Genomic DNA, 56,034 nt, shown 5'->3' with positions numbered 1-56,034 from the left:
TCGCCGCCGCGCCGGGCGTCGTGCCGATCGCGCTCGACGTGACCGATCAGGACCGCATCGCCGAGCTCGCGGCGACCCTCGGCGACGTGTCGATCGTCGTCAACAACGCCGGCATCGCCCCCACCGTCGACTTCGTCACCGGCGACCTCGACGAGATCCGCCGCACCGTCGAGACCAACGCCTTCGCGCCGCTGATGCTCGCGCGCGCCTTCGCCGGGAGCCTCGGCCGCGCGGGTGGCGGCGCCGTGCTCAACGTGCTCTCCGTGTCGGCCTTCGTCTCGTTCCCGGGCTCGGAGTCGTACTCGATGTCCAAGGCCGCGGCCTGGAGCGTCACCGACGGCCTGCGCCTGGCCCTCGCCCCGCAGGGCACGCAGGTGCTCGGCCTGCACATGGGCCTCGTCGACACCGACATGGCCTCGTGGTCGGACGCTCCGAAGTCGAGCCCCGAGGCGATCGTGACGGCCGCCCTCGACGGCCTCGAGCGCGGCGCCGCCGAGGTCCTCGCGGACGATGTCGCCCGAGCGGTGAAGCCGGGGCTCGCCCTCGACCCGATCGAGCGCTACGCGGACGTGCTCGCCACCACCCGCTGACGCCTCATGCCGGTCGAGTAGCCGCGGGACGCGGCGCTGCGCGGGCCACTCGATCAGCATGGGAAGGCCGACACGAAGAGGACGCTCCCTCCCAGGAGTCGGAAGGGCGTGTCCGCCGCCCGCCATCATGCTGGTCGAGTAGCCCCGCAGGGGCGTATCGAGACCCGCCGTCACCAGCACGTCAGGTCTGCACACTCGCCCTGCCGACGCCGGGTGGAGGCCGATCCGCGATCTCCGACGCGGTGCGGCCACCGCTCCGCCTTCGCGGGAATAGAGTGGCCTCTAAGACGCAGAAGCGGAACTCCTTCCCGCTCCGTCGAACACCGGAAGGCTCCTCCATGACGCTCCCCCGCGCCGCCGCCGCACTGCTCTCCTCCGCGGCCCTCCTCGCGGCCCTGGCCGGCTGCTCCGCCTCGGCACCCGCCGAGTCCGCGACGCCCGAGGCCTCGAGCGGGTCGACCGCGACCAGCGAGCTCTCCGGCTCGATCACCGTCTACGCCGCCGCGTCGCTGAAGGGCACCTTCACCGAGATCGCGACGGCCTTCGAGGCCGAGCATCCGGGTACCGCCGTCGAGCTGACCTTCGCCGGCTCCTCCGACCTGGTGACCCAGATCACCAACGGCGCGCCCGCCGACGTGTTCGCCTCGGCCGACGAGAAGAACATGGCGAAGCTCACCGACGCCGACCTCATCGAGGGCGAGCCCGTCGACTTCGCGACCAACACCCTCGAGATCGCCGTCCCGCCGGCCAACCCCGCGGGCATCGCCTCTTTCGCCGACCTCGCCCGCGAGGGCGTGAAGACGGTCGTCTGCGCGGCGCAGGTCCCGTGCGGCGCCGCGACGGTCACCGTGGAGACCGCGACCGGCGTCGACCTCCAGCCTGTCAGCGAGGAGTCGTCGGTCACCGACGTCCTCGGCAAGGTCACCTCGGGGGAGGCCGACGCCGGCCTGGTCTACGTCACCGACGTCGCCGCCGCCGGCGACGCGGTGACCGGCATCGAGTTCACCGAATCGGCGCAGGCCGTGAACATCTACCCGATCGCCCCGGTCGCCGGCTCCGCGGACCCGGACCTCGCGGCCGCCTTCACCGCGTACGTCGCCGGTGACGAGGGCCGCCGTGTCCTCGCGGCTGCAGGATTCGGGGCCCCCGAGACAGGAGCACCCTGACCATGCCGCAGATCCGCATCAGGAACGCCGCCGACTACCTCGGCGTCAGCGACGACACCGTCCGCCGCTGGATCGAGAACGGCACCCTCGCGAGCAGCAAGGACGCCGCCGGCCGCAGCGTCGTCGAGGGGCTCGACCTCGCCCGGCTCGCCCGGCAGAACGCGATCCTCCCCGTCGACCCGAGCGAGGTGGGCCGCTCGGCGCGCAACCGCTTCGTCGGCATCGTCACCGAGGTCGTCTCCGACACCGTGATGGCGCAGGTCGAGCTGCAGTGCGGCCCGCACCGCGTCGTCTCGCTGATGTCCGCCGAGGCCGTCCGCGAGCTCGGCCTCGAGCCGGGCTCGCCCGCGATCGCGATCGTCAAGGCGACGATGGTCGTGGTGGAGACCCCGAGCGGCAAGGCGTGACGCGCTCGCCCGTGACCCGCTCGCCCGCGACCCGCCGGCCGGTGACGCTCTCCGCCGGAGTCCCCCGCTGGGTCGTCGCCGTCGCGGTCGTCGGCGGTGCCTTCGTCCTGCTGCCGCTGGTCGGCGTCCTCACCCGTGTCGACTGGGCCGGGTTCGTGCCGCTGATCACCTCGGACTCCTCGATCGCGGCGCTCCTGCTGAGCCTGCGCACCGCCACCGCCGCCACCGCACTCTGCCTCGTGATCGGCGTGCCGATGGCGCTGACGCTCGCGCGCACCTCCTTCCCCGGCCAGGGCCTGGTGCGCGCCCTCGTGCTGCTCCCGCTCGTGCTGCCCCCGGTGGTCGGCGGCATCGCCCTGCTCTACACCTTCGGCCGGCTCGGCCTGCTCGGCGGCGCCCTCGAGGCGCTCGGGATCCGGATCGCGTTCTCCACCACCGCGGTGATCCTCGCGCAGACCTTCGTCGCCCTCCCGTTCCTCGTGCTCAGCCTCGAGGGGGCGCTCCGCTCGGCCGGCGACCGCTACGAGAGCGTCGCCGCGACCCTCGGCGCCCGGCCCTCGACCGTGCTGCGCCGGGTCACCCTCCCGCTGATCCTGCCCGGGCTGCTCTCCGGCGCGATCCTCTCCTTCGCCCGCGCGCTCGGCGAGTTCGGCGCGACGCTGACCTTCGCCGGCAGTCTGCAGGGCGTGACCCGCACCCTCCCGCTCGAGATCTACCTGCAGCGCGAGACCGACCCGGACGCCGCCGTCGCCCTCTCGCTGGTGCTGGTCGTCGTCGCCGTCCTCGTGATCGGGCTCGCGCATCGGCGGCCGCGCGCCGCCCGGGCGGTGGTGCGTCCGTGACCCTCGAGATCGACGCGCGGCTGCACGCCCGCGGCGTCGAGGTCGCGCTGCGGGTCGAGACCGGGACGACCACGGCCGTCCTCGGCCCGAACGGCGCCGGCAAGTCCACGCTCGTCGGGCTGCTCGCCGGCCTCCTCCGCGCCGACGACGGACGCGCGGTCCTGGCCGGAGCGACCCTTTTCGACGCCGCCCGCCGCCTGCACCTGCCGCCGCACCGCCGCAGTGTCGCGCTGCTCGCCCAGGACCCGCTGCTCTTCCCGCACCTCAGCGTGCTCGACAACGTCGCCTTCGGGCCACGGAGCACCGGCGCCGGCCGCTCCGCCGCGGCCGAGACCGCGCGCACCTGGCTCGAGGCCGTCGACGCCGTCGACCTCGCCGACCGCCGCCCGGCACAGCTCTCGGGCGGGCAGGCGCAGCGGGTGGCCCTGGCCCGGGCGCTCGCCCCGAGTCCGGAGCTGCTGCTGCTCGACGAGCCGATGGCGGCCCTGGATGTCGCGGTCGCCCCGCTGCTGCGGCGGATGCTCCGCCGCGTCCTGCCCGGGCGGACCACGATCCTGATCACCCACGACGTGCTCGACGCCTACACGCTGGCCGACCGCGTCGTGGTGCTGCACGGCGGTCGGGTGATCGAGGACGGCCCCACCCACGAGGTGCTGGAGCGCCCGCAGAGCCCCTTCACCGCGGAGCTCGCCGCGCTCAATCTGCTGACGGGCACGGCGACCGGCACCGGGCTGCGGACCGACGACGGCGTGGAGCTGCGGGCGGCGGGCTCCGTCGCCGCGGGCGCGCGGGCAGCGGCCGCGTTCCGGCCCGCCTCCGTGACGGTCGCGCCGGCCCTGCCGGGATCGCCCGCCGCTGGCCGCGTCCGCGCCCGCATCCGCGACCTCGAGCGGCGCGGCGACCTCGTGCGGGTGCGCGCCGCCGGTATCGCGGCCGACCTCTCCCCCGCGCAGCTCGCCGCCCTCGGCGCGGGGATCGACGACGAGGTCGACTTCGTGATCGATCCGGAGGCGGTCGCGCTCTACCCGGCGCGCGGCGTCGCGGGCGGAGGGTAGCCCTCCGCGGCCCGCCCGAGAAGGGCCCCCTCGTGCGGCCTCTCCCGCGGGTAGCTTTCAGCCATGGCGCAGCGCAGCGAGACCGGGTCCGTGCCGTCGACCGCGATCGACGTCACCGTGAACGGCGAGTCGAGAGCGGTCGAGGTCGACAACCGCACCACGCTCCTCGATCTGCTCCGGGAGCGGCTCGACCTCACCGGCTCGAAGAAGGGCTGCGATCACGGCCAGTGCGGCGCCTGCACCGTGCTGCTCGACGGACGCCGGACCAACAGCTGCCTCGTGCTGGCGGTATCGGTCGACGGCCGCGAGGTGACCACGATCGAGGGCCTGGCCGACGGCGACGACCTGCATCCGGTGCAGCGGGCGTTCCTCGAGCGCGACGCCTACCAGTGCGGCTACTGCACCCCGGGGCAGATCTGCTCAGTGGTCGGGATGCTCGCCGAGGCGCGCGCGGGCATGCCCAGCCACGTCACCGCCGACCTGGGCGCCGACGACGTGCCCGACGACGTCGTGCTCGACGACGAGGAGGTGCGCGAGCGGATGAGCGGCAACCTCTGCCGCTGTGGCGCCTACGCGAACATCGTGCCCGCCGTCCACGACACGGCGGCGCACCCGAGCGAGACGGAGACCGCGCGATGAGGACCTTCGAGTACCAGCGGGCCGCGGACGTCGCCGACGCCGTGCGCCTGCTCGCCGCGTCGCCCGAGGCGAGGCCGCTCGCCGGCGGCACCAACCTCGTCGACCTGATGAAGCTCGGCGTCGAGCGCCCGGCGGGTCTCGTCGACGTCAGCCGCGTCGACTTCGGCGGCGTCGAGGAGACGGCCGAGGGCGGACTCCTGATCGGCGCGGGAGTCGCCAACAGCGACCTCGCCGCGCACCCGCTCGTCCGGCGCCGCTACCCGGCGCTCAGCCGCGCGCTGCTCGCCGGCGCCTCCGGTCAGCTGCGCAACCAGGCCTCGACCGGCGGCAACCTGCTGCAGCGCACCCGCTGCACCTCCTTCACCGACGTCTCGAAGCCGTGCAACAAGCGGGAGCCCGGCACCGGCTGCTCCGCACTGAAGGGCGTCTCCCGCGAGCTGGCGATCCTCGGCATCGCCACCGACGCCGACCCCGGGCACGTCTGCATCGCGACCCATCCCGGCGACATGGCCGTCGCGCTCACCGCGCTCGACGCCGCCGTCCGCTTCGAGACCGTCGACGGGCCGGCGAGCCTGCCGATCACCGACTTCTTCCGACTCCCCGGCGAGCACCCCGAGCGGGACACGAACCTGCCGGCCCGTGCGCTGATCACCGCCGTGGAGCTGCCGCCGCTGCCGTTCGCCGTGACCTCGACCTACCGCAAGGCCCGCGATCGCCGCTCCTACGCCTTCGCGCTCGGCTCGGTCGCCGCGGCCCTCGAGGTGACCGACGGGACCGTGACCGACCTCCGTCTGGCGCTCGGTGCCGCCGCCCACCTCCCGTGGCGCGCGCGGGTCGCGGAGGACCTGCTCCGCGGCGGCCCCGCGACCGTCGAGGCGTTCACGCGCGCGGCGGAGGCGGAGCTCGCCGCCGCGACGCCGACCGAGCAGAACGCCTTCAAGGTCCCGCTGCTCACCAGGCTGATCGTCGGCATCCTCGCCGAGCTCGCCGGACTCGACGAGGAGGTGGCGGCATGACCGCGCTCGGCACGGCATTGGGCACACCGCTGGGCGCACCACTGGGCACACCGCTGGCCCGGCTGGAGGGCCGCGAGAAGGTCACCGGCGCGGCCCGCTACGCCTTCGAGCACTCGCCGGAGGGACTGCTGCACGCCTGGCCGGTGCAGTCGACCGTCGCGACGGGCATGGTGCGGCGGATCGACGTCGACGCCGTGCTCGCGCTGCCCGGCGTGCACTCGGTGATCACCCCCGACTCCGCGCTGCCGCTCGAGGACGCGGACGACGGCGAGCTGCAGGTGCTGCAGTCGCACGCGGTCGCCTACCGCGGCCAGGTCATCGCACTCGTCCTCGCCGAGACGCTCGAGACCGCCCGCGAGGCCGCGGCCGCGCTGCGCGTCGAGTACGTCGACTCCGGGACCGACGTCGTGCTCACCGAGGACCAGCCGAAGCTCTACGCGCCGGAGCAGGTCAACGCCGGCTTCGCGACCGACAGCTCCGACGGCGACGTCGACGCGGCGATCGCGGCAGCGGCTTTCTCGATCGACGCGCGCTACTCCACGCCGGCGCTGTTCAACTCGCCGATGGAGCCGCACGCCTCGGTCGTCACCTGGTCCGACGGCCGCCTCGACGTCCTCGACTCCTCGCAGGGCACGAGCTCGGTGCAGTCGACCCTGGCGACGCTCTTCTCACTCGATCCCTCCGTGATCCGGGTGCGCAGCGAGCACGTCGGCGGCGGCTTCGGCTCGAAGGGCTCGCCGCGACCGAACGTGGTGCTCGCGACGATGGCGGCCCTCCTCACCGGCCGACCGATCAAGATCGCCTACACCCGGCAGATGATGTTCGCGCTGGCCGGCTACCGCACGCCGACGATCTCGCACGTCCGGCTCGCGGCCGATGCGGAGGGGCGGCTCACCGCGATCGCCCACGAGGCGTTCTCGCACACCTCCACGATCCAGGAGTTCGCCGAGCAGACCGGCGAGGCCACCCGCCACCTCTACGCGGCGCCGAACCGACTGGTCACCCACCGGGTCGCGGCGCTCGACGTGCCGACGCCGCGCTGGATGCGCGCCCCCGGCGAGTGCCCCGGCATGTACGCGCTCGAGTCGGCGATGGACGAGCTCGCGGTCGCCGCGGGGATCGACCCCATCGAGCTGCGGGTGCGCAACGAGCCGGACGTCGACCCCGATTCGGGCTCGCCGTTCTCCAGCCGGCACTACCTCGAGTGCTTCCGACGCGGAGCGGAGCTGTTCGGCTGGGAGAGCCGCGATCCGCGGGCCGGCAGGGACCGCCGCGGTCGCTGGCTCGTCGGCACCGGAGTCGCCGGCGCCACCTACCCCGTGCTCACCTCGCCGAGCGGAGCGCGGGCCACCGCGCTGCCCGGCGGCCGCTTCGTGATCGCGGTCAACGCGACCGACATCGGCCAGGGCGCCCGCACGGTGCTCACCCAGGTCGCCGCCGACGCGCTGGATGTGCCGGTCGACCGGATCGGGATCGTCATCGCCGACAGCGCGCTGCCGCAGGGCCCGGTCGCCGGCGGTTCCTCGGGGACCGGCTCCTGGGGCTGGGCCGTCACCAAGGCCTGCCACCGCCTGCTCGCCCTGCTGGCCGACGGGCAGCCGCTGCCCCCGGAGGGCCTCGACGTCGTCGTCGACACCACGGAGGACGTCGCCGGGATGGGCGACTTCGCCCGCTACGCCTACGGCGCCCACTTCGTCGAGGCGCGAGTGGACCTCGACTCGGGCGAGATCCAGGTGCCGCGGATGCTCGGCGTCTTCGCCGCGGGCCGCATCCTCAATCCGAGGACCGCCCGCTCGCAGTTCCTCGGCGGCATGACCATGGGCCTCTCGATGGCGCTGCACGAGCACGGAGCATTGGACCCGGTGCTCGGCGACTACGCCAACCACGACTTCGCGACGTACCACGTGGCGGCGAACGCCGACGTGCTCGACCTGCGCGCGGAGTGGCTGGACGAGGAGGACCCGCACCTCGCGCCGATGGGCGGCAAGGGCATCGGCGAGATCGGCAACGTGGGCACCGCCGCGGCCGTCGCCAACGCCGTCTTCCACGCCACCGGCGTCCGCGTCCGCGACCTCCCCGTGCAGCCCGACACGCTGCTCGCCGCCCTCCCGCCCCGCTTCTGACCGCCCTGCTGCCGACGGCGGGTCTCGATACGCCCCTGCGAGGCTGCTCGAACAGCATGATGTCGCCCCCGCGGAGCTGCTCGACCAGCATGGTGAGGCGACGCCGCGTCCGTTCGCTCAGCACCGAGCCGCGGATCGGCTGAGGCCCGGCAGCCGGCCGAAGGCGGCGACGACGACGGTCGCGGCGAACGGGAGGACGGCCCCGGCCGCGACGAGGCCGAGCCCGGGGAGGCTCGTCGCGAGCGCCAGCAGCAGGAGCAGCACCGCGCCCAGCATCACGGTGCAGAGCGGCCGCGCGAGCAGCAGCTGGGCCGTGGTGCGCAGCTGCCAGCGCGTCCGCTCCGCGAAGTGCGCGCGGACCACCCAGAACTCCACGGCGAACAGCGCGAAGAGGGCCGAGACCACGAGGAGGACGCCGGTCACCGCCACACCGAGTCCGTCGACCTCGACGCCGCCGAGGATCCGGCGGTCGACCCAGAGGACCGCGCCGACGCCGAGAAGGACGTACCCCGGCAGGTTCGCCCGCGGGAACTCGTCCCGCCAGGACCGCGCGAACAGCGAGACGGTCTGCCGGAGCGACCAGGGACCGTCGGCGTCGAGCAGCCGGGCGCGGTGCACCGCGTGCGCGGCGGCCACCGCGGGGAAGAACCCCGCGACCACCGCGCCGCGCAGCGTGAAGACGACCGTCGCCGCCGAGACGACCACGATCAGCAGCACGACCCGGCAGGCCGCCTCGTAGCGCTCGGCGAGCGACGCCATCAGCCCTTCACCGCCCCGACCAGGACGCCCTTGTCGAAGTAGCGCTGCAGGAACGGGTAGAGCACGAGCAGCGGCAGCGTCGAGACAATGATCACGCCGTACTTGATCTGATCGGCGGTCTCCTGCAGCTGCTGCGCGGACTGACCGCCGCTGCCGCCCTGGCCCGCGACCGACTGGTTCGCGAGCAGGATGCTCTGCAGCACGTTCTGCAGCGGCAGGAGCGAGGCGTCGCGGACGAAGACCAGACCCGTGAAGTAGTCGTTCCAGTGCCCGACGAAGTAGTACAGCCCGATCACGGCGATGATCGCGGCGGAGAGCGGGAGCACGATCCGCAGGAAGAAGCCGAGGTAGGTCACCCCGTCGATGCGGGCCGCGTCGTGCAGCTCCTCGGGGATCGAGGTCTCGAAGAACGACCGGGCGATGATCAGGTTGAACACGCTGAGGGCGCCCGGGAGCACGAACACCCACATCGAGTTCAGCAGCCCGAGATCGCGGTAGAGCAGGTAGTTCGGGATCAGCCCGCCGGAGAAGAACAGCGTGACCGCGAACACCAGCAGCAGCACCCGCCGCGGACGGAACTCGGGCCGGGAGAGCGCGAACGCCGCCGGGATCGTGACGAGGAGGTTCAGCGCCGTCCCGAGAACGGCGTAGACGACGGAGTTCCGGTAGCCGTTCCAGATCCGCTCGTCCTGCAGCAGCCGCTCGTAGCCCGAGAGCCGGAACCCCTCCGGGATCAGCGTGAGCCGCCCCGAGGAGACCGCACCCGGATCGGAGAACGACGCCACCACGATGAACCAGAGCGGGTAGAGCACGGCGAGCACGACGATCGCGATCAGGAGGCCGGCGACGGCGTCGATCACCCGGTCGAGCGGCCGCTTCGGCACCGTCCGGCGCCGTCGGCGCGGCGGGAGGGGTGCGCCGCCGCCGGCTCGGGCGTCGGCGACGGCGATGCCGCGGGTGTCCGGTGCGGGGGTCATGGACGTCCTCTCCCTCGGGGTCCAGGGGTCCCAGCGGCGGCTCGACCCTCCGCGCTCAGAAGACCCTCCGCGCTCAGAAGACACTGGAACCCGTGGCGCGCTTGGCGAGCTGGTTGGCCACGATCAGCAGGGTGAAGTTGATCACCGTGTTGAAGAGGCCGATGGCGGTGGAGTAGGAGAACTGATTGCTGAGGATGCCGATCTTGTAGGTGTAGGTCGCGATGACCTCCGCGGAGGACAGGTTGAGCGAGTTCTGCATCAGGTAGACCTTCTCGAAGCCGACGCTCAGCACCGACCCCATGTTGAGGATGAGCAGGATGGCCGCGGTCGGCAGGATCGTGGGGATGTCGACGTAGCGGATGAGACGGAGCCGCCCGGCGCCGTCGATCTTCGCGGCCTCGTAGAGCGACGTGTCGACGGTCGAGAGCGCGGCGAGGTAGATGATCGCGTTCCAGCCGCAGTGCTGCCAGACCTCGCTCACCCAGTAGATCGTCGAGAAGGCGTCCGGCTCGGCGAGGAGGTTCTGACCCGGCAGGAACCGGCCGAAAAGCCCGTTCTCGGGCCGCAGGAAGATGTTGATCATCGCGACGATCACCACGACCGAGATGAAGTGCGGCATGTAGGTGATCGTCTGCACGAAGCTCTTGAGCCGGCCGGCGCTGATCTGGTTGATCAGGAGCGCCAGCACGATCGGCGCGACGAATCCCATCGCGAGCGTCCAGAGGCTGATCTGCACGGTGTTCAGCACGATCGTCGAGAACAGCGGCGACTCGAAGAACTGCACGAAGTAGTCGAGGCCGACCCACTCCCCGCCGCTGAGCCCGCGCGCCGGGACGTAGGTCCGGAAGGCGAGCTGGAGTCCGTAGAGCGGCACGTAGGCGAAGACGGCGGTGAAGACCAGCGCCGGCAGCACCATCAGCCAGAGCTGCCACTGGTTCCGCACGCTCCGGAGGGCGCGCAGCGGCCGGGGCGGGACCGGGAGCGGGAGCGTCGTCCCCGCGGCCGGGGCGACGGGTGCCCCGGCCGCGGACGCGTCGAGAGCCGTCCGTGTCATGACGTCGCGGTGGCGAGGTCGTAGGCCTTCTGCCAGAGCTCGACGTTCTGCACGAGGCCGATCGACTCGAGCTGGGCGACGTACTCGTCCCACTCGTCGTCGACCCCGCCCTCCGCGATCCACTGCGACGTCTTCTGCAGCGCGAAGTTGAGCACGGCGGTGTCGTTGTTGGCGGCGGTGATCGCGTCCTCGGCGGACAGCCGGACGTAGTCGGGCATCAGATCGCGCACGTGGTCGTAGTGCGAGTACTGCTCGGTGTAGACGTCGTCCACCTCGCGGAGATCGTCCCGGTTCCAGTCGCCGTTCAAGGTGACGGAGTCGGGGATCCAGCCGGCCAGGCGGTCGGCGAGCGCGGGGTCGCGACCGTCCGCGACGGCGGCCCGGTACGCCTCGGTGACCGAGTACGTGCCGTCGCCGTCGTCGGTGACGAACTCGGGGATCGATCCGGTGAACTGCTGGATCGAGTACTTCTCGCTGTAGAGGGCGTCGACCACCTTCCACACGCACTCGTCGCCCGCCGCGGCCGCCGAGACGGCGAGCTTCCCGCCCTCGTACTCGTTGTCCGAGCCGTCCCAGACCACGTCCTCCGCGGACATGCTCGCGGAGGCGGCGGGAGCGGGCATCGCCACGTACTGGTCGCGGAGATCCCCGAAGTCGGCGAGCGACCAGCCGAAGATCAGGCCGATCTGCGCGGTCTCCCCGTCCCCCGCCTGAGCGGCGTAGTACGCCGAATCGTCCTTGGTGAGCGCGTCGGCCGGGATGAGGCCGGCCGCGAGCAGCTCGTGCAGGTACGCGACCACCCGGCGGTACTCGTCCGAGACGAGGAAGTTGGCGACCCGTCCGTCGGAGACATGGATCCCCTGCGCCGACGGGCCCTTGTTGAACGAGGTCGCGATGCCGGTGGAGTTCAGCAGCAGGAACGGGCTGTACCAGCCGAAGCCGGCGGTCTCAAGGCGGCGGACGTTGAACGGGACCTCGTCCGCCTGCCCATTGCCGTTCGGGTCCTGTGTCTTGAACGCCTGCAGCACCGTCGTCAGCTCGTCCCAGGTCCGCGGGACCTCGAGGCCGAGGGCGTCGAGCCAGGCCCGGTTGATCATCATGTGCTGACCGGAGCCGCGGTAGCCGCTGCCGCGGGACGAGGAGAGCGAGTGGATCTCGCCCTTCTCGTTCTCGACCAGCCGGCGCGCGTCGGGCTTCTCCTCGAAGAACCGGCGCACGTTCGGCAGATCGTCCAGGTGCGGCGCGATGTCCTCGAAGAGGCCCGGGTACTGCACCGCGTCGTTCGCGCCGACGGCCCGGAGCGCGATGTCCGGCACGTCCCCCGCGGCGAGCGAGGGGTTCTTCTGCTGGTTCCACGCGGTGTCGTCGATCGTGTTCCAGTTCACCGTGCAGCCGGTCTCCGCCGCGAGCGCCGCGGCCCAGGGGGTCTCGCCGACCGGCACCTGCGCCGTGCTCTGCGCGACGAGGACGTCGACGGCGCCGTCGTCCGCGGCCGGACCGCTGTCCGTGCAGGCCGCCAGGCCCGCCGTCAGCGCGAGCGCGGTCGCGCCGGCGAGCGATCGCCGGACCAGGGTGTTCGTGACGAGGGGCATGGTGTTCTTCTCCATCGAAGGGTGAGCGGCAGGGTTCGCGGCGGCCCGTGACCGTTCACGTGAACGGTCACGGACCACGAGTGCCCACACGCTAAGCTGGCGGCCGTCGACCTGTCAAGGCAGCTGTCGCCGAAGACGCGACCCGCTGACGCCATATGCGTGTTGCCAGACGAGACCGAGAAAGGGAGGGCCGCCGTGGACCGCTCCGGCGAACCGCCGATGCCCCCTCATCCGCCGAGAGACCAGCCGGGTCGGCGCGCCACCATCCGCGACGTCGCCCGGGAGGCCGGCGTCTCGCGGCAGACCGTGACGCGCGCGATGAACGGCATGTCCGAGATCAGCGCCGCCACCCGCGAGCGCGTGCTCGCCGTGAGCGAGGCCCTCGGCTACGTCCCCAGCCGGTTCGCCGCCAACATGGCCCGGCAGAAGAGCATCGCGGTCGGCCTGGTGATCACCTCGCTGCGGAACCCGTACTACACCGATCTCGCCGCCGACCTGCTGGAGGAGTTCGCCGCGCGCGGCTGGCAGGTCGTCGTCGTCGCCGAGACGAACGAGTCCGAGGAGCAGATCGTCGCGGACCTGGCCACCCAGGTCGACGTCATCGTCGGCTATCTCGCCCGGGAGAGCCTGGAGTCGATCCGCCGGGCGGCGCGCGGAGTGCCGGTCCTGCTGATCGAGCGCGACGACGAGCTGCCGGGCGTGCACGCCATCGCCGTGGACTTCGCACCCGGGATGCGCGCGCTGGTCGCCGGGCTGCGCGAGCGCGGGGCGCGCACCATCGGGATGCTCGACCACGCCGAGCCGGACGAGTACGCCCCGAGCGCGCGCCGGCTGCGGTTCGAGGAGTGCCTCGCGCCCGGCGAGGCCGCGCTCGTCGCGACCGGCGGCGAGACCATCGCGGGTGGAGCCGACGCCTTCGGCGAGCTGCTGGCCGCGCACCCCGAGGTCGACGCCGTCATCGCGTTCAACGACATGATGGCGCTCGGCGCCCTGCAGCGGGCGAGCCGCCTCGGGCTCGAGGTCCCGCGCGACGTCCGCATCGCGGGGATCGACGGCCTGAGCCTGGGCGCGGCGATGCTCCCGAGCCTGACCTCGCTCACCATCGACCGCGCGCTGATCGCCCGGGCGGCGGCGCTCCGGCTGGCGGAGCTGCTGTCCCCCGGCGGCGCGGGCGGTGCGGGTGCCGCGGGTCCGATGACGGTCGTCACGCCGTGGCCGGAGTGGCGGGACAGCGCATGAGGATCACCGCTCCGTCCCCCCGCCGGCACCGGCCGCGGGAGCGCGCCCTAGCCGACGGCCGTCGGCCGGTCAACGCGGTCATCCCGATCCGCTCCGCTCCGTACGCTGAGGACCCGGGCCGAGAGGCCCCAGGAGACGGGGGAACCATGCTGCAGGTGACGGTGTCCGAGCGGACGTACCTCCTCGCCGCGGACGCGACGATGGAGCGGACGAAGCAGGACGTGCTCGAGGCGATGCGCACCGCCCCGGCCTTCCTGTCCCTCACGACGGTGCTCGGCGGGCGGGTCGAGGTGCTGCTGACGGCGGCCAGCTCGGTCGTGCTCGAGCTGCACGACGAGGCTCCGCTCCCGACGGCCCCGCACGGCGATGCGGCGCCGGACTACGACGACCTCTACGGCGTCGACTACCTCTGACCCTCCGCGGTGCGCGGCCCGGTGCGACCGGCCCCGGTGCCGTGTCGGAGGCCGGTCGTAGACTGGATCCCCCATGCGCAGACACAGCCTGACCCCGCGTCCCGACTGGCGAGACCGCTGCGACGAGGTCGGCTTCAGCTTCTACGACCTCCCCTCCGAGGGCGGCCGGCCCTACTGGAACGAGTCGGCGGCCTACGGCTTCGCGCTCGCCGAGATCGAGCTGCTCGAAACGGCGACCCGGGAGCTCTTCGACCGCTGCATGGACGCCTGCGAGCACGTCGTCCGCACCGGCCGCCTCGCGGAGTTCGGCATCCCGGAGCGCTTCCACGAGCTGGTCCGCACCTCCTGGGACGAGGACGACCCCACGGTCTACGGGCGGTTCGACCTCGCCTACGACGGCGAGGGCGCGGTGAAGCTCCTCGAGTTCAACGCCGACACCCCGACCTCGCTGGTCGAGACGGCCGCCGCGCAGTGGCAGTGGCTGGAGGAGACGCGCGGCCCCGAGGCCGACCAGTTCAACGGCCTGCACGAGCAGCTCGTCGAGCAGTGGCGGCACCTCCGCGTCGACCGCTGGCAGCTGGACGAGGGCGCACGGCTGCACCTCGCCTCGCTGCACGACTCCGGCGACGGCGAGCTGATCGTCGAGGACGCGGACACCGTCGCGTACATGGCCGAGACCGCGGCGCAGGCGGGTTTCGACCCGAAGCTGATCTTCGTGGAGGACATCCGCTACGAGCTCGACGGCGCCGGCTTCCTCGACGCCGACGGCGAGCCGATCCGGCGGATCTTCAAGCTCTACCCCTGGGAGTGGATGCTCGGCGAGCAGTTCGGCGGGCTCCTGCTCGACCGGCGCGAGCGCACCCGCTGGGTCGAGCCGGCCTGGAAGCTGCTGCTCAGCAACAAGCAGCTGCTCGTGGTGCTCTGGGAGCTGTTCCCGGGCCACCCGAACCTGCTCCCCGCCTCCGTCGAGCCGCTCGTCGGCACGGCGCAGGTGCGCAAGCCCCGGCTCGGCCGGGAGGGCGCGAACGTGACGATCCTCGACGCGGTCGTCGCGGAGAACGGCGGCGCCTACGGCGAGGAGGGCTTCGTGCACCAGGCCCGGGCCGATCTCGCCCGGATCGACGGCCGGACGGTCGTGATCGGCAGCTGGATCGTCGGCGAGACGCCGGCCGGCATCGACGTCCGCGAGACCGGCGGACCGATCACCGGGGACCTCGCGGAGTTCGTGCCGCACTTCATCGAGGAGGGCCGGACCGCCCGCGACGAGCCCGTCTTCGGCCGCCCCGACCAGGGCGGCCCCGGGCACGGCCGACCCCAGGACACGCGAGCCCAGGACACGCGACCCCAGGACGCGCGGGAGAACCGCCCGCAGGACGAGGAGACCCGATGACCACCCCCGACGACCGGCCCGACCACCGCCCCCAGGACGCTCCGCAGGACTCCCCCGCCGGCGACCCGGGCACCACCCGCACCCGCCGCCGGTCCGGCGACGTCGGCATCAGCGGCATCGCCTCGAAGCGGCGCGGCCTCGTCATCGGCGGCGTCGTCGCGGTCGGCGTGCTCGGCCTCGCGGTCGCGCTGAACTCCGCGAACCCCTCGACCGACGGCGTGGTCACCACCGGCGCCGACGGCCAGGACTACGTCATCCCCGAGAACGCCGAGCGCCCGGTCTACGCCAGCCGCGAGGACTGCCTGGCGGACGTCCGGGAGCAGATCGCGCAGCTGCAGGCCCAGGGCGAGGAGGTCGGCGACGATCCCGAGCAGCTCTGCGAGGCGACCGACGAGTACCGCGGGCACTACGCCGGCGGCTTCTGGGTCGGCCCGCTGATCTTCGCGTCGTCGCGCTGGAACTCGACCCGCGCCACCAGCTGGGCGCCGGTCACCACCGGCGGCTTCGCGGCGCGCGGGGCGACCCAGCCCGACGTGGTGCAGAAGGCGCCGGCCGGAGCGGCTCCCGGCTCGAAGGCCACCCTCGCGGGCGGCTTCGGCGGCACGGGCAAGTCCGGCTTCGGCTCGCACGTCGGCGGCTGAGCGGCGCCCCCGAGGGGCTTCTCAGCGGCGGGCGTCGCGGAGCTGGTCCAGCGCGGCCCGCACGTCGCGGCGCACGTCCTTGTCCGGGTCGCGGACCATCGAGGTCAGCGTCTGCTCGACGCTCGCCGCGAACTCGCCCTTCGCGTCGCGCCCCGAGCCGATCCCCGCGACCGCGGCGGCGACGAGCGCCCGCGCACCGGCCGCGCGGACCCGTGCGTGCTCGTCGGTGGTGAGCCGCGCCAGCTTCTTCTGCCCGCCGAGGACCCGCTCGGCGCAGACCCGGGCGCACATCTCGCGCACGCGCCAGGCCGGGTTGGCCAGCCCGGCGAGGACCGCGTCGGCCGCCGTGTCGTCCCAGACGTAGAGCAGGGCGCGCGCGCCCCACAGCTCCGGCCAGTACAGCGACGGAGCACCCTGCAGGACGCCCGCCGCGTGCTCGCCGCCGACGGTGAGCAGGAAGGCCTCGCCCTCGTAGCCGCCGGTCAGCAGCGCGGCCGAGCGCAGGGCGACCGCGCGCTCGCCCTCGCGGGCGACTTGGGCGCGCAGGCGCTCCTCGAGCGGATCGGTGAGGGTGACGGAGGGTTCGCTGTCGGATGCCATAGGGCCACCAGCGTAGTCGCGGCGCCGTCGTCCCCGGCGAGGGGGATGCGGCGGCCCGGCCTCCGTCGCTAGCGTGCAGGGATGTCACGAATCACGCGCCACGGCGCTCCCGCGCGTCTCGGCGCCGCCACTGCCACTGCCACTGCCACCGCCGCCGCCCTCCTCGTCCTCCTCGCCGGCTGCTCCTCCTCCGCCGGCACCGACTCCGGCAGCGACGCCGACTCCATCGACACGGCCGCCGCGACCGGCGACACGATCACCGGCGACGGCTACTCCTACTCCGTGCCCGAGGGCTGGGGCACCCCCGACGCCGACCCCGCGAGCATGGGCGCGGACACCCTCGCGGCCGACCTCACCGACACCGACGGCTTCGCCGACAACGTGAACGTCGTGCTCAGCCCCGCCGGCGAGGTCTCCGCCGAGCAGGTCGAGGGCGCCGGCGTCACCGAGCTCGAGAACGCCGGGGCCACCGACGTCGAGGCCAACGACCGCGTCGTCGTCGCGGGAGCCGAGTCCGCGCACCTCAGCGCGAACCTCAGCGCGTCCGGCACCAGCTACGCCGTCGAGCAGTACTACGTCACCGACGAGGGCCAGACCTACGTCGTCACCTTCTCGTTCAGCCCCACCGTGGACGACGACCAGCGCGAGGCCGTCGCCGAGTCGGTCCTCGCCTCGTGGACCTGGGCCTGATCCTGACGTGAGCTTGACGTGAGCCTGCTCCGGCCGCCGCCTCAGCCGCGCGGCCGGAGCAGGAAGTCGACGTGCCCGAGCACGGACGCCGCGACGAGCGGCCGGCGTCCGACGACGGGCAGGATGATCGCCCCGAGGATCGAGAGCCCGAGCTCGTCGACCGGGGCGTCGGCCGGGAGCTGCCCCGCCTCGATCGCCTTCGCGAAGCGGTCCGAGAGCGTCTGGTCCACGCCGAACGCGCGGCCCAGGCGCTCCCCCACGGCGGCGTCCTCCGCGCCGGCCGCGATCAGCGAGCGGACCAGCGACGCGCCGGGCTCACTGCCCGCGAGCTCCAGGATCGGCGCGAGCCACACCCCGAGGTCGCGGCGGAGATCGCCGGTGTCCGGGAGCTGCACCTCGATCGCGACGAGCCGGCCCTCGATCATGCAGTCGGCGATCAGCGCACCGCGGGAGGGCCACCACCGGTAGACGGTCTGCTTGGAGACCCCGGCGTCCTTCGCGATGCCCTCCATCGTGAGATGGTCCCAACCCCGCTGCAGGAACAGCCGGGCGGTCGCCTCGAGGACCGACTCGCGTGCCGCGGCGCTGCGGACCGGTCCGCTCCGGTGCTCCGTCATGCGACGAGCGTACAGCGGCTCTAGACGAGACGTACCGTATGATCTAGCGACCGCCGCCACCGCCCACGCCTGACCTCCTCTCGATCGGACATCCCCTTGGCCTCCCTGCTGTTCCGTCTGGGCACCTTCGCCGCTCGCCGCGCCTGGGCGGTGATCGTCGCCTGGGTCGTGATCCTCGGCGTCGCGGTCGGCACCTTCCTCGCGGTCGGCGGCACGCTCACCAACAGCTTCGACATCCCGGGCACCGCGTCCGGCGCCGTCACCGACCAGCTGGCCGAGAAGCTGCCGGACACCGCCGGCGGCACCGGCACCGTCGTCTACCGCACGGCGGACGGCTCCGCGCTGACCGCGGAGCAGGAGTCCGCGATCTCGGCGCTGGCCGCCTCCGCCGAGGACCTCGAGGGCGTCGCCGCCGTCGTCGATCCGTTCGCCGCGCGCCAGTCGCAGCTCGACGGAGCACAGCAGCTCGCCGACGGCCGGGCCCAGCTCCAGGCCGGGAAGGAGCAGATCGATGCCGGGCAGGCGCAGCTCGACGCGGGTCAGGCCCAGCTCACGGCGGGCCAGCAGCAGCTGACCGCGGCCCGCGAGCAGGCGGTCGCCGCCGGCGCTCCGGAGCAGCAGCTCGCCGCCCTCGACGCCCAGCAGGCGCAGCTCGACACCCAGCAGGCCGAGCTCACCGCGCAGCAGGCGGCACTCGACGCCTCCCGCACCGAGCTCGAGGTCGGCGCGGCACCGCTCGACCAGGGCGAGGAGCTGCTCGCCCTCGCGGACGGCATCGGCGTCGTCTCGGCGGACGGCTCGACCGCCATCGTCAACGTGTCCTTCACCGAGCCGCGCCTGGAGCTCCCGGAGGAGGTCAAGCAGGGCGTCATCGACCACTTCGAGTCCGCACCGGTCGCCGGCGCCGACGTCACGTTCGCGACCGATCTCGCCCAGGGCGTCCCGCAGATCTTCGGTGTCGGCGAGGCGGTCGGCCTGGTCTTCGCCGGTGTCGTCCTGATCGTGATGCTGGGCTCGCTCGTCGCCGCCGCGCTCCCGATCGTCACCGCCCTGGTCGGCGTGGGCGTCGGCGTCACCGCCTCGCTCTCCTTCTCGGGCGTCATCGACATGGCCTCGGTCACCCCGGTCCTCGGCGTGATGCTCGGCCTCGCGGTCGGCATCGACTACTCCCTCTTCATCGTCAACCGGCACCGCAAGCAGCTGCTCTCGGGCGTCGAGGTGCGCGAATCGATCGGCCTCGCCAACGGCACCTCCGGCACCGCGGTCGTCTTCGCCGGCTCGACGGTCGTCGTCGCGCTGCTCGCCCTGAACGTCACCGGCATCCCGTTCCTCGGCCTGATGGGGACGGTCGGCGCGGTCTGCGTCGCGGTCGCCGTGCTGATCGCGGTCACGCTCGCCCCGGCGATCCTCGGCCTGCTCGGCAGCCGGCTCCTGCGCCGGAAGGCCCGCTCGGCCGTCGTGCACCACGCGGCGATCAAGACGGTCGCGCCGATGTCGACCCTGCGCGCGGTCCTCACCGTCGTCGGCACCGTCGCCGTGCTGCTGGTCATCGCGATCCCCGCGCTCTCGATGCGCCTCGGCCTGCCGGACGGCGCGAGCGAGCCCGAGGGCTCGACCAGCGCCCGCACCTTCGAGATCGTCGGCGACGAGTTCGGCGCCGGCGCGAACGGCCCGCTGCTGGTGACCGCGACGGTCCCCGGCGGGGTCGCCGACGACGCGCTGCTCGCCACCCAGGTCGACGTCGCCCGCACCATCGCCGAGCAGGACGACGTCGTCGCCGTGGCGCCCGTCGCCACCTCCGACGACGGCACGCTGCTCGCCTTCCAGGTGCTGCCGACCGAGGGCCCGAACAGCGCCTCGACCGAGGCCCTCGTGCAGGACCTCCGCGCCCTGCCGCCGGTGGACGACGACATCGTCCTCGGTGTCGCCGGCCAGGCGGCCACCAACATCGACATCTCCGAGGGGCTGAACGACGTCCTGCCGACCTACCTCGCGGTCGTCGTCGGACTCTCGCTGCTGATCATGATCCTGGTGTTCCGCTCGCTGCTCGTGCCGCTGATCGCGACCGGCGGCTTCATCCTGTCGCTGTTCGCGACCTACGGGCTGATCGTCGCGGTCTTCCAGTTCGGCTGGGGCGCCGACCTGATCGGGTTGCACTCGACCGGGCCGATCCTGAGCTTCCTGCCGGTGATCCTGGTCGGCATCCTGTTCGGGCTGGCGATGGACTACCAGCTGTTCCTCGCCTCGGGGATGCGCGAGGCCTACGTGCACGGGGCGAACGCGCGGCTCGCCGTCGCGCAGGGCTTCCAGGCCGGCAAGGCGGTCGTGATCGCGGCGGCGCTGATCATGGTGGCGGTCTTCGGCGGCTTCATCTTCTCCGAGTCGACCATCATCCGCTCGATGGGCTTCGGCCTGGCCTTCGGCGTCCTGCTCGACGCGTTCGTCGTCCGGATGCTGCTGATGCCGGCGCTGATGCACCTGCTCGGCCGCTCGGCCTGGTGGCTCCCCCGCTGGCTCGACCGGCTCCTCCCGGACGTCGACCTGGAGGGCGCCGCGCTCGAGCGGACGCACCCGCACCCGCACAGCTGAGCCCCGCGGCTAGATTGGCGGGGTGACTGCCGCCCCGGACTCCCGCGCCTGGCGCCGGTCGCCGGCCACGCCCGACCAGCGCCGGGCCGACGTCGCGACCGCCGCCGCGCTCTTCGGCGCCGCCGTGCTCTCGCTGGTGCTCGGCCGCGCGATCGGGCTGTTCACCGATCCCGCGTCGCCCGCGCTGAGCGCCGCAGTGCTCGCCGTCGTCATCCTCCCGCTCGCGTTCCGGCGGACGGCGCCCGTCGCGGTCCTCGCCGTCATCGGGGCCGCGTTCCTGCTGGTCGGCGAGCTGAAGGTGCCGGAGCTGACGATCAGCAACATCGCGCTGTTCATGGCGCTCTACAGCGTCGGCGCCTGGGAGCAGAACCGGACGCGGGCGGGCTGGGCGCGCGGCGTGCTGGTCGCCGTGATGGCGGTCTGGCTGCTGATCACCTTCTTCCGCGCGAGCACCCAGGACCTCGACTTCGAGGGAGCCGGGATCGGCGCGCTCACGCCGATCGCGGCCTACATGCTCCAGCAGATCCTGATCAACGTCCTCTACTTCGCCGGCGCCTGGTGGTTCGGCGACCACGCCTGGGCCTCCGCCCGCCAGCGCGCTCTCACCGACCTGCGCACCCGCCAGCTCGAGGAGGAGCAGTCGACCGTCGCCCGCCAGGCGATCACGATCGAGCGCCTGCGGATCGCGCGCGAGCTGCACGACGCGGTCGCCCACCACGTCTCGCTGATGGGGGTCCAGGCCGGAGCGGCGCGGATGCTCGTCGACGCCGACCCCGCGAAGGCGCACGAGCAGCTCCAGGCGCTGGAGGGCACCTCCCGCGCGGCGGTCGGCGAGCTCTACCAGCTGCTCGGCACGCTGCGCGACGAGGAGTCCGCGCTCGACCCGGTCACGGCCTCGCTCGATCTGAGCGGGTTGCCGGTGCTGGTCCGCGACGCCGAGTCCTCCGGCCTGCGCGTGACGCTCGAGGTGGTCGGCGAGCCCGTCGAGCTCCCCGCGCTGGTGGGGCTGAACCTCTACCGGATCGCCCAGGAGTCGCTCACCAACGTCCTCAAGCACGCCGGTCCCGGCACCCGGGCGCGCGTCCACCTGCGCTACCAGGGCGACTCGGTGGAGCTCGAGATCGCGGACGACGGACTCGGGCGGCCGGGTCCGCGCCCGCGCGGCGGCGGGCTCGGCCTGCTCGGGATGCGCGAGCGCGCGGCGACCCTCGACGGCACGGTGGAGGCGGGGCCGCGGGCCGGCTTCGGCTGGGTCGTCCGCGTCACCGTGCCCCTGGCGGTCCGGGCATGAGCGGCGGTCCGGGCACGAGCGGCGCTGCGGGCGGCGTGCGCGTCGTCCTCGTCGACGACCACGCGCTGATGCGGCAGGGCATCCGCACGATCCTCTCGCTGCAGGCCGGCATCGAGGTCGTGGGCGAGGCGTCCAGCGGCGAGGAGGCCGTCGAGGTGGTCGCGCGCACCCGGCCCGACGTCGTCTGCATGGACGTGGAGATGCCCGGCATCGGCGGGCTCGAGGCGACCCGGCGGATCCTCGCGGAGCCCGGAGCGACGGCCCAGGTGCTCGTGCTGACCACCTTCGAGCGCGAGGACTACCTGCTGGCGGCGCTCGAAGCCGGCGCCAGCGGCTTCCTGCTCAAGAACTCGCCGCCGGAGCGCCTCGTCGCGGGCGTCCGCGCGATCGCCGACGGCGACGCCCTGCTCGCGCCCGAGCTGACCCGCACGGTGATCGAGCGCGCCGTCGCCCGCGAACGGGAGCGCACGCCGCTCGCCGAGCCGCCGGTGGGGCACAGCGCGCAGCTCGGCGCGGCGCCCGAGAACCTGACCGCCCGCGAGACCGAGGTGCTCCGCCTGCTCGCGCAGGGCCTCTCCAACGACGAGATCGCCGAGCTGCTGGTCGTCGGCCGCGCCACGGTCAAGACGCACGTCTCGAACGTGCTCGCCAAGCTCTCCCTCCGCGACCGGGTGCAGGCCGTCGCCTTCGCCTACCGCTCCGGCCTGGTCGACCCGCGGCGGCCGTCGGACGCTCCTCCGTCCTGAGGTGGAGACCGCCGTTCACCCCCGCGCCGGAGGTGTCGGAGACGCGCCCTCCGTAGCGTGGAGGGGTCAGTCGGATCCGAGGAGGTCGCATGCTCAGCGTGCAGAACATCAGTCGCAGTTTCGGGACGCACCGCGCCGTCGACGACGTCAGCTTCGATGTCGGTCGGGGCCGGCTCACCGGCTTCGTCGGCGGGAACGGCGCCGGGAAGACCACGACCATGCGGATGATCCTGGGCGTCCTCCGGCCGGACTCCGGCGAGGTGACCCTGGACGGCACGCCGGTCGGCCAGGCCGCGCTGCACGGCTTCGGCTACATGCCCGAGGAGCGCGGCCTCTACCCGAAGATGGAGATCGGCGAGCAGCTCGCCTACCTCGCTCGGCTGCACGGCATCGAGAAGGCCACCGCCGTCCAGCGGGCGGACGACCTGCTCGAGCGCCTCGGCCTGATCGAGCGCCGGCGCGACAAGCTCGAGGCGCTCTCACTCGGCAACCAGCAGCGCGTGCAGGTGGCGGCCGCCCTCGTGCACGACCCGGACGTCCTGATCATGGACGAGCCGTTCTCCGGCCTCGATCCGCTCGCCGTCGACGACGTCGTCACGGTGATCGCCGAGCACGCGGCCCGGGGCATCCCGGTGCTGTTCTCCTCGCACCAGCTGGACGTGGTCGAGCGGCTCTGCGACGACCTCGTGATCATCGCCGGCGGCCAGGTGAAGGCCGCGGGCGAGCGCGAGGCGCTGCGCGAGCAGTACTCCGGCGACCGCTGGTCGCTCGAGACGGACGGCGACGCGGGCTGGGTCCGCGGCGTCCCCGGTGTCGAGGTGGCGGAGCTGGCCGGCACGTCGGTGCTCTTCCACGCGGACCGGGCGGCGGCCGACGCCGTGCTGCGGGCCGCCGTCGAGCGCGGCACCGTGGCGTCGTTCCGGCCCGTGCGGCCGACCCTCGGGGAGATCTTCCGGGACATCGTGGTGAGCGCGCCCGCGGGCGCCGAGAAGAAGACGGAGGCGGTCCGATGACGACGAGCAGCACGAGGAGCGCGAGCGGCACCGGTGCCCAGGACGGCCGGCTGAGCACCTGGGGCGCGACGCTCCTGGTCGCCGAGCGCGAGATCCTCTCCCAGATCCGGTCGAAGGCGTTCCTGGTCTCGACGGTCATCACGCTCGTGCTGGTCATCGGCGGCATCGTCCTCGGGAACGTGCTGAGCAACCGCACCGCCGACGCGACCCCCGTGGCGGTGGTCGGCTCCGCGGCGTCCTCGCTGGCCGCCGCCGACGCCCTCGACGTCACCGAGGTCGGCAGTGTCGCGGAGGCGGAGGAGCTGGTGCGCTCGGGCGACGTCGATGCCGCGCTCGTCCCGAGCGACGACGCCATCGGCTTCTCGGTGCTCGCCCTCGACGAGGCGCCGGAGGGCCTGGTCTCGGCGCTGTCCGTCAGCCCCGCCGTCGAGCTGCTCGAGCCCTCGCAGACGCCGTCGGGCCTGCGCACGCTGATCGGACTGGCGTTCGGGCTGGTGTTCATGCTCGCCGTGCTGGGCTCGGGCGCGACCATCATGCAGAACACGGTGCAGGAGAAGCAGTCGCGCATCGTCGAGATCCTGCTCGCCGCGGTGCCCGCCCGGGCGCTGCTCGCCGGCAAGATCCTCGGCAACTCGGTGATCGGCGTCGGCACGGCCGCCGCGATCGCCGCCGCGTCGGCCCTCGGGCTGGCGATCACAGGGCAGACCGAGCTGCTCGACCTGCTCTCGGCGCCGCTGATCTGGTTCGTCGTGTTCTTCGTCTTCGGCTTCGTCCTGGTCGCGAGCGTCTTCGCGGCCGGCGCCGCGCTCGTCTCCCGCCAGGAGGACACCGGCTCGGTGATGACCCCCGCGATGATGCTCGTGATGGTGCCCTACTTCGGCGTCGTCGTCTTCGGCGACAACCCGCTGGTGATGACGATCCTGTCCTACGTGCCCTTCAGCGCCCCGGTCGCGATGCCGGTCCGGCTCTTCTTCGGCGAGGCGGAGTGGTGGGAGCCGCTGGTCTCGCTCGGCCTCCTCGTCGTCGCCACCGCGGCCGTGATGGCCGTCGCCAGCCGCATCTACACCAACTCCCTGCTGCGGATGGGCTCCCGCGTCCGCCTCCGCGACGCCCTGACCGCGAGCTGACCCGCGGCCTGCGCTGCGGACGACGGCGGGCGCCCCTGCCTGCCGATCGACATCCCGGCGACAGGTTCACCGCATCGCGCCAGCGATGTAGCGGATCCGGACAGGTGAGCGAGCATTGCGGCATCCGTCCGATGTCGGCGAGCCGAGGTCTCGCGGCACGACGGGTCGCGAGGAGCCGTGCGACCGGAGGGAGATCTCATGTCCGGCAGTCGTTCGGACGGTCCGGGAGTCACCCGCCGCGCCGCGATCGCGATGGTCTGCACGGCGCCCGTCCTCGCCGCGGCGGTCGGCGCCCCCGGGCCCGCCGCCACCGCTCCGCGACCACTCGAGGCCGGACCGTACGTCGGTCTCTTCCTGGACTCCCTGTCCTCGGGGAACTTCATCGTCGAGCTCCGGGCAGCGTGCAGCGGGGAGTCCGGAGCGCCGGTCGAGCTCCTCAGCGACGCCCGGATGGACGTGACCGCCGAGCACGACGTCGAGCACTGGTCGGAATGGCTGGTCGTCGACCGCCCGCGCTCCGCCCACCTCGTGGTCCCGGCCGGGAGCTACCGGAGCCGCGGCACCTACACGGACCGCGACGGGCGGGTGATGCAGGTGGCGCCCCTCGGCCCGGGACGGATGTACTGCGCGCTGACGCCGGTTCCCCCGGGCGGCTTCCGCGTCACGGCCACCGTGACGCGAGGCCCGGTCTCCCCCGAGACGAAGGGCGAGGCTCCCGCGTTCCTCGGCCTCCCGTCCCGGACGATCCTCGTCGACGTCTGAGAGCGGTGCCGGCGGGTTTCGACACGCTTCTGCGGGGCTGCTCGACCAGCATGAGGCGAGGTGGGTCCGCGTCATCGCCGAGGACGAGTGCGCACAGCGGTGCCGAAGGGCACGATTCGCGTCCACTGGCGAGAGCCGAGAAGCGAGGAGATCCCCGCCTGGCGCCGCTCGTCGCATGATCGGCCCCGCCTGCTTGCATCGGCGAATGATCATTTGCCGGAGGACGCCGCGACCGTACCGGAACTCGAAGGGGCGCAGACCTCGCCACTGCCCCGCTGTCCTCCCGCACACGGAACGTGACGAGTCCGCATGACGATCTCCCGGCTGCTGTACCTCGACGACTCCGGATCGGAGCCGAGCGGTGTCATCGTCTACGGCTGGGTCGAGTGCGATCCTGCCCGGTGGCGCCACGCCCTCCGCTCCCTCCTCGAGCTGAGGAAGGCGCTGTATCGCGATCACAGGATCCCCCCGGCAGCAGAACTCCATGCGACCAAGTTCCTCAACGGCCGGTCGCGCATCTCGCTCGAAGGCGGTGATGACAATGCTCAGGAGTGGAAGACGCTCGGCCGCGCGGTCGCTGTCCGCTGCCTGGAGACGCTCGCGGAGAGTCAGGACCTGCGCGTCGGCGCGGCGTATCGACGCACCGATCTCCGTGGTCGCGGCTACTACGACGAACGCGGCCAGGTCTACCGCGAGCTGCTCGGGCACTGGAACGACCGGCATCGCGGCGACGGCAGCCACGCCTTCGTCAACATGGATGGCAACGGGTCCGACCCGACCTACTTCGAAGCGCACAGGGCGCTCGATCTCGACACGCGGCACATCATCGAGGACCCGATGTTCCACGACTCGCGCAGGTCCCAGTTCGTGCAGATGGCGGACCTCGTCGCCTACATCACGTTCCTCGACCTCAATCGACATCCGGGCAACTCGTACGCATCCGAGTGGCGAGAGCGATATCTCTTCTCGAACGACGTCAATGGCGGACCGATCGAGATCTGATCGCCCGGCGCCGGAAGCGCCGAAGACAGAGATTCTGGCGACACAGCAAGACCCGCCTGTCCACGTGTGTGGGGCGGGTCCGCTGTGCGAGTCTAGCCCAGCGGCTGGACTTCTCTGCGCTGGCGCCGGAGAGCGATCGCGCTCACCAGCCCTCGGGGCCCGCGCTTCCGGCCTCGTACTCGTCGAGCGGGGTGCCGCCCTCGGCCCAGTGCGAGAGCACCGGGGTGATGATGCGCCAGCACTGCTCGGCGACGGCGCCCGGCACCGACAGCAGGGTGTCGCCCTGGAGGATGCCGGCGAGCACCTGCGCGTAGGGGTCGAGCGTGGCGGCGCCGGGCTGCGCCTGGAGCGTCGTGCGCTCGAGGTCGGTCAGGTCGTCGGCGCTGTTCACCAGCAGGTCGAGGCTGACGTCGCCGCCCTTGAGCGACATCCGCAGGACGGTGCCCGCGCCGTCGTCGGCGCCGGCCAGGCCGCGCGGCGGCGTCGCGGCGCGGAAGTGCACCGCGACCTCGTGGCGCGGGTCGCCGATCGCCTTGCCGGAGCGGAGCACGAACGGCACCCCTGCCCAGCGGGGCGTGTCGACCTGCAGCAGCAGCTGTGCGAGCGTCTCGGTGCCGGCCTCCGGATCGACGTCGGGCTCGTCGACGTAGGAGGGGAAGAACCGGCCGTCGACCCGGCCCTCGGTGTAGCGGGCGCGGCGCGCGGTGGCGGGGTCGTCGCGCCAGAGGCGGACGGCGCCGAGCGCCTCGGCCATCCGCTCGTGGACGTCGTCGGGCGAGACCTCCTCGGGGCGCTCCATCGTCGTGAGCGCGAGCACCATCAGCAGGTGGCTCTGCAGCATGTCCCGCAGGGCGCCGGTGCCGTCGTAGAAGGCGGCGCGCCCCTCGATCCCGAGCGTCTCGTCGTAGACGATCTCGATCTTCTCGATCTGCTCGGCGCTCCAGCTCGCCTCGAGCAGGCGGTTGCCGAAGCGCAGTCCGAGCATGCCCATCACAGTGGCGTTGCCGAGGAAGTGGTCGATGCGCCAGAGCCGGTCCTCGGAGATCACGGGCGCGAAGGCGGCGTTCAGCGCGATCGCGTCGTCGAGGTCCTCGCCGAACGGCTTCTCGATCGCGACGACGAGGTCCTCCGGGAGGTCCAGCTTCGAGAGGGAGTCCGCGACCTTGTGGCCCATCGCCGGCGGCAGCGCGACGTAGAGCACGGGCGTCGTCGGGCAGGCGTCGAGCAGGGCCTTCAGCTGCTCCGGGTCGGAGGCGTCGGTCGCGACGAAGCGCGCGCGCGAGGCGAGGTCGTCGACGGTGTGCGCCGCGATCCCGGCGGCCTGGAGACTGCGGCGGACGAGCCCCTGCCACTCGTCGTCGGACTGCGGGGTGCGGGCGGCGCCGATCAGGGTCAGCTCGGAGTCGCGGGCGAGCTCGGCGACGCGGCCGAGCCCCGGCAGGAGCAGCCGCTCGGTGAGGTCGCCGCCCGCACCGAGGATCGCGATGGTGCGGCGGGTGCTCTCGAGAGCGGTGGCCTCGGGGATGCCGATCGGGTCGGTCATGGTGTCTCCTCCTGTGCGGGGTGCGGGGCGTGGTGCAGGTCGGGGTGCTGGGCGTCGGGAGGCGTCGTCACGGCTCACGCCTCGGGGATCGTGCGCTCGAAGAGCGCCGGCCGCTCCACGTCGGGGTCGGGGCCGCTACGGACGCCGGTGTCGAGGGCGTCGATCCGGGCGAGCTCGTCGTCGGAGAGCTCGAAGTCGAAGACGTCGATGTTCGCCGCGATCCGCTCGGGGTTCGTCGACTTGGGGATCGCGGAGCGGCCCTGCTGCAGGTGCCAGCGGAGCATCACCTGCGCCGGGCTCTTGCCGTGCTCGGCTGCGATCGCGCCGATCGTCGAGTCGTCCATCACGCTGCGGCGCTCGTCGCCCCAGCCGGGGTAGAAGGTGATGCCGCCGATCGGCGACCAGGCCTGGGTGAGGATCCCGCGCTCGGCGTGCTCGCGGCGGAGGTCGGGCTGCGCGAAGTACGGGTGCAGCTCGACCTGGTTGACGGCGGGGATGACGTCGACCTCGGCGAGGAGGCGTGCCAGGTGCGCGGGCGTGAAGTTGCTGACGCCGATCGCGCGCACGCCGCCGTCGGCGAGGAGCTTCTCCAGCGCCCGGTAGGCGGCGACGGTGGTGTCGAAGCGCGACGGGACGGGCTGGTGCAGGATCAGCAGGTCGAGCTGCTCGACGCCGAGCTTGCCGGTCGCCTTCTCGAACGCGTGCAGGGTCTCGTCGTAGCCGTAGTCGGTGACCCAGATCTTCGTCTCGACGAAGACCTCCGAACGGTCCAGGCCCGAGCGGCGGATCCCCTCGCCGACCTCGCGCTCGTTGCCGTACGCGGCGGCCGTGTCGATGTGGCGGTAGCCGGCCTCGAGGGCGGACTGCACGGCGGCGGTCGTCTCCTCGGGCGCGCTCTGGAAGACGCCGAGCCCGAGAGCGGGAAGGGTGACGCCGTTGTTGAGGGTGAGCTGCAGGGTCATGCCTCCACGCTAGGACGCGATCGCCGCCCGAGGGAGGGTCCCGCCACCCCCTCGACGGGAGCGCCGATGTGTGCGCTGATGGAGGCGGTGCTCGACGACGTCCCTCCGCTTCCGGAGCGGAGCGCGCAGCCCTCATCCGGAAAGGTCGGGTCCGCCGTGTCCCTCAGCGTGCTGTTCATCGGAGGAACGGGCATCATCAGCTCCGAGGGCGTCCGCCGCGCTCTCGCCGTCGGGCACGAGGTGACCGTGCTGAACCGCGGCCGCACCTCGAGCCGCCCGCTGCCCGAGGGCGTCCGGACGCTGACCGCCGACGTCCGCGATCCGGCCTCCGTGCGCGAGGCTCTCGGCGACGAGCGCTTCGACGCGGTGATCGAGTTCGCCGCGTTCACCCCCGAGCACGTGCAGCAGGACATCGACTTGTTCGCCGGCCGCACCGGCCAGTACGTCTTCATCAGCTCCGCGTCGGCGTACCAGAAGCCGCCGGCGCGCGTGCCGGTGACGGAGTCGACGCCGCTGCGGAACCCGTACTGGAGCTACTCGCAGGACAAGATCGCCTGCGAGGACCTGCTGGTCGGCGAGTACCGGCGCACCGGCTTCCCGGTGACGATCGTCCGCCCCTCGCACACCTACGACCGCACCGCGCTCCCGGTGGACGGCGGCTGGACCGTCATCGACCGGATGCGGCGCGGCCTCGAGGTGGTCGTGCCCGGCGACGGCACCTCGCTCTGGACGATCACCCACAGCCGCGACGTCGCGGTCGGCCTGGTCGGGCTGCTCGGCGCGCCGGCGGCGATCGGCGAGGCGTTCCACATCACCGGAGACGAGACGCCCACCTGGGACCGCATCCACCACGACCTCGCGGCCGCCGCCGGCACCGCGGCGCGGATCGTGCACGTCACCTCCGACGCGATCGCCGCCGCCGACCCGGAGCTGGGCGCGGGCATCGTCGGCGACAAGGCCCACTCGATGGTCTTCGACAACGCCAAGATCCGGAGCCTGGTGCCGGCGTTCGCGCCCTCGACCCGCTTCAGTGACGGCGCGCGCGAGATCGTCGAGTGGTACGACGCGGACCCGGCCCGTCGAACGGTGGACGAGCGGATCAACCGGCTCTTCGACGCGCTGATCGAGATCTACCGGCCGCGGGCGCTCTGAGGGCCGGCGGTCACGCTCTGAGGGCCGCCGGTCAGACGACCGCGATGATCAGGTAGTCGCTGGCCGGAGCGGCCGAGGTGCTCGACAGCGCCACGAGGCAGCTGACGATGTAGCCCGACGCGTGGACGCTGAACTGCGGCGGGACCGGAGACTCGCCGTCGCGGAGGCCGGTCGCGTCCGACCAGGCGAGGACGACGACGCCCGGCGTGCGGGAGCCGAGCGGCTCCACGACGACCCAGGGGCCCTCCTCGAGGACGAAGTCGGACAGCACGACATCGCTGTCGCCCGTGTCGAACGTCACCCGGGCGACGATGTCGCGCACGGGCTCGCTGCCCTGCGAGGCCGAGACCACCGGGGTGAACTGGCCGGCGTAGAGGTCGCCGCCGCCGTTCGAGAGGCCGCCGGAGACGCCGAGCGCGGCGCCGACCTCTCCGGAGGCGGCGGCGAGCGGGGCGGCGGAGGCGGCGAGGAGGACCGGGGCGCTCCACAGGGCGGCGGTCGTCGCGGTGCGGCGCGAGACGGGGCGGGGCGTGGTCATGGGGTCCTCTCGGCGGGATCGGCGGTGCGGGGGACACCGGGCGTCACGCTAGCGCCCGCCGGTCAGGCCGGTGCCCGATCCGCCCGAGTTGCCCCCCGCACGGGGTCACCGCACGCGGTCGCCACGGGGACCGGCGCGCGGAAAGTTCACCCGGCTATGCATCTCCGTTCACCCACGGGAGCGGGAATCAGGAGTGTGCTGGGTGAGCCCCTTCTCAGGGGCTCTCACCCCAAGGAGTCTCCGACGTGACACGACTGCCCCGCTCCGCGCACCGCGGACGCACCGCACTGGCCCTCACGGCCGTCGCCCTGGTCGGCGCCGCCGCCCTGGCCGCCCCCGGCGCGGCCACCGCCATCGGCGCCGCCGACCTCGCCGCCACCGGTGGCGCCGCCCGCATCTCCCCCGTCGACGCCGACCTCTCCGACTCGCTGCGCACGGCGGTGAAGGAGCAGGACGCGAAGAACGTCATCCTCCTCATCGGCGACGGCATGGGCGACTCCGAGATCACGGTCGCCCGCAACTACGCGTACGGCGCCGCCGGCCGCTTCCCCGGCATCGACGCCCTGCCGATCACCGGCCAGTACACGACCTACTCGCTCTACCGCGCAGACGACCCCGCGACCGGCGCGGTCAAGGGCGCCCCGGACTACGTGCCGGACTCCGCCGCGACCGGCAGCGCCTGGGCCACCGGCACCAAGACCTACGACAACGCGATCTCGGTCGACATCGACCAGGAGCGCAAGGACACCCTCCTCGAGATCGCGAAGGCGAACGGCCTGAAGACCGGCAACGTCACCACCGCCGAGATCCAGGACGCGACCCCGGCCGTGCAGGCCGCGCACGTCGACGCGCGCAGCTGCTACGGACCCGACAGCGCCAGCTGCGGCAACGACGCGCTCGAGAACGGCGGACTCGGCTCGATCAGCGAGCAGATCCTCGACACCCGCGCCGACCTCACCCTCGGCGGCGGCTCCGCCACGTTCGCGCAGACCGCGAAGGCGGGCGACTGGGCCGGCCAGACCTTGTTCCAGCAGGCCGACGAGCGCGGCTACCAGGTGCTCGGCGACGCGACGACGGCCGCCACCGCGGACCAGCTCGACGCGCTGACCGTCGCCGACCAGGACGCGCCGGTGCTCGGCCTGTTCAACTCCGGCAACCTGCCCGTGCGCTACGCGCCGACCCCCGCGACCGTCGGCGGCGCCGACGCCGCGCCGCAGACCTGCGTCGCGAACCCCTCGCGTCCCGCCGAGCAGCCCACCCTGCGCGCGATGACCGAGAAGGCGATCGACCTGCTCGACACCGGCGACGAGGGCTTCTTCCTCCAGGTCGAGGGCGCGAGCATCGACAAGCAGGACCACGCCGCGAACGCCTGCGGCCAGATCGGCGAGACCGTCGACCTCGACGAGGCCGTCCAGGCCGCGCTCGCGTTCGCCGAGGCGGACGGGGACACCCTCGTCATCGTCACCGCCGACCACGCGCACTCCAGCCAGATCGTCGACTCCACCCCGCCGACCTCGCTCAGCACCGCGCTGAAGACGGTCGACGGCAGCACGATGAAGGTGTCCTACGGCACGGCCGCCGAGGGCGGCTCGCAGCAGCACACCGGCACGCAGCTGCGCATCGCGGCCTACGGACCCGGCGCGGCCAACGTAGCCGGCCTCACCGACCAGACCGACACGTTCTTCACCATCTCGAACGCGCTCGGCCTCGACCGCGACATCCGGAACCTGAGCTTCGGCGCCACCGCCGAGCTCTCGGGCAGCACCTTCGCCCCCGGAGCCCGGATCACCCTGACGGCGGAGGGCTTCCAGGGCGACACGCAGCTCATCGGCTCCGCGCCGCTCTTCACCGAGCGCACGGCGACGCGCGACCTCAACGACGGCGCGCTGACCGCCACCGCGAAGGCCCCCACCACCCCCGGGGACTACAGCGTGACGGTCACCGGCGCGCAGTCGGGGAAGGCGATCACCCTCGCCTTCACCGTCAAGCGCTGATCCTCGGGCACTGATCCTCGGGCGCTGATCGCAGAAGGGCCGTCCCCGCCGGGGCGGCCCTTCCGCCGTCCCCAACCCGCCCTCCCCCGTCTCGGAGGCGCGGAGCCCTGGCCCCTCGGCCCGCCTCCGGCCTAGGTTGGACGCACCTGCTCCGCCCGCACCGAGTTCCGATGGAGGAACCCCATGGCCACGATCCGCAGTCTCCGACGGGCAGCGCTCGCGCTGGTCGCCGTCGCCTCCCTCGGAGTGGCGGGCGCCGCTCCCGCCGCCGCGCTCGACTGGCCGTTCCCCGGCGTCCCGAGCCGCGGTCTCCCCACGGCGCAGGAGCTCCGCGACGCCCTCGGCGGTCCGGTCGTCTCGCCGTCGACGTCGGTCGGCTACGGCGGCGCGGTCTCCTCGGTCGACGCTCTCGCCAGCCGGGTCGGCCTCGAGGTGCTCAAGCGCGGCGGCAACGCCGCCGACGCGGCCGTCGCGACGGCGTCGGCCCTCGGCGTGACCGAGCCGTACAGCGCCGGGATCGGGGGCGGCGGCTACTTCGTCTACTTCGATGCGAAGACCGGCGAGGTGAGCACCATCGACGGCCGCGAGACGGCGCCGGCCGGCATCACTCCGGACGCCTTCCTCGACCCGGCGACGGGTGCCCCGTACCCCTTCACCCCGCAGCTCGTCTCGTCCGGAGTCGCGGTCGGCGTCCCCGGCACCGTCGCGACCTGGGACGCCGCGGTCGACCGCTTCGGCACCCTCCCGCTCCCCGTCGTGCTGGCCCCGTCGATCGTGCTCGCGGCCAAGGGCTTCCCGGTGGATGAGACCTTCCGCAGCCAGACCCTCGACAACCTCGAGCGCTTCCAGCAGTTCCCCGACACCGCGGAGCTGTTCCTCCCCGGCGGCGACGCCCCGGCGGTCGGCAGCACCTTCCGCAACCCGGATCTCGCGAAGACCCTCGCCCGGATCGCCGCCCGCGGACCGAGCGCGTTCTACGACGGACCGCTCGCGGCCGAGATCGCCGACACGGTGCAGAACCCGCGACTCGCGGAGGGCTCGACCCTCCCCGCCCCGGCCGGCTCGATGACCGAGGACGACCTCGCCGGCTACTCGGTGTCCGAGCAGGCGCCCACCCACACGTCCTACCGCGGGCTCGACGTCTACGGCATGGCGCCCTCCTCCTCGGGCGGGATCGCGATCGGCGAGGCGCTGAACATCCTCGAGAACCACGACCTCTCCGCCGAGGACATCGGCAGCGCCCTGCACCTCTACCTCGAGGCGTCGGCCCGCGCCTTCGCCGACCGCGGCGCGTACGTCGGCGACCCGGCCTTCGTCGACGTGCCGACCGAGACGCTGCTCAGCCAGGAGTTCGCGGACTCCCGCGACTGCACCATCGACCCGGCGGCCGCCTCCACGCGGCCGGTCGCCCCGGGCGCGCTCGACGGAGTCGGCTGCGCGACCGCCCTCACCGCGGAGCAGCCGGACACCGAGAACGTCTCGACCACGCACCTCTCCGTCGTCGACAAGTGGGGCAACGCGGCGTCCTACACGCTGACGATCGAGCAGACCGGCGGCTCGGCGATGACCGTCCCCGGCCGCGGCTTCCTGCTCAACAACGAGCTGACCGACTTCTCCGCGACCCCCGTCGAGGGCGACCCGAACCGGATCGAGCCCGGCAAGCGCCCGCGCTCCTCGATGTCGCCGACGATCGTGCTCGAGGACGGCGCGGTGAAGTTCGTCGTCGGCTCGCCGGGCGGAGCGACGATCATCACGACGGTGCTGCAGACGCTGGTCAACCGCATCGACCTCGGCATGACCCTGCCGGAGGCGGTGGCCGCGCCCCGGGCGTCGCAGCGGAACACCGCGTCGACCTCCGCGGAGCCCGGCTTCATCGAGGCCTACGCCGACGACCTCGCGCCCTTCGGCCAGCAACTGACGCCCTCCGGCGACACCTTCACCTCGGCCGCGCAGATCGGCGCGGTGGCCGCCATCGAGGTCGACCCCTCCGGCCTGATGACCGCCGTCGCCGAGCCCGTCCGCCGCGGCGGCGGCGTCGGCCTCGTCGTCACCCCGGAGAAGTGACCCGGGCGCCCTGCTGATCGAGTAGCCCTCGCAGAGGGCGTGTCGAGATCCACCGTCACGGGGAAGGCGGGTCTCGATACGCGCTGCGCGCTACTCGACCACCATGGGACGCACGATCCGCCCACCGCACCCGCGTCGGCCCACGCTGCGGCCCGTGCTCACGCCTGCGCACAAGCATGCTGATCGAGTAGCCCTCGCAGAGGGCGTATCGAGATCCACCACCGGACGACGTCGGCCCCGAGGAGGCTCCGCCCGCGCTTCGTGCCGGGGTCGTCCTGCGCCGAGCGCTCTCGTCGCGAATCCTCGCCGGACGGGATTGCTACCGTCGCCTGATGGCGAGCATCATCTACCCCGCTCCGCTGCGCCCGGGAGCCATCGTCGAGGTCCCCGCGCCGTCGATGGGCGTGCCGGAGCACCTGCACGAGCGGCTCGACGCCGCGGTCGCGAGCCTCTCGGCGCGCGGCTTCGACGTTCGGGTCCGTCCACACGCCCTCACGCCCGGACTCGTGCCGGCGTCCGCTGCGGCGCGGGTCGCCGATCTGCACGACGCCTTCCGGACGGGCGACGCGGTCCTGCCGCCGTGGGGCGGCGAGCTCGCGATCGAGCTGCTCGGCGCGCTCGACTGGCAGGCTCTGGCCGACGCTCGTGGGTGGTTCGTGGGCTGGTCGGACGTGTCGACCCTGCTCCTCCCGCTGACGACGATCACCGGGCTGGCGACGTTGAACGGCGCGAACCTGATGGACGAGCCGTGGGAGCTCCCGCTCGAGTTCGAGCGGTGGACGGACGTCGCGGCCCTCCCACCCGGGAGCTCCTTCACCCAGCGCGCCGCGCCGCGCCGCCGGGTCCGGCCCTGGGAAGCCTGGGCGGACGAACCCCTCGACCGCGATCGCGCCTACGAGGCACCCACCCGCTGGCGCTCGCTCGACGGGAGTGCGGACGTCGCGATGCGCGGCCGTCTGATCGGCGGCTGCCTCGAGACGGTCTCGCTGCTGGCGGGCACGCCCTACGGCGACGTCCCCGGATTCGCGCGCCGGCACGCACCGGAGGGAACGATCGTCCACCTCGAGGCGGCCGAGTCCGACGCCGTCTCCGTCCTCCGGATGCTCATCTCGCTGCGCCTCGCGGGCTGGTTCGAGGACGCGAACGGCGTCCTGATCGGCCGGACCGGCGGCGGTGCCGTTCCCGAGCTCAGCCAGGACGAGGCGGTGCGCCGCGCACTCGGTGATCTCGGTCTCCCCGTGGTCCTGGACTTCGACACGGGACATCAGCCGCCGCAGCTTCCGCTGGTGAACGGCGCGCTCGCGGACGTCCGGCTGGACGGCGCGAGCGGATCGATCACCCAGCACCTCGTGCCGTGATCGGCAGGAGCGACCGGGCCGCGTGTCCGGGTACGGTGCCGTGATGGTCGTGTCGCGAGAGCTGGTGGACCGCTGGGTGGCGGGGTGGTGCGAGTCGCGCGGGATGCTCGCGCGGCGCGACGGGGACGGCCGGCTCGTCGAGGTCGCGGCGGAGACCCGCTCCCGCGAGTACGTGATCGCCGAGCCGTCGCTGCCCGAGCTGCACCGCCTGGCCGCCGCCGTCACCGCGCCCGACGTCTGGCTGACGATCGTCGGCGAGCTCGACGAGCGCGGTCGCGACGCGGTGGCCGGCCTCGACGCCGTGACCTGCGACGAGCAGATGATGACCACCCGGCTCCGAAGGTCGGCGAGGCCGGCGCAGGTGCGGATCGAGGCGAGCGGACGCGTCGCGCACGCCCGCATCGAGGTGGAGGGCGAGGTCGCGGCGCGCGGGCAGGCGGCCCTGAGCGGCGGTGACGCCGTCTTCGACCGGATCGAGACGACTCCGCGGTTCCGCCGCCGCGGCCTCGGTGGCCTGGTGATGACCGGCCTGAGCGCCTGGGCGGCGGAGAACGGCGCGACCATCGGACTCCTGATGGCGAGCGTCGGCGGGCGCGCGCTCTACACGAGCCTCGGCTGGACGGAGGTGGCACCGATCGTCACCCTGCGCGGGCGGGCCGCCGGTGCGACGGCCGACGTGGGGGCATAGCTCCTCCACAGGTCGGACATTCGCGGGTTCTCCTCGGGTTCCGCCCGAGGGGGGCTCGGGTGTCGGTGGTCCCTGGTTCAATACGCGTATGGATGAGCACAGCGACCCGGGAGCGGCACGACGGCCGAGCGCGCTCGCGGCCGTCGACGCGCTGACCGACATCGCCGCGGAGATCGGACGCACCTCCGCTCAGCTGCTCCTCACGCGTGCGCAGACCCTGCACCTCGCCTACCGCGCGGCGGTCACCGTCCCCGACGCGTTCGCCCGCGGGAGCTCGCTTGCGAAGAGCGAGGCGCGCGCCCTCGTCGAGCGGTCCATCCGCGCCGAGTTCGCGGTCAAGCTCCACCTGTCCGAGCGGGCCATGACCACACTGCTCGAGCACGCCCGCCTGCTCGTCGAGGACCTCCCCTGCATCCGCGCCCTGCTGGCCGAGGGCCGGCTGCTCTGGGACTCGAGCGAGATCGTCTGCGCGACCGCCGCCACCCTGACTCCCGCCTCCCGCGCCCGGTTCGACGAGCGCGCCGCGGAGGTCGCCCCGGACGTGACCCCCACGCAGCTGAAGCGGATCGTCGCCCGCCTGCGCGACGAGCTCCACGAGGAACCCCTCGCCCAACGGCACGTCCGCGCCCGGCAGGACCGCGCCGTCTGGATCACGCCCGAGGTCGACGGGATGGCGACGCTCTGCGCCCTGCTGCCCGCGCCGGACGCGATGGGCATCGCCGAGCGCGTCGACCGCATCGCCCGCAGTCTCCGCGACGGTGGCGAGGTTGGCGACGAGCGCACCCTGGCGCAGCTGAAGGCCGACGTGCTCACGGATCTGCTGCGCGACGGCGACATCGCCGGGACCACACCCGCAGGAGATGGCCCGCAGCTGTCGGCGTCGTACGTGCCCGGGATCCGCGCGGAGGTGCGCCTCACCCTCGCCGCATCCACCGCCGTCGGGCTCGACGACGCCCCCGCCGACCTCGACGGCTACGGCCTCATCCCCGCCGATCTCGCCCGCGCCCTGGTCGCGACCGGCGCGTCCTTCACCCGAGTGCTCACCGATCCGGACACCCGCGCCGTCGTCTCCGTCGGCCGCACCCACCGGGTCCCGCCGCCGCAGATGCGCCTGCACCTGCAGCTCCGCGACCAGACCTGCCGCTTCCCCGGCTGCACCCGCACCGCCTCCCGAGCAGAGGCGGACCACACTCTCGAATGGCGCAACGGCGGCGAGACGTCCCTGGAGAACCTCGTCTGCCTCTGCACCTCGCACCACCACGTCCGCCACGGCGACCGCTGGACCTACGTCCCCCGCCCGGATGGCAGCATCGTCTGGACCACCCCCACCGGCCGCCTCGTCACCCTCCGCCCACCCGCGCTCGCCGGCGCCCCGCCGGGTCCGCGCTTCAGGGATGCACCGCCCCCGTTCCGACGAACGCGGGTCTGCACCCGCGCCGCCCCATGCTGATCGAGTAGCCCTCGCAGAGGGCGTATCGAGATCCGCCGTCATCCGGAGGGTGGGTCTCGATACGCGCTGCGCGCTACTCGACCAGCATGAAATGCGCGCGCTTGCCTGCGAAATACTGCGGACCCGCGCCAAATCATGCTGATCGAGTAGCCCTCGCAGAGGGCGTATCGAGATCCACCGCACCCGATGGGTGGGCCTCGAGACGCGCTTCGCACTACTCGACCAACATGGGCCGCCCATGCTGATCGAGTAGCCCTCGGAGAGGGTGCATCGAGATCCACCGCTCCGCGAGGCGGTGCCCCGCGGCTACAGGCCCGCGGGCTTCGACGGGGTGCGGAGCCAGGTGTCGAAGAAGGCGGTCAGGTCCTGGCCCGAGACCGACTCGGCGAGGTCCTGGAGGTCGGCCGTCGTGACGTTGCCGTAGCGGTTCTCGGCGGCCCAGCGCTGGAGCAGCGTGCCGAAGGCCTCGTCGCCGATGGTGGAGCGCAGCTCGACCAGCGTGAGGCCGCCGCGCGCGTAGATCGGGCTGTCGAAGAGGCCGAGAGCGCCGGGATCCGCGACCTTCGTCGCCCAGAACGGGTCGTCCGCGGGGATCGCCGCGACCTCGGCGGCCGACTCCTCGACGGTCGGGCCGCCGTCGTGCTCCGCCCACAGCCACTCGGCGTAGGTCGCGAAGCCCTCGTTCAGCCAGATGTCCGACCAGAGCCGCGGGGTGACGCTGTCGCCGAACCACTGGTGCGAGATCTCGTGCGCGACGGTCGAGGTGTCGGCGCCGCCCGAGTAGAACGAGCGTCCCTGCGTCTCGAGCGCGTAGCCGATCTCGTCGTCGTCGACGACGGCTCCGCCCGAGCGGAACGGGTAGGCGCCGAAGACGCCCGTGAAGTAGTCGATGATCTCGCCCTGGCGCGCGAGCGCGGCCTCGGTGCTGGCCCGCGCCTCGCCGGTGATGTCGCGGTCGACGGCGTCGATGCTGACCACGCCGGCCGCCCGGGAGCGGACGAGGTCGTAGTCGCCGATGTTCACCATCGCGAGGTAGCTCGCCATCGGGCTCGTCTCGACCCAGCTGGAGGTGGTCCACCCGTTGCGGGTCACGGGCGAGCCCACCGGCACCCCGTTCGCGACGGCGGTGCGCCCCTCCGGGACCGTGAGGGTGAAGGAGTAGCGGGCCTTGTCGGCCGGCGAATCGTTCACCGGGTACCAGGTCGAGGCGCCGTCGGGCTCGCTCGCGACCAGGGCGCCGTCGTCGGTCGACCACCAGCCGTACGGGGCGCCCGTGCCGTCGACCGGATTGCCGGTCGTGCCGGCGTAGCGGATGTCGACCAGGGTCGGCGCGCCCTTCTTCAGCGAGCGGGACGGTGTGATCGTGAGCTCGTCGCCGACCTGCGTGAAGGCGGCGCCCCGGGTGTTCACCGACACCTTCGAGACCGTCAGCCCGCGCAGGTCGAAGGAGAACGAGCTCAGCTCCTGCGTCGGCGAGAGGGTCACGACGGCCCGGCCGGTGAGCGCCCGCGGCGCCGGGTCGTAGGTGAGGAACAGGCTGTAGCTGAGCGCGTCGAAGCCCGAGCTGCCGAGGCCGGGGAAGTACGGGTCGCCGGAGCTGGTGCCTCCGCTCGTCCCCGCTTTCACAGCGGTGTCGGCGAGGGCGGGCGTCGGGAGGGCGAGAGCCCCGGCAACGAGGGCGGAGGCGAGGAGCGCCGGGACGACACGGCGGGAGGAGGCGGGCATGCGGCACACGCTAGCCCCTCGGCCACCCGCCGGACACTCCCCCTCCGCGCGACGCCGATGCCCTACGAGCGCCGCTCCAGCGCGGCCAGCAGGTACGGCGCCGTCCGGCTGCCCTCCACCCGCGCGACCTGCTCCGGCGTGCCGGTCGCGACGATCGAGCCGCCTGCGTCGCCCGCACCCGGGCCGAGGTCGATCACCCAGTCCGCGTCGGCGACGATCCGCATGTCGTGCTCCACGACGATCACCGTGTTGCCCGCGTCGACGAGGTGCTGCAGGTGGCCGAGCAGCCGGTCCGCGTCGGCCGGGTGCAGGCCCGAGGTCGGCTCGTCGAGCAGGTAGAGCGTGTCGCCGCGCTGCGCCCGCCGCAGCTCCGAGGCCAGCTTCACCCGCTGCGCCTCGCCGCCGGACAGCTCCGGAGCGGGCTGCCCGAGCGCCACGTAGCCGAGGCCCACGTCGAGCAGCGCGTCGAGGTGCCGGCCGATCTCCGTCTCCTCGGCGAAGACCTCGCGCGCCTCGGTCACGCTCAGCGCGAGCACCTCGGCGATCGAGCGCCCGCCCCAGGTCACCTCGAGCGTCTCGGCGTTGTAGCGCGTGCCGCCGCACTCCGTGCACGGCGCCTGCACCGTCGGCAGGAAGAGCAGCTCGACCTCCATGGTCCCCTCGCCCTTGCAGACCGGGCAGCGGCCGCTGGGCATGTTGAAGGAGAAGCGGCCGGCACCGTACCGGCGCCGCTTCGCCTCGGGAGTCGCCGCGAACAGCGCGCGGACGCGGTCGAAGAGCCCGGTGTATGTCGCGACGTTGGAGCGGGAGGTGCGCCCGATCGGCGTCTGGCCGACCTGCACCACCCGGCGCAGCCGCTCCGCCGGACCGGTCGCGCTGCCGGTGGTGACGGCGGTGTCGGCGTCGAGCAGCGGGTCGTCGGAGGACGACTCGTCCCGCTCCGGGCTCTCCCCCGCGAGATCCGCCTGCAGACTCGCGCGGAGCAGATCCGGCAGCGCCTGATTGACCAGCGTGGACTTGCCCGATCCGGAGACCCCCGTCACCGCGGTCAGCGCGCCGAGCGGGAACGCGACGTCGAGCCCGCGGAGGTTGTTGCGCGCCACGTCGACCAGCCGGACCTGCGCGTCGGGCGTCCGCCGCTCGGGCAGCGGCGGCGTCGGCTCCGCCGTCTCGGGGAAGAGGTAGCGGCGGGTGATCGAGTCGGAGGCCCCCCGCAGCCCGTCGAGCTCGCCCGAGTAGACGACGGTGCCGCCGCCCGAGCCGGCCGCCGGGCCGATGTCGACGATCCAGTCGGCCTCGCGGATCACGTCGAGCGAGTGCTCGACGAAGAAGACCGTGTTGCCGCTGTCCTTCAGCGAGCGCAGGATGCCGAGCAGCGCCTCCGTGTCGGCCGGGTGCAGCCCCGTCGACGGCTCGTCCAGGACGAACACCACCCCGAACAGGCGCGAGAGCACCTGGGTCGCGAGGCGCATCCGCTGCAGCTCGCCCGAGGACAGCGTCGGCGTCGAGCGGTCCAGCGACAGGTAGCCGAGGCCGAGGTCGACGATCGGCGCCATCCGGCCGAGCAGATCCGAGACCAGGCGCTGGGCGGCCAGCCGGGTCTCCGGGGCGAGCGGGCCACCGCCCACGGGCACCCAGTCCGGCTCGAGCACGCGGGCCAGCAGCGCCGTGAGCTCCTCGAGCGGCAGCGCCGAGAGCTCGGTGATGTCGAACCCCTCGAAGCTCACCGCCAGCGCCTCGGGCTTCACCCGCTTGCCGTGGCAGTCCGGGCAGGCGACGCTGACCAGGAACGTCGCCGCGCGCTCGCGCATCCGGGCGCTCTTGGAGCCCGCGAAGGTGTCCATCACGTAGCGCTTCACGCCGAGGAACGTGCTCATGTACCGCGGCTCGGCCCCCGCCGCCACCGCCGCCCGCACCTCGGCCGGCCCGCGATCCGTCCAGACCGGCACCTGCGGCGACTCCTGCGTGTACAGGATCCACTCGCGCTCCTCGGCCGGCAGCGTCGCCCACGGCACGTCGATGTCGTAGCCCAGCGAGATCAGGCTGTCGCGCAGCTGCTTGCCGTGCCAGGCGGTCGGCCAGGCCGCGAGCGCGCCGTCGCGGATCGAGAGCGAGTCGTCCGGCACCATCAGCTCCTCGGGCACGTCGTAGACGCGGCCGATCCCGTGGCAGGCGGGGCAGGCGCCCTGGACGGTGTTCGCGGAGAAGTCCTCCGCGAGGAGCATCGGCGCACCCTCGGGGTAGGTCCCGACCCGCGAGAACACCATCCGCACCACGGACGAGAGCGTGGTCGCGCTCCCCAGGGTCGAGCGCGCCGAGCCGCCGGAGCGCCGCTGCGGCAGCGCGACGGCCGGCGGCAGTCCGTCGATCGCGTCGACGTCCGGCACCCCGACCTGATCGATCAGCCGCCGCGCGTACGGCGCGACCGACTCGAAGTAGCGGCGCTGCGCCTCCGCGTAGAGCGTGCCGAACGCGAGCGAGCTCTTGCCCGAGCCGGAGACGCCGGTGAAGGCGACGAGCGCGTCGCGCGGGATGTCCACGTCCACGTCGCGGAGGTTGTTCTCTCGGGCGCCGCGGACGCGGACCCGGTCGAGGCGGTGGTCGTCGGGAGTGCGCGCAGTCATCCGACCAGCCTGCCCTGTTCCGATGTGCGCTCAGTCCAGGGTGGGGCGGTACGCGCGGACGACCGGCGGCGACTCGAGCGCCTCCCGCTTCACGACGTCGAGGCGCTGCAGCAGCGCGGGGATCGTCGGCGTCATCTCGAGCCGGACCTCCAGCTCGCCGTCCCGGCCGGGCAGCGTGAAGGCGACGTGGGCCGAGGAAGCGCTCCAGAGCAGCCGCTCGCGCAGGGGCCGGGAGGTCGGCTCCTCCGCGAGGCCGCCGACCTCCGCGAGCACCGCGGCGAGGCGGCGGGCGCGCACCTCGGCGGGCACGTCGCTCAGGAGGTTCGGGCTGAACAGCACGCCGCCGGAGAGCTCCTCGGCCCGCGCGGGGTCGCCGGGACCGACGATCGCCGCCTCGACGGCCGCCGCGGCCGCCAGCGTCGACGGGTGCACCGCGACGGTGCGCGCCGGCGGCTCCGCGTCCTCGAGCGCCGCGCGCAGCAGGCCCGTGGCCGCGGCCGCGAGCTTGGCGCCGTTCGTCGTCGCGAAGACCACGACTCCCAGGCCCGACTCGAGGTGCCAGCGCATGTTCGAGGACCAGCCGGGCAGCCCGCCGGAGTGGTGCGCGATCGCGCCGAAGCGGACGTCCTGCTCGATCACCAGGCCGAGCCCGTAGGCGGAGCCGTCGAGCGTGCTCTCCCCGGCCCGCGGGCTGAGCGCGGGCACCGGGGTCCAGCCGCGCTGCATCTCGCGGCGCGAGGCGCGGCTGAGGACGGCGTCGTCGGCGTCCCCGTCGTCGATGCCGCCGTCGGCGCCCTCGAACGCCGACGACAGCCAGCCGCTCCAGCGCGCGATGTCGCCGACGGTGCTGAACATGCTGGCAGCGCAGGCGCCCACGCCGGTGCCGGTGTACGGGCGGGCGGTCCAGGTGGCGCCCTCGTCGAAGCTGCTGAAGCCCTGCGCGAGGTCGGTGCCCTCGGGGTAGGCGTTCACGTCGTAGCGCGTGCTCGCGAGGCCGAGCGGCTCGAGGATCGTCCGGGTCGCGAAGTCGACGAAGTCCTCGCCGGAGACGTTCTCGACGATCACCCCGAGCAGCCAGAAGCCGATGTTCGAGTACTGGTAGACCTCGCCCGGCCGCTCGGTGAAGGTCAGCCCGCGCGCGATCAGCGCGAGGAACTCGGCCCGCGGCATCGCCATCACGTGGTCGGCCCAGCCGTTGTCCTCGGGCAGCCCCGAGCAGTTGCTGAGCAGCATCCGGAGCGTCACCGGCAGCACCCGCCCCGCGGCGTCGACCGGGTCCGCGAACTCCGGCACGTGGGCGCTGACGCGGTCGTCGAGGTCGAGCAGCCCGCGGTCGCGGAGGATCAGCACCGCCGCCGCCTCGAAGCTCTTCGACATCGACGCGATGCGGTGCACGGTGCCGGCGTCCGGCGCGGCGCCGTCGAGCCGATGCTCCCCGCGACCGTGCCGGGCGATCAGCCCGTCGCGGTCGAACAGCGCCCAGCTCAGCGACGGCGCGACCGGCGCCCCCTCGTCGAACCAGTGCGCGAACCTGTCGAGGAGCTCCGGAGTCATCCCCTCATCCTTCCGCACGCGATCCCTGCGCACTCGCCTCTGGAGCACGCAGCGGGTCGTCCCTGCGCAGCTCCACGAGGATGCGGCGCAGGTGGATCGCGACCAGGACACCCGGGCCCATGCTCGTCCCGGTCGCGGCGGCGCGCGTGTCGACGGCGCGCGCGAGCTCGTCGACCGCCCTCTCCGCCGGCTCCAGGGAGCGGTCCTCGGGCGAGCCGCCCGTCACCACCGCGTCGCCGACCGCGTGGCAGGCCGCGCTCAGCGGCGCCGCGAGCTCCGCGTCGAACGGCAGTGCACCCGGTCGGTTCCAGATCGTGTCGGCGAGCGCCGCCGTCATGTCGCGGACGTGGAAGAGCGTCCCGTCCAGGGTCGCCAGCCGGAGGTGGTCGGTCTGCGAGCTGTGCCGGTGCAGCAGAGCGCGCGGATTGCCCTTGCGGCTCTCGTCGCCGTCGACGAGCGCCCGCCGCACCTCGGTCGCGGTCGCCGCCAACTGCTCGCCGTTGGTCGACCAGGCCTCGTGCTCGGGCGGCCAGGTCTCCTCGAGGGCCGCGCCCATGTCGTGCAGGTGGCGCCCGAGCTGGCGCTCGAACTCGTCCACCCGCGCGGACGCCGCCTCGGAGGTCAGCCCCGGCGCGACCAGAAGGTTGACCAGCAGCCCGACCACGACGCCGACGGCCATCTGCACGAGGTAGCCGAGCGAGTAGTCCTCCGCCTTCGCGCCGCCGATGATCAGCACGAAGAGCGCCGCCATCGGCACGTACTCCCGCCCCGCACCGAACCAGCCGGTGCCCGAGAGCACCACGCCGACGCCCACGATCAGCGGGATCGTCCACCAGGTCGGGCCGACCGTCACCACGACCAGCACCGCCAGCCCGATGCCGGCCGCGAGCCCGAGGAGCGTCTGCAGCCCGGTCTTCGCCGAGCCCATCAGCGTCGGGTACATGCTGACCAGCGCGCCGAGCGGCGCGTAGTACGGGTACTGCTCGGCGACGCCGGGCACGTACGGGGCGACGGCCCAGGCGATGCCCACCGCCACCGCCGTCTTCAGCGCGAGCAGCAGCCGCGGGCCGGCCACCGCGTCGCGCCAGGCCCGGCCGGCCCGGGCGAGGCGAGGGCGGATCACGCCCGGCTGTCGGGGTTCAGGACGTCGGGGCGAGGTGCGTCGAGCCGCGCCGCGACGTCGGCCGGGAAGCCGCCGGTCGCGATCGGGCTCCAGCGCGTCGGCGTGATGCGCAGCAGCGACTTGTCCTGCAGCCGCATCGCCGCGCGGTACTCGTCCCAGTCCGGATGCTCGCCCGAGATGCTGCGGTAGTAGTCGACGAGCGCGTCCTCCGCCTCGGGCATGTGCAGGACCTCGGCCTCGCCGTCGACCTGGATCCACGCGTCGTTCCAGTCGTCGGAGAGCACGAGGACCGACGTCGCGGAGCGGCGCTCGGCGTTCCGGGTCTTCGCCCGTCCGGGGTAGGTCGAGATCACGAGGCGGCCCTCCGCGTCGACCCCGCCGGACACCGGCGACATCTGGGGTCGGCCGTCCGCCCGGGTCGTCGCGACGAGCATCCGGTGCCGCGGTCGCACGAAGTCGAGCATGCCGTCGCGGTCGACGGCGGTGGTGGTGGAGACGGTTCTGGCCATGCGGACCAGGCTAACGAGGACCTCTTCCGGACTAGGTGGTTCTACGTGGTCGTGTCAGCCGGAGCCCAGGAACGGCGTGCCTCCTCCCCCTGAGAGGGGCCGTGGCGGGGCGGGCGCTGGCGCGGAAGGACGGGGCGGCTGTCGCTAATTTCTGCACGGAAAACTCCCCCTCGAAAGGACCCCGTGTCTCCCACCTCCCCCCTCTCCCCCTCCCGTCGCTCCGTTGCCGTCGCAGCGGCCTGGTCGCTGCCCGTGATCGCCGTCGCCGCCGCGGCGCCGCTCGCGAGCGCCTCCACCGTGGAGGTCGTCCCCGGTCAGCCGGACACCTACCCGAACCCGACCTTCTCCGCGACCCGCCAGTCGGTCGGCGACCCGAGTCTCAAGGCGACCAACAACACCGGCTACGCGCGCACCGACTTCACCGCCGTCCCCGACGACGGCGAGTACGCCTCGTACAAGACCGGCTGGACGTACGTCATCACCTCCGCGAAGCCGGTGTCCACGATCACCTACGACACCACCAGCCTCGCCCCGGGCGTGCAGGGCGTCCTGACCGACGGCCTCTACACCTACTCCTGGACCCTGACCCGCGCGGCGGAGACGACCTGGGTGCGCGTCAAGCCCACCGCCGTCCCGCAGGAGATCCGCTTCGTGCTGACCGACACCACGTCCACCCCCCAGGGCGTCGTCGGCAACGCGACGGCCACCTCGAAGGCATGAGTCGCGGCGGGCTCGCCTACTTCGGCGAGCCCGCCTGCTCCGCGGCAGCCACCAGGCTCCGCAGGAGCGCGCGCTGCTCGCGGAGCACCACGACCAGCGCGACCCCGTCCGAGCCGCGGAGCCACTCGTCGAGCGCGGCGTCGAACAGCGCGGACGCCGTGCGCGCGGCGAGCGCCGCCTCGGCGGCCGGCACCGCCGCGTCCAGCAGCGCGTCGCGCATCGCGTCCGCGAGCAGCGCCGCCTTCAGCAGCTCGCGCTCGCGCAGCGCCGGCTCGGACAGCACGACCGCCCGCCGCGCCGCGATCTCGCTGCGCCAGCCCTCCAGGTCGCCGGCCGCGACCGTCTCGAGCCCGTGCATCAGCAGGCCCAGCGGAGCGAGGCCCTCGGGAGCGCCCGCGATCAGCCGGGCCACCACCTGCGGGAACTCCCGCTCGCGGAGGAACAGCACGTCGCGCTTGTCGGCGAAGTGCCTGAAGAAGGTGCGGGTCGTGAGCCCGGCCCGCTCGGCGATCGACGGCACCGTCGTCGCGGAGTAGCCGTGCTCGGTGAACAGCTCCATCGCGGCGCGCTCGAGGCGCAGTGCGGCGTCGGGTGCCCAGCGTGACATGCAGCCAGGCTAGCTGATGACACGACGTGTCATCAGGTGTACAGTGACGACACGTCCTGTCATCGAGCACTGGAGACCCTTGCCCTCGAACCCCGCTGCGCCCTCGAGCCCCGCCGCTCTCACCAACTCCGCCGCACGCCTCCCCTCCGCCCGCGCCGACCTCGTCGTCGGCCCCGCCGCGCTGCACGCGCCCGGGCCCGGCGAGCTGCTGGTGCGCAACCGCGCCGTCGCCGTGAATCCGCTCGACGAGGTCAAGCAGTGGACCGGCGACCTGATGTACCGCTGGCTCCCCTACCCCTCGGTCCTCGGCGAGGACGTCGCCGGCGAAGTCGCGGCGGTCGGGCCCGGCGTCGACCGCTTCGCCGTCGGCGACCGCGTCGTCGCCTACGCGGTCGGCATGGAGCGCGGTCGCCGGCACGATGCGGAGGGCGGCTTCCAGGGGTACACCGTCGTCCGCGCGGACCTCGCCGCGCCGATTCCGCCGCGGCTGACGGACGAGCAGGCCGTGGTGCTGCCGCTCGCCGTCTCCACCGCCGCGACCGCGCTCTTCCAGAAGGACCACCTGGCGCTGCCCCACCCCTCGGCCGAGCCGGTCGCCACGGGCCGGACGGTCGTGGTCTGGGGCGGCGCCACCAGCGTCGGCAGCAACGCGATCCAGCTCGCCGTCGCCTCCGGTCACCGCGTGGTCGCCACCGCCTCGCCCGGCAACCACGCCCGCCTCCGAGAGCTCGGCGCCGACGTCGTCGTCGACTACCGCAGCCCGAGCGCGGTCGCCGACGTCGTCGCCGCGATCGGCGGCGCGGAGGTGGCGGGCGTCCTCGCGGTCGGCACCGGCTCCGCCGAGCCCTGCGTGGCCGTCGCGGCCGCCACCGGAGCCCGCCGGGTCGCCCTCGCCAGCCCCTCGGTCTCCTTCGGCTCGCTGCCGCGCAGGGCGGGGCTCTCGCTCCCCTTCGTGCGGACGATGTCGCGCCTGGTCGGCGCGAACCTCCGCCTCCAGCTCGCCGCCCGGCGTCGCGGCATCCGCGCCCGCTACGTCTGGGGCGCCACGCTGATGAGCAACGAGGTCGGGCCGATGCTCTGGCGCGACCACCTGCCGAGCGCGCTCGCCGACGGCCGTCACCGCTGCGCGCCCGAGCCCGAGGTCGTCGGCACCGGTCTGGGCGCGGTGCAGGGCGCGCTCGACCGGCTGCACGCGGGCGTGTCCGCGCGGAAGCTCGTCGTGCTGCTCTGACCGCGAGCCGCTCGGGTGCGCCACTATGGACCGTGCCGCTCCCCTCCCCCGCCGGACCGTCCGCTCCCTCCGCGCGCTCCTGGCTCCTCGTCGCGCCGTCGCTCGTCGTCCTCGGCTGGGGCGGCAACCAGTTCCTGCCGCTGATGCAGCTCTACCGCCAGCTCGAGGGCTACACGCAGACGCAGGTCACGATCCTGCTCGCCGCCTACGTCCTCGGCATCGTGCCCGGCTTCGCCCTGGCCGGCGGCTGGTCCGACCGCTTCGGCCGCCGCCCGGTGCTGCTGGCCGGCCTCGTCCTGGGGATCCTCGGCAGCATCGTGCTCGCCTGCTCCCCCGCCTCGGTGCTCGGGCTCGGCGTCGGCCGCTTCATCAGCGGGCTGAGCGTCGCGGCGGGGATGGTCGTCGGCACGGCCTGGATCAAGGAGCTCTCGATCGCGACCGGAGCGTCCTCGGCCGGCGCCCGCCGCGCCTCCGCGATGCTCACCATCGGCTTCGGCGGCGGCGCGGGAGTCGGCGGCGCGCTCGCGCAGTTCGGCCCCTGGCCGACCGTGCTCCCCTACATCGTCCAGTCCGCCGCCTGCGTCGCGGCCGTCCTCGTGCTCCTCCGCGCACCCGAGACCCGGGCCTACGACCCGTCCGCCGGCCGCCTGACCGGCGAGCTGAGCATCCCGCGCCTCGCCCGCGCCCGCTTCGCCGCCGTCGTCCTGCCGCTCGCCCCCTGGGTGTTCGCCGCACCCGCCCTGTCCTTCGCGGTCGGGCCGAGCCTGGTCGCCGACCGCCTGCCCGGCGTCACCGTCGGCTTCGCGACCCTCGTCACCGTGATCACGCTCGGCTGCGGCTGGGTCACCCAGCTCTTCTCCGGCCCGCTGCTGATCCTGCTGCGCGGCCGCGGCGCCCTCGTCGGCGGCGCGCTCACCGCCCTCGGCGCTCTGCTGCTGATCCCCGCCGCCGTCGGACAGCAGCTCTGGCCGGTCCTCGTCGCCGCACCGGTCTTCGGCTGCGGCTACGGCCTCGCCATGGTCTCCGGGCTCACCGCCTCGCAGGCCCTCGTCGAGACGCGCGACCTGGCGAGCGTCACCGCCGTCTACTACTCCGTCACCTACGCCGGCTTCCTGGTGCCGGCGATCCTCGCGGCGCTGGCCGTCGCCCTGCCGATGCCGCTGCTGCTCGCGGCGACCGCGCTCGCGATCCTCGCCTGCGTCGCGCTCGCGGCCCGTGGACTGCGCCGCCGGTCCGCGGCTACGCTCGGCTGAACCGCCGCCCGCCCGAAGGAGACCCCGTGTCGAAGGTCCGCGTCCACAACTTCTCCGTCTCGCTCGACGGCTACGCCGCCGGGGAGGGCCAGTCGCTCGAGACCCCGTTCGGCCACGCCGGCTCGCGGCTGGTCGAGTGGGCGATGGGCACCCGCACCTTCCGCAGGATGGGCCTGCCCGGTCCGGGCGAGGGCTCGCAGGGCGTCGACGAGGCGTTCGCGAGCGCCTGGGCGGACGGCATCGGCGCCGAGATCATGGGCCGCAACAAGTTCGGGCCGCAGCGCGGTCCCTGGGAGGACGAGGAGTGGACCGGCTGGTGGGGCGAGGACCCGGTCTTCCACACGCCGGTCGTGGTCCTCACGCACCACCCGCGCCCGACCGTCACGATGGCCGGCGGCACCAGCTTCCACTTCGTCGACGCCGACCCGGCGACCGCCCTCGAGCGGGCCCGCGAGCTGGCCGGCGGCGGCGACGTGCGCATCGGCGGCGGCGCGGCGACAGTGCGGCAGTTCCTCGCCGCCGATCTCGTCGACCGGATGCACGTCGTGCTCGTCCCGATCGTCCTCGGCCGCGGCGAGCGGCTGTGGGACGGGCTCGAGGGCCTGGAGCAGCGCTTCCGCATCGAGGCGACACCCTCGCCGTCCGGGGTCGTGCACCTCGTCTTCGAGCGCCGGGAGCGCTAGAACCGCGCCGCGACCTCGTAGAGCACGTCCTCGTCGCCGGCGTACAGGCCCTCCGTCCGCGGCCAGTGCGCGATCACGTCGGTGAAGCCCAGCTCCTCGGCGCGGCCCGCCGAGTCGGCGAAGCGGTCGACGTTCTCGAGCGAGTAGTCCGGCCCGGAATCGAGCGAGAGGTGCCGCTCGATCGAGCGCGGGTCGCGCCCGGCGGCCTCGAGCGCGTCGTCGAGGCGCTTCGAGAGATCGGCGACCGCGGCCCACCACTCCTCGGTGCTGCGCCCCTCCGGACCCGTCGTCACCCAGCCCTGCGCCCGCTCGGCCACGAGCGCGAGGCCCTTCGGCCCGTTCGCCGCGAGCACGAACGGCACGCGCGGCGACTGCACCGGCTCTCCCACCATCCGGGCGCCCCGCGCCGTGAACCAGGCGCCGTCGAGGTCGATCCCGCCCGAGCCCGGCTCCTCGTGCCGCAGCAGCACGTCGAGCGCTGTGACGAACTCGACGTAGCGCTCGTGCCGCTCCCGCGGCGAGTGCAGCTCCTGGCCCAGCACCGTCGCGTCGAAGCCCGTCCCGCCCGAGCCGACCCCGAGGACGAAGCGGCCGCCCGAGATCTCGTCGACCGTCGCGATCTCCTTCGCGAACGGCACCGGGTGCCGGAAGTTCGGCGAGGCGACGAAGGTGCCCAGCCGCAGCGTCTCGGTCACCACCGCCGCGGCCGTCAGCGTGGGGATCGTCGCGTGCCAGACCTGGTCGGCGAGCGAGCGCCAGGAGAGGTGGTCGTAGGTCCAGGCGTGGTCGAAGCCGAGCCCCTCCGCGGACTGCCACTTGCGCCGGGCGGTGGACCAGGGCTCCTGCGGGAGGATGACGATGCCGTGTCGCATCGTCCGAGTGTAGGGAGGAAGGACCCTGCACGGACGGCCTGTCAGGACGGCCCGGTACGATGGTCGGCGGTGTGCCGGGAAGTCTGGTCGGCGGACGCGGCCCTCTGCCGCGTTCTCACGCGATCCGACGACCTCCCGAAGGAAGCCCCTCCGTGCCCCACACTCCTGCCTCCGAGCCCGTCCACCAGGCGCCCCACGCGATCTGGCGGGGCCTGCGCCAGACGCTGCGCTCCGACGCCGTCGGCGGCGCCCTGCTGCTCGGCGCGACCGTCCTCGCACTGGTGCTCGCCAACTCGCCCGCGGCCGGCTTCTACGAGACCGTCCGCGACTACGAGTTCGGCCCCGAGGCGCTCCACCTGAACCTCAGCGTCGGCGCCTGGGCGGCCGACGGACTGCTCGCGATCTTCTTCTTCGTCGTGGGCCTCGAGCTCAAGGAGGAGTTCGTCGTCGGCAAGCTCCGCGACCCGCGCACCGCCGCACTCCCGGTGGCCGCCGCGTTCGGCGGCGTCGCCGTCCCCGCCCTGATCTACGTCGCGATCAACGCGACCGCCGGCCCCGATGCCCTGCAGGGCTGGGCGATCCCGGTCGCCACCGACATCGCCTTCGCCGTCGCCGTGATCGCGGTCGTCGGCAAGAGCCTCCCGGTCGCCCTGCGCACCTTCCTGCTCACCCTCGCCGTCGTCGACGACCTGCTCGCCATCACGATCATCGCCGTCTTCTACACCTCGGCCATCGCCTTCCTGCCGCTGCTGCTCGCACTCGTCCCGCTGGGGATCTTCGCCGTCCTCGTCCAGCGGGGCGTCCGCACCTGGTGGATCCTGATCCCGCTCGGCGTCGCGACCTGGGCGCTCGTGCACGCCTCCGGCATCCACGCGACCGTCGCCGGCGTACTGCTCGGCTTCGCGGTCCCGGTCGTCGCGACCGCCCGCGCCCGCGTCCGCACCGGAACCGGGAGCGACGGCGAGCCCGAGTACGACGGACTCGCCGCGCACTTCGCCGACCGCTGGAGCGGCGTCTCGGCCGGCGTCGCCGTCCCGGTCTTCGCCTTCTTCTCGGCCGGAGTCACGATCGGCGGGCTCACCGGCCTCGTCGAGTCGTTCCAGGACTCCATCGCGCTCGGCATCGTCGTCGGCCTGGTGGTCGGCAAGCCGCTCGGCATCCTCGCGACCACCTTCCTGATCACCCGCCTGCCCGGTCTCCGCCTGGACCCCGCGCTGCGCTGGCCGGACCTGGTCGGCATGTCGATGCTCGCCGGCATCGGCTTCACCGTCTCGCTGCTCGTCGGCGAGCTGTCCTTCGGCGTCGGGAGCGAGGCCGACGAGCACGTGAAGGTCGGCGTGCTGGCCGGCTCGGTGATCGCGGCGGTGCTGGGCGCGACGGTCCTCTCGATCCGCAGCCGCGCCTACGCGCGGACCGGAGTCGTCTCGGACTGACCCTCGGCCAGCCGCATCGTGCCGCCCGCCCGGGCGGCGAACGCGCGCGCCGTCGCCGCGATCGTGCGCTGCATGACCCGGACCGCCGCCGTCGGCGCGAGGTCCGCCGGGCGCGCGAGGCTGATCGTGCGGCTGAGCGTCGGCTCCTCGAGCCGGATCGATCGCAGGCCCGGGCGACCCTGCAGCACCATCGCCGGCACGATCGCGACGCCGAGGCCGCGCTCGGCGAAGCGAAGCACCGCGTCCATCTCGGCGCCCTCGAGCACCACGTCGGGCACCAGGCCCGCTGCCGCGAAGGCCGCATCGGTCGTCCGGCGCAGGTCGTAGCTGGAGTTGAAGACGATCTGCGGGAGCCCCGCCACGGCCGCCAGTCCGAGGGCGTCGCCGCCGGCGAGCGCGGGCTCGGCCGCCGAGGAGACCACCACCAGCTCCTCGACGAGCAGCGGCGTCACCGTGAAGGCGCCGACGGCCGCCGCCGTCGACGTCGTCACCAGCGCGAGGTCCAGCTCACCGCGCGCGAGCCGGTCGAGCAGGCTGCGCGAGCCGTCCTCCGCCAGGTGCAGCTCGATCGCCGGGTGCGCCGCGTGGAAGGCGTGCAGCACCTCCGCCACGAGGCTGATGCAGAGCGTGGGCGTCGCGCCGAAGCGGACCCGCCCGCGCTCGAGCCCGGCGAGCTCGGCCAGCTCCCGGCGCACCGATTCGGCGTCGGCGAGCATGCGCCGCGCGAGCGGCAGCAGCAGCTCACCGGCCGGGGTGAGCGTGCTGCCGGAGCGCGCCCGCTGGAACAGCTCGGAGCCGAGGTCCTGCTCGAGCGAGGAGATCTGCCGGCTCAGCGAGGGCTGCGCGAGGTGCAGCTCCTCGGCAGCGCGGGTGAAGCTGCCCAGGCGCGCGACCTCGATGAATCCGGCCAGCTGCTCGAAGTTCATGTCCATAGCGTAAGTGCATACCCGGCCCCAGCATTATGCATTGGAGTAATCGAAGCGCCCTGCCTAGCGTGGAGTCATGACCCCTTCAGCGACCACCACGACCCCGGAGCGCCGGATCTCCACCTCCGTCCTCGTCATCGGCACCGGCGGCTCGGGCCTCCGCGCCGCGATCGAGCTGGCCGAGGCCGGCGTCGACGTCCTCGCGCTGGGCAAGCGCTCGAAGTCGGACGCGCACACCTCGCTCGCCGCCGGCGGCATCAACGCCGCCCTCGCCACGATGGACCCCGACGACAGCTGGCAGCAGCACGCGGCCGACACCATCACCGAGTCCTACCAGCTCGCCAACCCCCACACGGTCGAGATCGTCACCTCCAACGCCGCCCGCGGCATCCAGGACCTCGAGCGCTACGGCATGCCGTTCGCCCGCGAGGACGACGGCCGCATCTCGCAGCGCTTCTTCGGCGCGCACACCTACCGCCGCACCGCCTTCGCCGGCGACTACACCGGCCTCGAGATCCAGCGCACGCTGGTCAACCGGGCAGCGCAGCTCGACATCCCGATCCTGGACACCGTCTACGTCACCCGCATCCTCGTCAACGAGGACGGCGCCGTCTTCGGCGCCTACGGCTTCGACCTCGTCGACGGCACCCGCTACCTCATCCACGCCGACGCGGTCGTCCTCGCCGCCGGCGGCCACAACCGCATCTGGCGCCGCACCTCCTCGCGCCGCGATGAGAACACGGGCGACTCGTTCCGCCTGGCCGTCGAGGCCGGCGGTCGCCTGCGCGACCCCGAGCTGGTGCAGTTCCACCCGTCGGGCATCATCGAGCCCGAGAACGCGGCCGGCACGCTGATCTCCGAGGCGGCCCGCGGCGAGGGCGGCATCCTCCGCAACGGCCTCGGCGAGCGCTTCATGGGGAAGTACGACCCCGAGCGGATGGAGCTCTCGACCCGCGACCGCGTCGCGCTCGCCTGCTACACCGAGATCAAGGAGGGCCGCGGCACGCCGAACGGCGGCGTCTGGCTCGACGTCTCGCACCTCCCGCGCGAGACGATCATGACCCGCCTCCCCCGCGTCTACCAGACGATGCTCGAGCTGCAGATGCTCGACATCACGAAGGACCCGATCGAGATCGCGCCCACCGCGCACTACTCGATGGGCGGCGTCTGGGTCCGCTCGGACGACCACAGCACCGACGTCCCCGGCCTCTACGCCATCGGCGAGGCGTCCAGCGGACTGCACGGCGCGAACCGCCTCGGCGGCAACTCGCTGATCGAGTTGCTCGTCTTCGGCCGCATCGTCGGCCAGGCGGCGGCGGAGTACTCCGCGTCGCTGACCGCGCAGACCCGCTCCGCCGCGTCGGTGCAGGTCGCCCGCGACGAGATCGCCGACCTGCTCGCCGCCGACGGCGAGGAGAACGTGCGGGCCCTGCAGCGCGCGATCCGCAACACCATGACCGAGCACGCCGGCGTCGTCCGCGACGAGGCGGGCCTGCTGGCCGGACTCGCCGAGCTGGACGCCATCGAGGCGCGCATCGCCGACATCGGCATCCACCCGGACATCGCGGGCTTCCAGGACCTGGCGCACGCCTTCGACCTGAAGTCCGCCGCGATGGCCGCGCGGGCGACCCTCGAGGCCGCGCTGGAGCGCCGCGAGAGCCGCGGCTGCCACAACCGCAGCGACTACCCGGACATCGACCCGGCGCTGCAGGTGAACCTGGTCTGGTCGCCGTCCACCGGCATCACCCGCGAGGAGATCCCCGCGGTCCCGGAGGAGATCCAGGCGCTGATCCGCGAGGTCGCGACCGCGGGCAAGCTGCTCGAGTAGCGGGACTTCTCGCACTCCGCGCGCACGACGACGCCGGCCCGGGAGCGTTCCCGGGCCGGCGTCGTGTCGTTCCGCATCCGATCAGGCGCGGCTACGGGCGCGTCCGCCGAAGCGGGTGTAGAGGAACAGCACGATGATCGCGCCGATGATGGAGCCGATGATCCCGGCCGGCTGGAGGAAGCCCTCCATCGGGTCGTGCTGGAAGATCAGGAAGCCGAGGAAGCCGCCGACGAAGGATCCGACGATCCCCAGCACGATGGTCATCAGGATGCTGATGTTCTGCCGCCCGGGCACGATGAGGCGGGCGAGAGCGCCGGCGATGAGGCCGACGACGATGAGGCTGATGATGAGTCCGAGCACGGGAGTCACCTTCCTGTCGAGCACGGCGGACCGTGCGGTGGGGCTCTGCGGTCGCTGAGCCGATGGCCCACCCAAGCAGGGGCGGAGGGGTGGCCGGTACACCCCTGGGGGTGTAGTCACGGTGCCCGGCGGCGCGGTACGGTCCGTGGATGGACAGAGCATGCCGGCGCCCCTGACCGTCGCCCTGGTCGACGACTACGACGTCGTCCTCAAGGGCCTCGCGCACATGTTCGACCACTACCGCAACCGCGTCGTCGTCGCCGAGATCGACGCGAACGCCGCGCTCTCCGACCGCATCGACATCGTGCTGTACGACTCGTTCGCCCAACCGGAGTCGGACCTGCAGGAGCTCGCCGACCTCGTCCGCAACCCGCGCGCCGAGCACGTCGTCGTCTACACCTGGAACTTCCACCCCGACCTCGTCGCCGACGCCCTCGACCAGGGCGTGCGCGGCTACCTCTCCAAGACCCTGCCCGCCCGCGAGCTCGTCGCCGCCC

Annotated in this window: 51 protein-coding genes (2 of these 51 only partly in view); 33 read left to right on the top strand and 18 right to left on the bottom strand. The window is 73.3% G+C overall.

Annotation, left to right across the window (positions count from 1 at the left end; translation table 11 throughout):
- The 8 genes from EDF22_RS07765 to EDF22_RS07730 all read left to right on the top strand — a co-directional run.
- Nucleotides 1-590, top strand: the 3' portion of a protein-coding gene (locus tag EDF22_RS07765; protein ID WP_123703711.1) for an SDR family oxidoreductase. 127 nt of this gene lie to the left of the window's left edge; 590 of the gene's 717 nt are visible here — the last part of the coding sequence; its start codon lies beyond the left edge, outside the window; its stop codon occupies nucleotides 588-590.
- Between the two features lie 338 nt (nucleotides 591-928).
- Nucleotides 929-1,756: a molybdate ABC transporter substrate-binding protein gene (modA, locus tag EDF22_RS07760; protein ID WP_123703709.1), complete on the top strand. Its 828-nt coding sequence runs from the start codon at nucleotides 929-931 to the stop codon at nucleotides 1,754-1,756.
- A gap of 2 nt (nucleotides 1,757-1,758) precedes the next feature.
- Nucleotides 1,759-2,163, top strand: coding sequence for a molybdopterin-binding protein (locus EDF22_RS07755; RefSeq protein WP_123703707.1), 405 nt, complete (start codon nucleotides 1,759-1,761; stop codon nucleotides 2,161-2,163).
- Complete coding sequence (locus EDF22_RS07750) at nucleotides 2,160-3,005, top strand: ABC transporter permease (RefSeq protein WP_397460137.1); 846 nt, start codon at nucleotides 2,160-2,162, stop codon at nucleotides 3,003-3,005. Before EDF22_RS07755 ends, EDF22_RS07750 begins: the two co-directional genes overlap by 4 nt.
- Nucleotides 3,002-4,060, top strand: a complete 1,059-nt coding sequence (locus tag EDF22_RS07745) for a sulfate/molybdate ABC transporter ATP-binding protein (RefSeq protein WP_123703705.1) — start codon at nucleotides 3,002-3,004, stop codon at nucleotides 4,058-4,060. The genes EDF22_RS07750 and EDF22_RS07745 overlap by 4 nt, the downstream gene beginning before the upstream one ends.
- Nucleotides 4,061-4,123: 63 nt before the next feature.
- Nucleotides 4,124-4,699 (top strand): 2Fe-2S iron-sulfur cluster-binding protein, encoded by a 576-nt coding sequence (locus tag EDF22_RS07740; RefSeq protein WP_123703703.1) that lies wholly within the window; start codon nucleotides 4,124-4,126, stop codon nucleotides 4,697-4,699.
- A complete protein-coding gene (locus EDF22_RS07735; RefSeq protein WP_123703701.1) occupies nucleotides 4,696-5,715 on the top strand; it encodes a xanthine dehydrogenase family protein subunit M in 1,020 nt (339 codons plus the stop codon). Before EDF22_RS07740 ends, EDF22_RS07735 begins: the two co-directional genes overlap by 4 nt.
- Nucleotides 5,712-7,838, top strand: a complete 2,127-nt coding sequence (locus EDF22_RS07730; protein ID WP_123703699.1) for a xanthine dehydrogenase family protein molybdopterin-binding subunit — start codon at nucleotides 5,712-5,714, stop codon at nucleotides 7,836-7,838. The genes EDF22_RS07735 and EDF22_RS07730 overlap by 4 nt, the downstream gene beginning before the upstream one ends.
- 117 nt (nucleotides 7,839-7,955) lie before the next feature.
- Here the strand turns inward: EDF22_RS07730 and EDF22_RS07725 are convergent, their stop codons facing one another.
- From EDF22_RS07725 to EDF22_RS07710, 4 genes are all read right to left on the bottom strand, one after another.
- A complete protein-coding gene (locus EDF22_RS07725; RefSeq protein ID WP_123703697.1) occupies nucleotides 7,956-8,597 on the bottom strand; it encodes a YesL family protein in 642 nt (213 codons plus the stop codon).
- Entirely contained in the window at nucleotides 8,597-9,574 is a 978-nt protein-coding gene (locus EDF22_RS07720; RefSeq protein WP_123703695.1) for a carbohydrate ABC transporter permease, read from the bottom strand. Before EDF22_RS07720 ends, EDF22_RS07725 begins: the two co-directional genes overlap by 1 nt.
- Before the next feature lie 73 nt (nucleotides 9,575-9,647).
- On the bottom strand, nucleotides 9,648-10,628 hold the full coding sequence (locus EDF22_RS07715; RefSeq protein ID WP_123703693.1) for a sugar ABC transporter permease: 981 nt from the start codon (nucleotides 10,626-10,628) through the stop codon (nucleotides 9,648-9,650).
- On the bottom strand, nucleotides 10,625-12,220 hold the full coding sequence (locus EDF22_RS07710; protein ID WP_221180892.1) for an extracellular solute-binding protein: 1,596 nt from the start codon (nucleotides 12,218-12,220) through the stop codon (nucleotides 10,625-10,627). Before EDF22_RS07710 ends, EDF22_RS07715 begins: the two co-directional genes overlap by 4 nt.
- A 219-nt stretch (nucleotides 12,221-12,439) precedes the next feature.
- Here EDF22_RS07710 and EDF22_RS07705 point away from each other — a divergent pair, with 219 nt between their 5' ends.
- The 4 genes from EDF22_RS07705 (at nucleotide 12,440) to EDF22_RS07690 (ending at nucleotide 15,903) form a co-directional block, all read left to right on the top strand.
- A complete protein-coding gene (locus EDF22_RS07705) occupies nucleotides 12,440-13,459 on the top strand; it encodes a LacI family DNA-binding transcriptional regulator (RefSeq protein WP_148059142.1) in 1,020 nt (339 codons plus the stop codon).
- Between the two features lie 146 nt (nucleotides 13,460-13,605).
- Complete coding sequence (locus EDF22_RS07700) at nucleotides 13,606-13,872, top strand: hypothetical protein (protein ID WP_123445913.1); 267 nt, start codon at nucleotides 13,606-13,608, stop codon at nucleotides 13,870-13,872.
- A gap of 73 nt (nucleotides 13,873-13,945) precedes the next feature.
- Complete coding sequence (locus EDF22_RS07695) at nucleotides 13,946-15,262, top strand: glutathionylspermidine synthase family protein (protein ID WP_123703689.1); 1,317 nt, start codon at nucleotides 13,946-13,948, stop codon at nucleotides 15,260-15,262.
- Nucleotides 15,259-15,903, top strand: coding sequence for a hypothetical protein (locus tag EDF22_RS07690; RefSeq protein ID WP_123703687.1), 645 nt, complete (start codon nucleotides 15,259-15,261; stop codon nucleotides 15,901-15,903). The genes EDF22_RS07695 and EDF22_RS07690 overlap by 4 nt, the downstream gene beginning before the upstream one ends.
- Nucleotides 15,904-15,924: 21 nt before the next feature.
- Here EDF22_RS07690 and EDF22_RS07685 read toward each other — a convergent pair whose 3' ends face one another.
- Nucleotides 15,925-16,503, bottom strand: a complete 579-nt coding sequence (locus EDF22_RS07685; RefSeq protein WP_164874455.1) for a HEAT repeat domain-containing protein — start codon at nucleotides 16,501-16,503, stop codon at nucleotides 15,925-15,927.
- An 81-nt stretch (nucleotides 16,504-16,584) separates the two neighbouring features.
- Here EDF22_RS07685 and EDF22_RS07680 point away from each other — a divergent pair, with 81 nt between their 5' ends.
- The gene (locus EDF22_RS07680; protein ID WP_123703685.1) at nucleotides 16,585-17,193 is read left to right on the top strand and encodes a hypothetical protein; all 609 of its coding nucleotides are present in this window, start codon (nucleotides 16,585-16,587) and stop codon (nucleotides 17,191-17,193) included.
- A 41-nt stretch (nucleotides 17,194-17,234) separates the two neighbouring features.
- Here the strand turns inward: EDF22_RS07680 and EDF22_RS07675 are convergent, their stop codons facing one another.
- Nucleotides 17,235-17,810, bottom strand: a complete 576-nt coding sequence (locus EDF22_RS07675) for a TetR/AcrR family transcriptional regulator (RefSeq protein WP_123703683.1) — start codon at nucleotides 17,808-17,810, stop codon at nucleotides 17,235-17,237.
- A 96-nt stretch (nucleotides 17,811-17,906) separates the two neighbouring features.
- On the opposite strand from EDF22_RS07675, the gene EDF22_RS07670 reads away from it, so the two are divergent.
- The 7 genes from EDF22_RS07670 (at nucleotide 17,907) to EDF22_RS07640 (ending at nucleotide 26,340) form a co-directional block, all read left to right on the top strand.
- A complete protein-coding gene (locus EDF22_RS07670) occupies nucleotides 17,907-20,399 on the top strand; it encodes an MMPL family transporter (protein ID WP_123703681.1) in 2,493 nt (830 codons plus the stop codon).
- 22 nt (nucleotides 20,400-20,421) lie between these two features.
- Complete coding sequence (locus tag EDF22_RS07665) at nucleotides 20,422-21,690, top strand: sensor histidine kinase (protein WP_123703679.1); 1,269 nt, start codon at nucleotides 20,422-20,424, stop codon at nucleotides 21,688-21,690.
- Nucleotides 21,687-22,436, top strand: coding sequence for a response regulator transcription factor (locus EDF22_RS07660; RefSeq protein ID WP_123703677.1), 750 nt, complete (start codon nucleotides 21,687-21,689; stop codon nucleotides 22,434-22,436). The genes EDF22_RS07665 and EDF22_RS07660 overlap by 4 nt, the downstream gene beginning before the upstream one ends.
- A gap of 89 nt (nucleotides 22,437-22,525) precedes the next feature.
- The gene (locus EDF22_RS07655; RefSeq protein ID WP_123703675.1) at nucleotides 22,526-23,449 is read left to right on the top strand and encodes an ABC transporter ATP-binding protein; all 924 of its coding nucleotides are present in this window, start codon (nucleotides 22,526-22,528) and stop codon (nucleotides 23,447-23,449) included.
- A complete protein-coding gene (locus tag EDF22_RS07650; protein ID WP_123703673.1) occupies nucleotides 23,446-24,576 on the top strand; it encodes an ABC transporter permease in 1,131 nt (376 codons plus the stop codon). Before EDF22_RS07655 ends, EDF22_RS07650 begins: the two co-directional genes overlap by 4 nt.
- A 198-nt stretch (nucleotides 24,577-24,774) precedes the next feature.
- On the top strand, nucleotides 24,775-25,338 hold the full coding sequence (locus EDF22_RS07645; protein ID WP_123703671.1) for a hypothetical protein: 564 nt from the start codon (nucleotides 24,775-24,777) through the stop codon (nucleotides 25,336-25,338).
- A 309-nt stretch (nucleotides 25,339-25,647) separates the two neighbouring features.
- Complete coding sequence (locus EDF22_RS07640; protein WP_123703669.1) at nucleotides 25,648-26,340, top strand: DUF3800 domain-containing protein; 693 nt, start codon at nucleotides 25,648-25,650, stop codon at nucleotides 26,338-26,340.
- 142 nt (nucleotides 26,341-26,482) lie between these two features.
- Here EDF22_RS07640 and EDF22_RS07635 read toward each other — a convergent pair whose 3' ends face one another.
- Together EDF22_RS07635 and EDF22_RS07630 are read right to left on the bottom strand one after the other, a co-directional pair.
- Complete coding sequence (locus EDF22_RS07635; RefSeq protein ID WP_221180891.1) at nucleotides 26,483-27,883, bottom strand: glucose-6-phosphate dehydrogenase; 1,401 nt, start codon at nucleotides 27,881-27,883, stop codon at nucleotides 26,483-26,485.
- 74 nt (nucleotides 27,884-27,957) lie between these two features.
- Nucleotides 27,958-28,845 carry an aldo/keto reductase gene (locus EDF22_RS07630; protein ID WP_123703668.1) on the bottom strand — a complete coding sequence of 296 codons (888 nt, stop codon included), beginning with the start codon at nucleotides 28,843-28,845 and terminating at the stop codon, nucleotides 27,958-27,960.
- Between the two features lie 156 nt (nucleotides 28,846-29,001).
- Between EDF22_RS07630 and EDF22_RS07625 the strand changes: the two genes are divergently transcribed.
- The gene (locus tag EDF22_RS07625; RefSeq protein ID WP_260303342.1) at nucleotides 29,002-29,997 is read left to right on the top strand and encodes an NAD-dependent epimerase/dehydratase family protein; all 996 of its coding nucleotides are present in this window, start codon (nucleotides 29,002-29,004) and stop codon (nucleotides 29,995-29,997) included.
- 31 nt (nucleotides 29,998-30,028) lie between these two features.
- On the opposite strand, the gene EDF22_RS07620 is transcribed toward EDF22_RS07625, so the two are convergent.
- Entirely contained in the window at nucleotides 30,029-30,535 is a 507-nt protein-coding gene (locus EDF22_RS07620; RefSeq protein WP_123703664.1) for a hypothetical protein, read from the bottom strand.
- 245 nt (nucleotides 30,536-30,780) lie between these two features.
- Between EDF22_RS07620 and phoA the strand changes: the two genes are divergently transcribed.
- The 5 genes from phoA (at nucleotide 30,781) to EDF22_RS07595 (ending at nucleotide 38,089) form a co-directional block, all read left to right on the top strand.
- Nucleotides 30,781-32,529, top strand: a complete 1,749-nt coding sequence (gene phoA, locus EDF22_RS07615) for an alkaline phosphatase (RefSeq protein ID WP_185038796.1) — start codon at nucleotides 30,781-30,783, stop codon at nucleotides 32,527-32,529.
- A 183-nt stretch (nucleotides 32,530-32,712) separates the two neighbouring features.
- Nucleotides 32,713-34,593, top strand: coding sequence for a gamma-glutamyltransferase (ggt, locus tag EDF22_RS07610; protein WP_123703662.1), 1,881 nt, complete (start codon nucleotides 32,713-32,715; stop codon nucleotides 34,591-34,593).
- Nucleotides 34,594-34,925: 332 nt separating this feature from the next.
- Nucleotides 34,926-35,951, top strand: coding sequence for a S66 peptidase family protein (locus EDF22_RS07605; RefSeq protein WP_123703660.1), 1,026 nt, complete (start codon nucleotides 34,926-34,928; stop codon nucleotides 35,949-35,951).
- Between the two features lie 43 nt (nucleotides 35,952-35,994).
- Nucleotides 35,995-36,639, top strand: a complete 645-nt coding sequence (locus EDF22_RS07600) for a GNAT family N-acetyltransferase (RefSeq protein ID WP_123703658.1) — start codon at nucleotides 35,995-35,997, stop codon at nucleotides 36,637-36,639.
- Between the two features lie 88 nt (nucleotides 36,640-36,727).
- Nucleotides 36,728-38,089, top strand: a complete 1,362-nt coding sequence (locus tag EDF22_RS07595) for an HNH endonuclease signature motif containing protein (RefSeq protein ID WP_123703656.1) — start codon at nucleotides 36,728-36,730, stop codon at nucleotides 38,087-38,089.
- Nucleotides 38,090-38,395: 306 nt separating this feature from the next.
- Here EDF22_RS07595 and EDF22_RS07590 read toward each other — a convergent pair whose 3' ends face one another.
- From EDF22_RS07590 to EDF22_RS07570, 5 genes are all read right to left on the bottom strand, one after another.
- Nucleotides 38,396-39,814 (bottom strand): M1 family metallopeptidase, encoded by a 1,419-nt coding sequence (locus EDF22_RS07590; protein WP_123703654.1) that lies wholly within the window; start codon nucleotides 39,812-39,814, stop codon nucleotides 38,396-38,398.
- A 62-nt stretch (nucleotides 39,815-39,876) separates the two neighbouring features.
- On the bottom strand, nucleotides 39,877-42,438 hold the full coding sequence (locus EDF22_RS07585; RefSeq protein WP_123703652.1) for an excinuclease ABC subunit UvrA: 2,562 nt from the start codon (nucleotides 42,436-42,438) through the stop codon (nucleotides 39,877-39,879).
- 30 nt (nucleotides 42,439-42,468) lie between these two features.
- A complete protein-coding gene (locus EDF22_RS07580) occupies nucleotides 42,469-43,992 on the bottom strand; it encodes a serine hydrolase (RefSeq protein WP_123703651.1) in 1,524 nt (507 codons plus the stop codon).
- Between the two features lie 4 nt (nucleotides 43,993-43,996).
- Entirely contained in the window at nucleotides 43,997-45,115 is a 1,119-nt protein-coding gene (locus tag EDF22_RS07575; RefSeq protein WP_260303340.1) for an aromatic acid exporter family protein, read from the bottom strand.
- Complete coding sequence (locus EDF22_RS07570; protein ID WP_123703649.1) at nucleotides 45,112-45,624, bottom strand: PPOX class F420-dependent oxidoreductase; 513 nt, start codon at nucleotides 45,622-45,624, stop codon at nucleotides 45,112-45,114. The genes EDF22_RS07575 and EDF22_RS07570 overlap by 4 nt, the downstream gene beginning before the upstream one ends.
- A 183-nt stretch (nucleotides 45,625-45,807) precedes the next feature.
- Here EDF22_RS07570 and EDF22_RS07565 point away from each other — a divergent pair, with 183 nt between their 5' ends.
- Nucleotides 45,808-46,344, top strand: a complete 537-nt coding sequence (locus EDF22_RS07565) for a hypothetical protein (protein WP_123703647.1) — start codon at nucleotides 45,808-45,810, stop codon at nucleotides 46,342-46,344.
- A 16-nt stretch (nucleotides 46,345-46,360) separates the two neighbouring features.
- Here the strand turns inward: EDF22_RS07565 and EDF22_RS07560 are convergent, their stop codons facing one another.
- Nucleotides 46,361-46,951, bottom strand: coding sequence for a TetR/AcrR family transcriptional regulator (locus EDF22_RS07560; protein ID WP_123703645.1), 591 nt, complete (start codon nucleotides 46,949-46,951; stop codon nucleotides 46,361-46,363).
- A 79-nt stretch (nucleotides 46,952-47,030) separates the two neighbouring features.
- On the opposite strand from EDF22_RS07560, the gene EDF22_RS07555 reads away from it, so the two are divergent.
- The 3 genes from EDF22_RS07555 to EDF22_RS07545 are packed head-to-tail and all read left to right on the top strand — an operon-like array spanning nucleotide 47,031 to nucleotide 50,118.
- The gene (locus EDF22_RS07555) at nucleotides 47,031-48,182 is read left to right on the top strand and encodes a zinc-binding alcohol dehydrogenase family protein (RefSeq protein ID WP_260303338.1); all 1,152 of its coding nucleotides are present in this window, start codon (nucleotides 47,031-47,033) and stop codon (nucleotides 48,180-48,182) included.
- Nucleotides 48,183-48,214: 32 nt separating this feature from the next.
- Nucleotides 48,215-49,435: an MFS transporter gene (locus EDF22_RS07550; protein WP_123703641.1), complete on the top strand. Its 1,221-nt coding sequence runs from the start codon at nucleotides 48,215-48,217 to the stop codon at nucleotides 49,433-49,435.
- Nucleotides 49,436-49,461: 26 nt separating this feature from the next.
- Complete coding sequence (locus EDF22_RS07545; RefSeq protein WP_123703639.1) at nucleotides 49,462-50,118, top strand: dihydrofolate reductase family protein; 657 nt, start codon at nucleotides 49,462-49,464, stop codon at nucleotides 50,116-50,118.
- Here EDF22_RS07545 and EDF22_RS07540 read toward each other — a convergent pair.
- The gene (locus tag EDF22_RS07540; RefSeq protein ID WP_123703637.1) at nucleotides 50,115-50,990 is read right to left on the bottom strand and encodes an LLM class flavin-dependent oxidoreductase; all 876 of its coding nucleotides are present in this window, start codon (nucleotides 50,988-50,990) and stop codon (nucleotides 50,115-50,117) included. The two genes, EDF22_RS07545 and EDF22_RS07540, sit on opposite strands and share 4 nt — an antisense overlap.
- Before the next feature lie 152 nt (nucleotides 50,991-51,142).
- Between EDF22_RS07540 and nhaA the strand changes: the two genes are divergently transcribed.
- Nucleotides 51,143-52,423: a Na+/H+ antiporter NhaA gene (gene nhaA, locus EDF22_RS07535; RefSeq protein ID WP_397460136.1), complete on the top strand. Its 1,281-nt coding sequence runs from the start codon at nucleotides 51,143-51,145 to the stop codon at nucleotides 52,421-52,423.
- Here the strand turns inward: nhaA and EDF22_RS07530 are convergent.
- Complete coding sequence (locus EDF22_RS07530) at nucleotides 52,393-53,349, bottom strand: LysR family transcriptional regulator (protein ID WP_185038793.1); 957 nt, start codon at nucleotides 53,347-53,349, stop codon at nucleotides 52,393-52,395. The genes nhaA and EDF22_RS07530 overlap by 31 nt on opposite strands.
- Nucleotides 53,350-53,425: 76 nt before the next feature.
- On the opposite strand from EDF22_RS07530, the gene EDF22_RS07525 reads away from it, so the two are divergent.
- Complete coding sequence (locus EDF22_RS07525; RefSeq protein WP_123703631.1) at nucleotides 53,426-55,177, top strand: L-aspartate oxidase; 1,752 nt, start codon at nucleotides 53,426-53,428, stop codon at nucleotides 55,175-55,177.
- 81 nt (nucleotides 55,178-55,258) lie between these two features.
- Here the strand turns inward: EDF22_RS07525 and EDF22_RS07520 are convergent, their stop codons facing one another.
- Nucleotides 55,259-55,537: a GlsB/YeaQ/YmgE family stress response membrane protein gene (locus tag EDF22_RS07520; RefSeq protein ID WP_123445883.1), complete on the bottom strand. Its 279-nt coding sequence runs from the start codon at nucleotides 55,535-55,537 to the stop codon at nucleotides 55,259-55,261.
- Between the two features lie 160 nt (nucleotides 55,538-55,697).
- Between EDF22_RS07520 and EDF22_RS07515 the strand changes: the two genes are divergently transcribed.
- Nucleotides 55,698-56,034: the 5' portion of a response regulator transcription factor gene (locus tag EDF22_RS07515; RefSeq protein ID WP_123703629.1), read on the top strand. 320 nt of this gene lie beyond the right edge of the window; the window shows 337 of its 657 coding nt (coding positions 1-337); it begins with the start codon at nucleotides 55,698-55,700; its stop codon lies beyond the right edge, outside the window.

Source organism: Rathayibacter sp. PhB127, from assembly GCF_003751665.1.
Taxonomy (GTDB): Bacteria; Actinomycetota; Actinomycetes; order Actinomycetales; family Microbacteriaceae; genus Rathayibacter; species Rathayibacter festucae.
Note: the sequence above shows the minus strand (reverse complement) of the source record. Positions and strands in the feature narration are given on the sequence as shown.

Excerpts from the sequence above, each read along its gene's own strand:
- modA (WP_123703709.1), top strand. The coding sequence starts at position 929 with ATGACGCTCCCCCGCGCCGCCGCCGCACTGCTCTCCTCCGCGGCCCTC.
- EDF22_RS07570 (WP_123703649.1), bottom strand. The coding sequence starts at position 45,624 with ATGGCCAGAACCGTCTCCACCACCACCGCCGTCGACCGCGACGGCATG.
- EDF22_RS07735 (WP_123703701.1), top strand. The coding sequence starts at position 4,696 with ATGAGGACCTTCGAGTACCAGCGGGCCGCGGACGTCGCCGACGCCGTG.
- EDF22_RS07740 (WP_123703703.1), top strand. The coding sequence starts at position 4,124 with ATGGCGCAGCGCAGCGAGACCGGGTCCGTGCCGTCGACCGCGATCGAC.
- EDF22_RS07630 (WP_123703668.1), bottom strand. The coding sequence starts at position 28,845 with ATGACCCTGCAGCTCACCCTCAACAACGGCGTCACCCTTCCCGCTCTC.
- EDF22_RS07585 (WP_123703652.1), bottom strand. The coding sequence starts at position 42,438 with ATGACTGCGCGCACTCCCGACGACCACCGCCTCGACCGGGTCCGCGTC.
- EDF22_RS07705 (WP_148059142.1), top strand. The coding sequence starts at position 12,440 with ATGCCCCCTCATCCGCCGAGAGACCAGCCGGGTCGGCGCGCCACCATC.
- EDF22_RS07595 (WP_123703656.1), top strand. The coding sequence starts at position 36,728 with ATGGATGAGCACAGCGACCCGGGAGCGGCACGACGGCCGAGCGCGCTC.
- EDF22_RS07540 (WP_123703637.1), bottom strand. The coding sequence starts at position 50,990 with ATGCGACACGGCATCGTCATCCTCCCGCAGGAGCCCTGGTCCACCGCC.
- EDF22_RS07525 (WP_123703631.1), top strand. The coding sequence starts at position 53,426 with ATGACCCCTTCAGCGACCACCACGACCCCGGAGCGCCGGATCTCCACC.
- EDF22_RS07700 (WP_123445913.1), top strand. The coding sequence starts at position 13,606 with ATGCTGCAGGTGACGGTGTCCGAGCGGACGTACCTCCTCGCCGCGGAC.
- EDF22_RS07580 (WP_123703651.1), bottom strand. The coding sequence starts at position 43,992 with ATGACTCCGGAGCTCCTCGACAGGTTCGCGCACTGGTTCGACGAGGGG.
- EDF22_RS07560 (WP_123703645.1), bottom strand. The coding sequence starts at position 46,951 with ATGTCACGCTGGGCACCCGACGCCGCACTGCGCCTCGAGCGCGCCGCG.
- EDF22_RS07690 (WP_123703687.1), top strand. The coding sequence starts at position 15,259 with ATGACCACCCCCGACGACCGGCCCGACCACCGCCCCCAGGACGCTCCG.
- EDF22_RS07620 (WP_123703664.1), bottom strand. The coding sequence starts at position 30,535 with ATGACCACGCCCCGCCCCGTCTCGCGCCGCACCGCGACGACCGCCGCC.
- EDF22_RS07680 (WP_123703685.1), top strand. The coding sequence starts at position 16,585 with ATGTCACGAATCACGCGCCACGGCGCTCCCGCGCGTCTCGGCGCCGCC.
- EDF22_RS07710 (WP_221180892.1), bottom strand. The coding sequence starts at position 12,220 with ATGCCCCTCGTCACGAACACCCTGGTCCGGCGATCGCTCGCCGGCGCG.
- ggt (WP_123703662.1), top strand. The coding sequence starts at position 32,713 with ATGGCCACGATCCGCAGTCTCCGACGGGCAGCGCTCGCGCTGGTCGCC.
- EDF22_RS07645 (WP_123703671.1), top strand. The coding sequence starts at position 24,775 with ATGTCCGGCAGTCGTTCGGACGGTCCGGGAGTCACCCGCCGCGCCGCG.
- EDF22_RS07685 (WP_164874455.1), bottom strand. The coding sequence starts at position 16,503 with ATGGCATCCGACAGCGAACCCTCCGTCACCCTCACCGATCCGCTCGAG.
- EDF22_RS07660 (WP_123703677.1), top strand. The coding sequence starts at position 21,687 with ATGAGCGGCGGTCCGGGCACGAGCGGCGCTGCGGGCGGCGTGCGCGTC.
- EDF22_RS07755 (WP_123703707.1), top strand. The coding sequence starts at position 1,759 with ATGCCGCAGATCCGCATCAGGAACGCCGCCGACTACCTCGGCGTCAGC.
- EDF22_RS07530 (WP_185038793.1), bottom strand. The coding sequence starts at position 53,349 with ATGAACTTCGAGCAGCTGGCCGGATTCATCGAGGTCGCGCGCCTGGGC.
- EDF22_RS07605 (WP_123703660.1), top strand. The coding sequence starts at position 34,926 with ATGGCGAGCATCATCTACCCCGCTCCGCTGCGCCCGGGAGCCATCGTC.
- EDF22_RS07650 (WP_123703673.1), top strand. The coding sequence starts at position 23,446 with ATGACGACGAGCAGCACGAGGAGCGCGAGCGGCACCGGTGCCCAGGAC.
- EDF22_RS07725 (WP_123703697.1), bottom strand. The coding sequence starts at position 8,597 with ATGGCGTCGCTCGCCGAGCGCTACGAGGCGGCCTGCCGGGTCGTGCTG.
- EDF22_RS07655 (WP_123703675.1), top strand. The coding sequence starts at position 22,526 with ATGCTCAGCGTGCAGAACATCAGTCGCAGTTTCGGGACGCACCGCGCC.
- EDF22_RS07635 (WP_221180891.1), bottom strand. The coding sequence starts at position 27,883 with ATGACCGACCCGATCGGCATCCCCGAGGCCACCGCTCTCGAGAGCACC.
- EDF22_RS07695 (WP_123703689.1), top strand. The coding sequence starts at position 13,946 with ATGCGCAGACACAGCCTGACCCCGCGTCCCGACTGGCGAGACCGCTGC.
- EDF22_RS07590 (WP_123703654.1), bottom strand. The coding sequence starts at position 39,814 with ATGCCCGCCTCCTCCCGCCGTGTCGTCCCGGCGCTCCTCGCCTCCGCC.
- EDF22_RS07720 (WP_123703695.1), bottom strand. The coding sequence starts at position 9,574 with ATGACCCCCGCACCGGACACCCGCGGCATCGCCGTCGCCGACGCCCGA.
- EDF22_RS07600 (WP_123703658.1), top strand. The coding sequence starts at position 35,995 with ATGGTCGTGTCGCGAGAGCTGGTGGACCGCTGGGTGGCGGGGTGGTGC.
- EDF22_RS07640 (WP_123703669.1), top strand. The coding sequence starts at position 25,648 with ATGACGATCTCCCGGCTGCTGTACCTCGACGACTCCGGATCGGAGCCG.
- EDF22_RS07715 (WP_123703693.1), bottom strand. The coding sequence starts at position 10,628 with ATGACACGGACGGCTCTCGACGCGTCCGCGGCCGGGGCACCCGTCGCC.
- EDF22_RS07730 (WP_123703699.1), top strand. The coding sequence starts at position 5,712 with ATGACCGCGCTCGGCACGGCATTGGGCACACCGCTGGGCGCACCACTG.
- EDF22_RS07675 (WP_123703683.1), bottom strand. The coding sequence starts at position 17,810 with ATGACGGAGCACCGGAGCGGACCGGTCCGCAGCGCCGCGGCACGCGAG.